The sequence below is a fragment of the Pseudonocardia nigra genome, assembly GCF_019396355.1.
Lineage (GTDB): Bacteria > Actinomycetota > Actinomycetes > Mycobacteriales > Pseudonocardiaceae > Pseudonocardia > Pseudonocardia nigra.
The window spans coordinates 57,273-113,018 of record NZ_JAHKRK010000002.1 but is presented as its reverse complement, the minus strand read 5'-3'; the positions used below and the strand labels follow the sequence as shown (position 1 = coordinate 113,018).

Annotated in this window: 55 protein-coding genes and 2 pseudogenes (1 of these 57 cut by a window edge); 26 read left to right on the top strand and 31 right to left on the bottom strand. The window is 72.9% G+C overall.

Going from position 1 to position 55,746, the window contains the following annotated elements:
* Both KME75_RS01205 and KME75_RS01200 read right to left on the bottom strand, forming a co-directional pair.
* On the bottom strand, positions 1–548 hold the 5' portion of the coding sequence (locus tag KME75_RS01205) for a spermine/spermidine synthase domain-containing protein (protein WP_219412610.1). Its footprint begins 112 nt before the window's first position; only the first 548 of its 660 coding nucleotides appear in the window; its start codon is at positions 546–548; its stop codon lies beyond the left edge, outside the window.
* Between the two features lie 75 nt (positions 549–623).
* Positions 624–1,199, bottom strand: a complete 576-nt coding sequence (locus KME75_RS01200) for a hemerythrin domain-containing protein (RefSeq protein WP_308282485.1) — start codon at positions 1,197–1,199, stop codon at positions 624–626.
* A gap of 197 nt (positions 1,200–1,396) precedes the next feature.
* Here KME75_RS01200 and KME75_RS01195 point away from each other — a divergent pair, with 197 nt between their 5' ends.
* Complete coding sequence (locus KME75_RS01195; RefSeq protein ID WP_219412609.1) at positions 1,397–2,272, top strand: manganese catalase; 876 nt, start codon at positions 1,397–1,399, stop codon at positions 2,270–2,272.
* 88 nt (positions 2,273–2,360) lie between these two features.
* Here KME75_RS01195 and KME75_RS01190 read toward each other — a convergent pair whose 3' ends face one another.
* The 5 genes from KME75_RS01190 to KME75_RS01170 all read right to left on the bottom strand — a co-directional run bounded on the left by KME75_RS01190 (position 2,361) and on the right by KME75_RS01170 (position 6,850).
* Positions 2,361–2,684, bottom strand: a complete 324-nt coding sequence (locus tag KME75_RS01190; RefSeq protein ID WP_219412608.1) for a DUF202 domain-containing protein — start codon at positions 2,682–2,684, stop codon at positions 2,361–2,363.
* Complete coding sequence (locus KME75_RS01185; RefSeq protein WP_219412607.1) at positions 2,681–3,046, bottom strand: YidH family protein; 366 nt, start codon at positions 3,044–3,046, stop codon at positions 2,681–2,683. Before KME75_RS01185 ends, KME75_RS01190 begins: the two co-directional genes overlap by 4 nt.
* Positions 3,043–4,401: an MFS transporter gene (locus tag KME75_RS01180; protein ID WP_219412606.1), complete on the bottom strand. Its 1,359-nt coding sequence runs from the start codon at positions 4,399–4,401 to the stop codon at positions 3,043–3,045. The genes KME75_RS01185 and KME75_RS01180 overlap by 4 nt, the downstream gene beginning before the upstream one ends.
* Before the next feature lie 89 nt (positions 4,402–4,490).
* On the bottom strand, positions 4,491–6,287 hold the full coding sequence (locus KME75_RS01175; protein WP_219412605.1) for a sulfatase: 1,797 nt from the start codon (positions 6,285–6,287) through the stop codon (positions 4,491–4,493).
* Positions 6,287–6,850: a PadR family transcriptional regulator gene (locus tag KME75_RS01170; protein ID WP_219412604.1), complete on the bottom strand. Its 564-nt coding sequence runs from the start codon at positions 6,848–6,850 to the stop codon at positions 6,287–6,289. The genes KME75_RS01175 and KME75_RS01170 overlap by 1 nt, the downstream gene beginning before the upstream one ends.
* Before the next feature lie 82 nt (positions 6,851–6,932).
* On the opposite strand from KME75_RS01170, the gene KME75_RS01165 reads away from it, so the two are divergent.
* A complete protein-coding gene (locus tag KME75_RS01165; RefSeq protein ID WP_219412640.1) occupies positions 6,933–7,856 on the top strand; it encodes a formylglycine-generating enzyme family protein in 924 nt (307 codons plus the stop codon).
* On the opposite strand, the gene KME75_RS01160 is transcribed toward KME75_RS01165, so the two are convergent.
* Positions 7,786–9,315, bottom strand: a complete 1,530-nt coding sequence (locus tag KME75_RS01160; RefSeq protein ID WP_219412603.1) for an Nramp family divalent metal transporter — start codon at positions 9,313–9,315, stop codon at positions 7,786–7,788. The genes KME75_RS01165 and KME75_RS01160 overlap by 71 nt on opposite strands.
* Positions 9,316–9,508: 193 nt before the next feature.
* Here KME75_RS01160 and KME75_RS01155 point away from each other — a divergent pair, with 193 nt between their 5' ends.
* Positions 9,509–10,738 carry a mandelate racemase/muconate lactonizing enzyme family protein gene (locus KME75_RS01155; protein ID WP_219412602.1) on the top strand — a complete coding sequence of 410 codons (1,230 nt, stop codon included), beginning with the start codon at positions 9,509–9,511 and terminating at the stop codon, positions 10,736–10,738.
* 51 nt (positions 10,739–10,789) lie between these two features.
* On the opposite strand, the gene KME75_RS01150 is transcribed toward KME75_RS01155, so the two are convergent.
* From KME75_RS01150 to KME75_RS01130, 5 genes are read right to left on the bottom strand one after another with little or no spacing between them, the layout of a single operon-like run.
* On the bottom strand, positions 10,790–12,430 hold the full coding sequence (locus tag KME75_RS01150) for an ABC transporter substrate-binding protein (protein ID WP_219412601.1): 1,641 nt from the start codon (positions 12,428–12,430) through the stop codon (positions 10,790–10,792).
* 33 nt (positions 12,431–12,463) lie between these two features.
* Positions 12,464–13,372: an ABC transporter permease gene (locus KME75_RS01145; RefSeq protein ID WP_219412600.1), complete on the bottom strand. Its 909-nt coding sequence runs from the start codon at positions 13,370–13,372 to the stop codon at positions 12,464–12,466.
* 15 nt (positions 13,373–13,387) lie between these two features.
* Complete coding sequence (locus KME75_RS01140) at positions 13,388–14,335, bottom strand: ABC transporter permease (protein WP_219412599.1); 948 nt, start codon at positions 14,333–14,335, stop codon at positions 13,388–13,390.
* Positions 14,328–15,359: an ABC transporter ATP-binding protein gene (locus KME75_RS01135; RefSeq protein WP_219412598.1), complete on the bottom strand. Its 1,032-nt coding sequence runs from the start codon at positions 15,357–15,359 to the stop codon at positions 14,328–14,330. Before KME75_RS01135 ends, KME75_RS01140 begins: the two co-directional genes overlap by 8 nt.
* Positions 15,359–16,393: an ABC transporter ATP-binding protein gene (locus tag KME75_RS01130; protein ID WP_219412597.1), complete on the bottom strand. Its 1,035-nt coding sequence runs from the start codon at positions 16,391–16,393 to the stop codon at positions 15,359–15,361. The genes KME75_RS01135 and KME75_RS01130 overlap by 1 nt, the downstream gene beginning before the upstream one ends.
* 207 nt (positions 16,394–16,600) lie before the next feature.
* Between KME75_RS01130 and KME75_RS01125 the strand changes: the two genes are divergently transcribed.
* Positions 16,601–17,770: an acyl-CoA dehydrogenase family protein gene (locus KME75_RS01125; protein ID WP_219412639.1), complete on the top strand. Its 1,170-nt coding sequence runs from the start codon at positions 16,601–16,603 to the stop codon at positions 17,768–17,770.
* Positions 17,771–18,010: 240 nt separating this feature from the next.
* Here the strand turns inward: KME75_RS01125 and KME75_RS01120 are convergent, their stop codons facing one another.
* From KME75_RS01120 to KME75_RS01105, 4 genes are all read right to left on the bottom strand, one after another.
* Complete coding sequence (locus KME75_RS01120; RefSeq protein ID WP_219412596.1) at positions 18,011–18,670, bottom strand: TetR/AcrR family transcriptional regulator; 660 nt, start codon at positions 18,668–18,670, stop codon at positions 18,011–18,013.
* A gap of 100 nt (positions 18,671–18,770) precedes the next feature.
* A complete protein-coding gene (locus KME75_RS01115) occupies positions 18,771–19,169 on the bottom strand; it encodes a Zn-ribbon domain-containing OB-fold protein (protein ID WP_219412595.1) in 399 nt (132 codons plus the stop codon).
* Positions 19,169–20,353: a thiolase C-terminal domain-containing protein gene (locus tag KME75_RS01110; RefSeq protein ID WP_219412594.1), complete on the bottom strand. Its 1,185-nt coding sequence runs from the start codon at positions 20,351–20,353 to the stop codon at positions 19,169–19,171. The genes KME75_RS01115 and KME75_RS01110 overlap by 1 nt, the downstream gene beginning before the upstream one ends.
* Positions 20,354–20,377: 24 nt before the next feature.
* Positions 20,378–21,226: a MaoC/PaaZ C-terminal domain-containing protein gene (locus tag KME75_RS01105; protein WP_219412593.1), complete on the bottom strand. Its 849-nt coding sequence runs from the start codon at positions 21,224–21,226 to the stop codon at positions 20,378–20,380.
* A gap of 166 nt (positions 21,227–21,392) precedes the next feature.
* Between KME75_RS01105 and KME75_RS01100 the strand changes: the two genes are divergently transcribed.
* The 17 genes from KME75_RS01100 to KME75_RS01020 all read left to right on the top strand — a co-directional run bounded on the left by KME75_RS01100 (position 21,393) and on the right by KME75_RS01020 (position 40,799).
* Positions 21,393–23,633 carry an acetate--CoA ligase family protein gene (locus tag KME75_RS01100; RefSeq protein ID WP_219412592.1) on the top strand — a complete coding sequence of 747 codons (2,241 nt, stop codon included), beginning with the start codon at positions 21,393–21,395 and terminating at the stop codon, positions 23,631–23,633.
* Between the two features lie 5 nt (positions 23,634–23,638).
* Positions 23,639–24,877, top strand: coding sequence for an acyl-CoA dehydrogenase family protein (locus KME75_RS01095; RefSeq protein ID WP_219412591.1), 1,239 nt, complete (start codon positions 23,639–23,641; stop codon positions 24,875–24,877).
* A gap of 8 nt (positions 24,878–24,885) precedes the next feature.
* Positions 24,886–25,794, top strand: a complete 909-nt coding sequence (locus KME75_RS01090; protein WP_219412590.1) for an SDR family NAD(P)-dependent oxidoreductase — start codon at positions 24,886–24,888, stop codon at positions 25,792–25,794.
* Between the two features lie 5 nt (positions 25,795–25,799).
* Positions 25,800–26,912, top strand: coding sequence for an acyl-CoA dehydrogenase family protein (locus KME75_RS01085; RefSeq protein ID WP_308282483.1), 1,113 nt, complete (start codon positions 25,800–25,802; stop codon positions 26,910–26,912).
* Positions 26,909–28,423 (top strand): MFS transporter, encoded by a 1,515-nt coding sequence (locus KME75_RS01080; RefSeq protein WP_219412588.1) that lies wholly within the window; start codon positions 26,909–26,911, stop codon positions 28,421–28,423. The genes KME75_RS01085 and KME75_RS01080 overlap by 4 nt, the downstream gene beginning before the upstream one ends.
* Positions 28,424–28,435: 12 nt before the next feature.
* On the top strand, positions 28,436–29,251 hold the full coding sequence (locus KME75_RS01075; RefSeq protein ID WP_219412587.1) for an SDR family NAD(P)-dependent oxidoreductase: 816 nt from the start codon (positions 28,436–28,438) through the stop codon (positions 29,249–29,251).
* A 33-nt stretch (positions 29,252–29,284) separates the two neighbouring features.
* Positions 29,285–30,061 carry an MBL fold metallo-hydrolase gene (locus tag KME75_RS01070; protein ID WP_219412586.1) on the top strand — a complete coding sequence of 259 codons (777 nt, stop codon included), beginning with the start codon at positions 29,285–29,287 and terminating at the stop codon, positions 30,059–30,061.
* Positions 30,058–30,729, top strand: coding sequence for a CehA/McbA family metallohydrolase (locus KME75_RS01065; protein WP_219412585.1), 672 nt, complete (start codon positions 30,058–30,060; stop codon positions 30,727–30,729). The genes KME75_RS01070 and KME75_RS01065 overlap by 4 nt, the downstream gene beginning before the upstream one ends.
* A gap of 170 nt (positions 30,730–30,899) precedes the next feature.
* Entirely contained in the window at positions 30,900–32,156 is a 1,257-nt protein-coding gene (locus tag KME75_RS01060) for an ABC transporter substrate-binding protein (protein ID WP_219412584.1), read from the top strand.
* 16 nt (positions 32,157–32,172) lie between these two features.
* On the top strand, positions 32,173–33,114 hold the full coding sequence (locus KME75_RS01055) for a carbohydrate ABC transporter permease (RefSeq protein WP_219412583.1): 942 nt from the start codon (positions 32,173–32,175) through the stop codon (positions 33,112–33,114).
* Positions 33,111–33,950, top strand: coding sequence for a carbohydrate ABC transporter permease (locus KME75_RS01050; RefSeq protein ID WP_219412582.1), 840 nt, complete (start codon positions 33,111–33,113; stop codon positions 33,948–33,950). The genes KME75_RS01055 and KME75_RS01050 overlap by 4 nt, the downstream gene beginning before the upstream one ends.
* Before the next feature lie 29 nt (positions 33,951–33,979).
* Positions 33,980–34,885 carry a dihydrodipicolinate synthase family protein gene (locus KME75_RS01045; RefSeq protein ID WP_219412581.1) on the top strand — a complete coding sequence of 302 codons (906 nt, stop codon included), beginning with the start codon at positions 33,980–33,982 and terminating at the stop codon, positions 34,883–34,885.
* A complete protein-coding gene (locus KME75_RS01040; protein WP_219412580.1) occupies positions 34,882–35,574 on the top strand; it encodes a FadR/GntR family transcriptional regulator in 693 nt (230 codons plus the stop codon). The genes KME75_RS01045 and KME75_RS01040 overlap by 4 nt, the downstream gene beginning before the upstream one ends.
* 3 nt (positions 35,575–35,577) lie before the next feature.
* Positions 35,578–36,510, top strand: coding sequence for a dihydrodipicolinate synthase family protein (locus tag KME75_RS01035; RefSeq protein ID WP_219412579.1), 933 nt, complete (start codon positions 35,578–35,580; stop codon positions 36,508–36,510).
* A 162-nt stretch (positions 36,511–36,672) separates the two neighbouring features.
* Positions 36,673–37,152: a MarR family winged helix-turn-helix transcriptional regulator gene (locus KME75_RS01030; RefSeq protein WP_219412578.1), complete on the top strand. Its 480-nt coding sequence runs from the start codon at positions 36,673–36,675 to the stop codon at positions 37,150–37,152.
* Positions 37,153–37,211: 59 nt separating this feature from the next.
* Positions 37,212–39,842 (top strand): MFS transporter, encoded by a 2,631-nt coding sequence (locus KME75_RS01025; protein ID WP_219412577.1) that lies wholly within the window; start codon positions 37,212–37,214, stop codon positions 39,840–39,842.
* Between the two features lie 150 nt (positions 39,843–39,992).
* Positions 39,993–40,799 carry a YceI family protein gene (locus KME75_RS01020; RefSeq protein ID WP_219412576.1) on the top strand — a complete coding sequence of 269 codons (807 nt, stop codon included), beginning with the start codon at positions 39,993–39,995 and terminating at the stop codon, positions 40,797–40,799.
* A 7-nt stretch (positions 40,800–40,806) separates the two neighbouring features.
* Here the strand turns inward: KME75_RS01020 and KME75_RS42475 are convergent, their stop codons facing one another.
* From KME75_RS42475 to KME75_RS01010, 3 genes and pseudogenes are all read right to left on the bottom strand, one after another.
* Positions 40,807–41,319 (bottom strand): acyl-CoA dehydrogenase C-terminal domain-containing protein, encoded by a 513-nt coding sequence (locus KME75_RS42475; protein ID WP_308282488.1) that lies wholly within the window; start codon positions 41,317–41,319, stop codon positions 40,807–40,809.
* A gap of 562 nt (positions 41,320–41,881) precedes the next feature.
* Positions 41,882–42,502 (bottom strand): annotated as a pseudogene (locus KME75_RS42465) (acyl-CoA dehydrogenase family protein); the annotation flags it as partial.
* Between the two features lie 200 nt (positions 42,503–42,702).
* Positions 42,703–43,281, bottom strand: coding sequence for a CGNR zinc finger domain-containing protein (locus tag KME75_RS01010; protein ID WP_246631228.1), 579 nt, complete (start codon positions 43,279–43,281; stop codon positions 42,703–42,705).
* 89 nt (positions 43,282–43,370) lie between these two features.
* Here KME75_RS01010 and KME75_RS42460 point away from each other — a divergent pair, with 89 nt between their 5' ends.
* The 3 genes from KME75_RS42460 to KME75_RS01000 all read left to right on the top strand — a co-directional run bounded on the left by KME75_RS42460 (position 43,371) and on the right by KME75_RS01000 (position 45,780).
* Entirely contained in the window at positions 43,371–44,051 is a 681-nt protein-coding gene (locus KME75_RS42460) for an MFS transporter (protein WP_246631227.1), read from the top strand.
* 63 nt (positions 44,052–44,114) lie between these two features.
* On the top strand, positions 44,115–44,552 hold the full coding sequence (locus tag KME75_RS42455) for an MFS transporter (protein WP_246631226.1): 438 nt from the start codon (positions 44,115–44,117) through the stop codon (positions 44,550–44,552).
* Between the two features lie 70 nt (positions 44,553–44,622).
* Positions 44,623–45,780, top strand: coding sequence for a trans-sulfuration enzyme family protein (locus KME75_RS01000; protein WP_308282482.1), 1,158 nt, complete (start codon positions 44,623–44,625; stop codon positions 45,778–45,780).
* Here KME75_RS01000 and KME75_RS00995 read toward each other — a convergent pair.
* The 4 genes from KME75_RS00995 to KME75_RS00980 all read right to left on the bottom strand — a co-directional run bounded on the left by KME75_RS00995 (position 45,755) and on the right by KME75_RS00980 (position 48,715).
* A complete protein-coding gene (locus KME75_RS00995) occupies positions 45,755–46,234 on the bottom strand; it encodes a type II toxin-antitoxin system Phd/YefM family antitoxin (RefSeq protein WP_219412574.1) in 480 nt (159 codons plus the stop codon). The genes KME75_RS01000 and KME75_RS00995 overlap by 26 nt on opposite strands.
* Before the next feature lie 33 nt (positions 46,235–46,267).
* The gene (rfbC, locus tag KME75_RS00990; protein ID WP_219412573.1) at positions 46,268–46,852 is read right to left on the bottom strand and encodes a dTDP-4-dehydrorhamnose 3,5-epimerase; all 585 of its coding nucleotides are present in this window, start codon (positions 46,850–46,852) and stop codon (positions 46,268–46,270) included.
* An 84-nt stretch (positions 46,853–46,936) separates the two neighbouring features.
* The gene (locus KME75_RS00985) at positions 46,937–48,037 is read right to left on the bottom strand and encodes an acyltransferase family protein (RefSeq protein WP_219412572.1); all 1,101 of its coding nucleotides are present in this window, start codon (positions 48,035–48,037) and stop codon (positions 46,937–46,939) included.
* 123 nt (positions 48,038–48,160) lie between these two features.
* Positions 48,161–48,715, bottom strand: coding sequence for a CGNR zinc finger domain-containing protein (locus tag KME75_RS00980; protein WP_219412571.1), 555 nt, complete (start codon positions 48,713–48,715; stop codon positions 48,161–48,163).
* Between the two features lie 58 nt (positions 48,716–48,773).
* Between KME75_RS00980 and KME75_RS00975 the strand changes: the two genes are divergently transcribed.
* Positions 48,774–50,018, top strand: a complete 1,245-nt coding sequence (locus tag KME75_RS00975) for an MFS transporter (RefSeq protein ID WP_308282481.1) — start codon at positions 48,774–48,776, stop codon at positions 50,016–50,018.
* Here KME75_RS00975 and KME75_RS00970 read toward each other — a convergent pair.
* From KME75_RS00970 to KME75_RS00960, 3 genes are all read right to left on the bottom strand, one after another.
* Entirely contained in the window at positions 49,960–50,856 is an 897-nt protein-coding gene (locus KME75_RS00970; RefSeq protein WP_219412570.1) for a bifunctional helix-turn-helix transcriptional regulator/GNAT family N-acetyltransferase, read from the bottom strand. The two genes, KME75_RS00975 and KME75_RS00970, sit on opposite strands and share 59 nt — an antisense overlap.
* 122 nt (positions 50,857–50,978) lie before the next feature.
* The gene (locus KME75_RS00965) at positions 50,979–52,424 is read right to left on the bottom strand and encodes an Nramp family divalent metal transporter (protein WP_308282480.1); all 1,446 of its coding nucleotides are present in this window, start codon (positions 52,422–52,424) and stop codon (positions 50,979–50,981) included.
* Between the two features lie 77 nt (positions 52,425–52,501).
* Entirely contained in the window at positions 52,502–53,383 is an 882-nt protein-coding gene (locus KME75_RS00960; RefSeq protein ID WP_219412569.1) for a nitroreductase/quinone reductase family protein, read from the bottom strand.
* A gap of 74 nt (positions 53,384–53,457) precedes the next feature.
* Here KME75_RS00960 and KME75_RS00955 point away from each other — a divergent pair, with 74 nt between their 5' ends.
* Positions 53,458–53,919: a MarR family winged helix-turn-helix transcriptional regulator gene (locus KME75_RS00955; RefSeq protein WP_219412568.1), complete on the top strand. Its 462-nt coding sequence runs from the start codon at positions 53,458–53,460 to the stop codon at positions 53,917–53,919.
* Between the two features lie 21 nt (positions 53,920–53,940).
* Here KME75_RS00955 and KME75_RS00950 read toward each other — a convergent pair whose 3' ends face one another.
* From KME75_RS00950 to KME75_RS00940, 4 genes and pseudogenes are all read right to left on the bottom strand, one after another.
* Positions 53,941–54,390, bottom strand: a complete 450-nt coding sequence (locus KME75_RS00950) for a carboxymuconolactone decarboxylase family protein (RefSeq protein ID WP_308282479.1) — start codon at positions 54,388–54,390, stop codon at positions 53,941–53,943.
* Entirely contained in the window at positions 54,387–54,734 is a 348-nt protein-coding gene (locus KME75_RS42450; RefSeq protein ID WP_246631224.1) for a hypothetical protein, read from the bottom strand. Before KME75_RS42450 ends, KME75_RS00950 begins: the two co-directional genes overlap by 4 nt.
* A gap of 35 nt (positions 54,735–54,769) precedes the next feature.
* Positions 54,770–54,961, bottom strand: a pseudogene (locus KME75_RS46540) (sigma factor); the annotation flags it as partial.
* A 4-nt stretch (positions 54,962–54,965) separates the two neighbouring features.
* Complete coding sequence (locus KME75_RS00940) at positions 54,966–55,637, bottom strand: TetR/AcrR family transcriptional regulator (protein ID WP_219412566.1); 672 nt, start codon at positions 55,635–55,637, stop codon at positions 54,966–54,968.
* Between the last annotated feature and the right edge of the window lie 109 nt (positions 55,638–55,746).

Below are 55,746 nucleotides of genomic sequence, written 5' to 3'. Positions count from 1 at the left end.
GGGGATCGGGCGGCGCTCCAGATCGCCAGCACCCCGCCCGGGGACAGCGCCCGGGCCGCGGCGGCCAGCCCGCCGTCGTCGTAGAGCCTGCGGTTGCCGGGGGTGACGACCCAGTCCGGCCCGTTGTCGACGTCGAGGCAGATCGCGTCGAAGGACGCGGCGCCGGCGTCGGCGATCAGCTCCACGGCGTCGGCCTCGTGCACCCGGACGCGCGGGTCGCGCAGCGCGTCGCCGTGCAGGGGGGCGAGCGGGCCGAGGTTCCAGCGCAGCACGGCCGGTTCGCGCTCGACGACCGTGACCGCACCGACCGCCCGGTGGGCGAGCGCCGCCGCGAGGGAGAACCCGACCCCGAGACCCGCGATCAGCATGCGGCCCGGCGGTGGTGTGCGCTCCGCGGCCGCCGTGACGAGCAGCCGCTCCGAGGCGCCGCCGCGGGTGTCCATGAGGAACACCCCGTTGGCGACGATCTCGTGGTGCCCCCCGCGGCGCAGCAGCACGAGCTCGCCGCAGTGTCCCGCCGTCCGTTCGACGATCTCCGCGTCGTCCACGCCGGAAGTCTGCCGCCCCGTGCTCCGGGGGCCGGCACGTCCGGCATCGGCGCGCCGTCGCGGCTCCCGTCGCGGTCAGCGGCCGCGACCGGAGAAGGCGTCCCGCATCCGGTCCACCAGCCCGGTGAAGGAGTTCATGACGTTGCCGGGGGGCGTGTCCGGCGCGTCGGGGTGCGGACGGGTGGGCGCCACCTTCTTCGCGGCCTCGATCATGCTGCCCATCCGGTTGGTCCCCTCGAGCCCCGCGGCTGTGGTGAGCCGCGGCAGCAGCATCGACTCCTCGTCGTGGACGTGCTCGCGGATCTCGGTCATCAGCTGACGCAGCAGCGGCTCGAACTCGGGGTTTTCTGCGTCCAGGCCGTGCAGCCGGTCCATGGTGCGCTCGGCCTCGGCGTGCTCGGCGAGCTCCCGGTCGGCGGTCTCGTCCCCGTCGGGGAGGAGCTTGCGCGCCGCGGGGTAGAGGAGCTGTTCCTCGGCGACGGAGTGCCGCACCAGCTCGATGATCACCTTGTCGACGAGTGCCCGGCGGTCGGCCGGCTCCGGCACGCCCTGCTCGAGCTCGCGGAACATCTGCTCGACCTCGCGGTGATCGGTGACGATCGCGTCCATCAGCTTGTTGCTCTGGTCCTTGCCGGGCATTGCGTGGTCCACGGGAGCTTCTCCTCTACGTCGCTGATCCGGGGCCGGTTACCCGGATCGGTCGTGCACAACCGCTGCCGATCGAAGTCGGCCCGGTGGGGCCGGATGGCGGCCCGCCGAGGACGTGACGAGGCCCAGGGAGGACGTGCGGGGCGGTGAGCCTGGGCACCAGTGCGTCGGCGACGGCCGGCGCTCAACGAGGAGGCGCGATGTTCTACCACGTCCAGACGCTGCAGTTCGAGGCCAAACCCGACGGCCCGGACCCCGCGTTCGCCCGCCGCCTGCAGGAGGTGCTCGGCGGCAAGTGGGGCGAGCTGACGGTGGCGCTGCAGTACCTCCAGCAGGGCTGGAACTGTCGGCTCCCCGGCAAGTACAAGGACATGCTGCTGGGCATCGGCACGGAGGAGCTGGCCCACGTCGAGATGCTGTGTGTGATGATCGCGCGGCTGAACGAGGGCGCGCCGCTGACGGTGCAGGAGGCGGCGGCGAACAGCAACCCGGCGCTGGCCGCGATCTACGGCGGCTCCAACACCCAGCACATGATCGCCAACGGTGGTGGCGCCTACTTCCAGGACAGCATGGGCGTGCCGTGGGTGGGCGCCTACACCACGTCGTCGGGCAACCTGATGGCCGACTTCCACCTCAATGCCACCGCCGAGATGCAGGGCCGGCTGCAGGTCGCCCGGCTCTACAACATGACCGACGACCCGGGCGTCAAGGAGATGCTGCGGTTCAACCTCGCCCGCGACCACATGCACCAGCAGCAGTGGCTGGCCGCGATCGAGCAGCTCAAGGAGGACGGACTGGGAGGCCTGCCGGTGCCCGAGGCGTACCCGAACGAGTCGGAGCAGGACCTGAACAACGTCAACAACTACATGAACTGCAGCGACGGCCCGGAGGCCGGCAACGGCCGCTGGGCGCGTGGGCCGATGCCCGACGGCAGCGGCCGCGAGTTCACCTACGAGGAGAACCCGCGCCCCCAGAGCGACGACCGCCAGCAGCTGCAGCCCGGCGACCCGCGCCTGTTCGGCACGCTGCCGCCGGACATGCAGCCGCTCGCCCAGGAGTCGACGAAGAGCAGCTGACGAGTCCCGAAGAACCGCAGCACGGTGGCTCTACTGCGGTACCACCGTAGGAAAGCCACCTTGCTGGGGCCGATCGTGGGTGATCTCGTCACGGGCCGAGGAGCAGGCGGGCCACCTCCAGCCCGGCGAGCAGCATCACCACACCGGCCGCGACGAGGACGGCGTCGCCGCTCGGGCCGGGATGGCCACCGGTGAGAGCGGCTCCCCAACGGGCACCGCGGCGCCTGCCGCGGACCAGCAGGAGGACGCAGCCGAGAGCGCCCGCACCGGCGAGGACGAGGGCTACGGCGCCCAGCCGCTCTGCGGTGATGCGCCCGATGACGATCGCGGCCGTGCCCAGCGCCGCCGCCGTCCGTTCCCAGGCCAGCCCGGTGCGCTCGGCCTGCGCGCCCCGGTCCCGGGACGCGCTCATGGCGCGGACAGGGCCGCGGCGATGACGCCGCCCGCCACCGCGACGAGCAGCACCGCGAGCAGCGGCACCACCGTCCCACCGGGCAGCGGCCGTTCCTCCCGCAGCGCTCGTTCGGCGACGGCCCACCGCAGCGCAGCCACCACCGGCAGCACGAGCCCGGCGAGCCCCAGCGCCACGGCCAGTGCGGTGCGCAGGCGGGGGTCGGCGGGGACGCGCAGCGCGTCGACCGCGACCGCTGCCGCCAGCAGGGCGAGCGCCGTGCGGATCCACGCGAGGAACGTGCGTTCGTTGGCGAGGCTGAACCGGGGGTCCGGCTCGGAGCCCGCCGTGTAGACCCAGCGGGGCCGCCGCCGCTCCGTCACGTGTCGTTCCCGAGCGCGTGGGCGCGGCGCCGGTCGAGCTCGGCCTCCATGTTGGTCACGTCGCGAGCGTAGGGCCGGTACAGGAGGCCCAGGAAAGCGCCATTGAGTGTCATCAGCCCCACGACGAGCCACAGGAACACCGCCTGCAGACCGATCGCCTCGGCGAGGAACCCGGCCAGCAGCGTGTAGACGGCGAACCCGAGCGACTCCACGACGGAGACGTACACCGCGAACGCGGCGCCGCGCAGCTCGGGCGGCACAACCGACATGACCAGCGGCCGGTTGACGCCCGGGTTGAGTCCCATCGCGAAGCCCATTAGCCCGAACATCACCAGGAAAGGCCAGATCGCGTTCCACCCGACCTGGGTGCCGAAGTAGGCGAAGACGGCGAAGAGCACCTGGGCGACCTGCAGGAACGCGATGCGCCCCCGCAGCGGGCTGCGGGCGTGCATCCGGTCCGCGATCTGCCCGCCCGCGAAGGTCCCGGCCAGGTAGCCGATCCCGAACGGGGCGAGGACGGCGGCGGCGACGGCGTTGTCGAACCCGAACGCGTCCACGAGCAGTACCACGCCGAACGCCCCGACGAGCAGGTGACTGCTCAGCAGGCGGGAGATCAGGAGCAACACATAGCTGCGGATGCCGAAGAGCGATCGGACCTTCGCCCAGGTCACCCTCGACTCGCGGTCGCGCGCCTCCTGGGTCAGGTCGCTCAGCTGGGCCTCCGCCGCGCCGGTGCCGGGGTCGCGGTAGAACGCCCAGATGAGCAGGCCGAACACGACGTTGAGGCCACCGGCGATGAAGAAGCCGTAGCGCCAGCCGTCCTCGACCCTGGCGAGCTGCCCGATCAGCGGGGCGAGCACGGCGGCGCCCGCGGCGATGCCGCCGTAGAGCCACCCGACGGCGCGGCCGCGCTTGGCGTCGTCGAACGAGTCGCCGATGATCTCCGGGACGATCGCGTGGCCTGCGGCGGCGCCCGCGGCGGAGATCGTGTACAGGATGACCAGCTGCGTGAAGTTCTGCGCCAGGCCGGCCAGGATCGCCCAGATCCCCCAGAACCCGGTGGCGATCACGAGCACCGCCTTGTGGCTCGTGCGGCGGGCGAGCCACACCCACCCCGGGCCGGCCACCACGCCGATCAGGCGGGCGGCGGCGGTGAGGATGCCCAGCGCGCCGAGGGAGAGCCCGAGGCTCGCCCGGATCACCGGGAACAGACCGGAGATCATGCTGGACTCGCCGCCGTCGACGAGCATCGAGCCGCCGAGGACGGTGAGGTTGCGGCCGCGGCCGCGGGCGCTCGGGGTGGAGGGCTTCGCGGGCGGGATGGGGTCGGCCGGGACGGCCTGCTCCGTGGACATCGTTGTCTCCTCGTGGCGGGAGGCGTTTCCGGGCAGGGGCCACCGGCCCGGCGGCCTCCCTGGTCCGTCGGGTCGGTGGTGGGGTGCGGTCAGACCGCGGTGGTGGTCTCCTGCAGCTCGGGGTCGAGCGCGGCGAGGTCGTCGGCGATCGCGCGCAGCAGCGCAGCGGGCAACAGCCCGACGGTCATCGCGGCGAGCTGCAGCAGGGGCAGCGCCCCGGCGAACCCGGCGATCGGCCCGCCGACCAGCGCGGCGGCGTGCCGGTCGAGCACCTCCCTGGCCCGGTCGTCGGCGAGGAGGTCCCGCAGCGGGGTGGTGACGCCGAGTCGGGACGCGGGGAACGACGAGGCGGGCGGCACGGGCTCGGTCGCCGCCTCCGCCTGGGCCCGCTGCGCCCGAACCAGCAGGTGCTCGGTGCCGATCGGGCCGTCGGCGGGCAGCCCGAGGCGGGCGAACTGGTCGGCGGGGGCGTCGGTGGCCACCAGCAGGTCGCGCAGCGCGGTGGCGAGCCGCTGCTCGAGCGCGTCGTCGACGAGCGGATGCTGCTGGTCGGGGTCGGTGGCGAGGTCGAACAGCAGCGACCCGAACGTCCACGGGTTGACCCAGCTGGTGGCGGGCACCCGCAGCAGCGGCACCCCCTTGGTGAACGCGAACGGCTCGGCGAGCTCGGCCTGCGCGAGCGCCGCGGTGCTGAAGTGCCCGACCATGTGCGTGGGCATCAGGGTGTGCTCGTGCAGCGGCTGGTTCGCGGGATCGCGGGGCGCGCGCATGTAGACGTAGCGCCCGTCGGTGACGCAGACGTGGCCGCCGAAGATGCCGAACAGGGCGGCGTCGCGCCCGCCCGTGGTCTCGGCGACCGGCAGGGGAGCGCCCTGCATGTCCGGCGTGGGCGCGACGCCGAAGAAGTCGAGGAGCGTGGGCGCGAAGTCGATCGTCTGCACCAGCTCGGCCCGGCGTTCCCCGCCGCGCGGGCTGCGCGGGTCCCACACGAACAGCGGCGTGTGGATCGTCTCGTCGTACCAGGGCTGCACGTTCTTGCCGAACCAGCCGTGCTCGCCGAGCAGGAAGCCGTGGTCGGTGCAGACGATGAGCAGGGTGTCGTCCCACATGTCGTGGGCGTCCATCGCGTCGAGGACGCGCCCCAGCGACTGGTCGCACATGGTCAGCAGGGCGGCGTACTCCAGCCGGGCGTGCTCGACGGTCCCCGCGTCCTGGGTGACCTTGCCGTAGTCGGGCCAGTCGAAGTGCGGGCCGGCGTGGTCGTGCGGGTAGTGCGCCTTGTGGTCGGCGTAGCTGAAGAACGGCTCGTGCGGGTCGAACGTCTCGATCTGCAGGAACCACCGATCGGCGTCGGCGTTGGTGGCGAGGAACTCCAGGCCGGCGTCGAACGTGCGGGTCTGCGGGTGGTCGGCCTCGTCGGCGAGGTAGCCACGGTTGATCCAGTCCTGGCGCCACAGGTCGTGCTTGAGGGCCTTGAGGTCCTCCGGCGGGTGCGGGTCGGCGACGTGGCCCTTCCACTTGTCGCCCTCCTGCCCGCGGAAGAACTCGAAGCTGGAGTAGCGGGTGTGGTAGGTGGCCCCGCCGTCCTCCCAGTAGTGCTGGTGGTCGCTGACGAGATGGGTGTACACGCCGCTGCGACGCAGGATCTCCGGCATCGAGTCGTCGAACGGCTCCAGCGGCCCCCAGGAGCGGTGCAGGAAGTTGTAGCGGCCCGAGTGCAGCTCGCGGCGCGCCGGCATGCACGGCATGCTGCCGCCGTAGCAGTTGTCGAACGTGACGCTGCGCTGCGCGAGCCGCGCGAAGTTCGGGGCGTGCACCCGGTCGCAGCCGTACGGCGGCAGCATCCGCCGGTTGAGGCTGTCGAACATGACCATGATCGCCCGCATCAGGCGCCGTCCCCTTCCAGACGCCGCAGCGTCGACTCGAGCCAGTCCATCCAGTGGTCGACGGCGTCGCGGCCGTAGCCGTGGGTCAGGTCGACGGCGAGCTGCGTGCGCTCCGGGTCGAGCTCGGGGATCGGGTCCTCGAGGTGCACCGTAAGGTCGCGGCCGCGGCTCCCGGCCACCTGGTTGCGCCGGTAGACCAGCTCGGTCTTCACCAGCTCGATCGCGGCGTCCCGGTCCAGCGCCGCCGTGAACAGGAAGCGCGCGCTGAAGTCCGGGTCGGAAAACCGGCTCGTCGGCTCGTACGGGCCCCGCACCCACTCCAGGAGCACGCGACGGCCCTCCGTGGTGAGCCGGTACACCTTCGCGTCCGGCCTGCCCTCCCGCGGGTCGACCTCGAACTCGACCCACCCGTCGTCGACCATCCGGCCGAGCAGCCGGTAGATCTGGCTCAGGTGCACCCGCGAGCGCAGGAACCGGCCCTCGGTCTCCAGCCACTGCCGGATCGCGTAACCGCTGTACGGGCGCATGGAGAGCAGGCCCAACAGCACGTGCTCGAACTTCAACCGTCCACTCCTATGTGAATCTGCACCTAGGTGAAAAGTGTTGTACGGTCTGCTCGAGCCGCTTGTCAAGGAGGTGACGGGCATGGGGGAGTGCTGTGGCGGTACCCGCGCCGGCATGCCCGATCCCGCGCCGGTGCGGCCGGCGGCCCGGCCCCCGGTGCACGACGACGTGGCCGTTCCGGCCGGGGTCTTCGCGATGGGCGACCATTTCTGCGAGGGCTACCCGGCCGACGGCGAGACGCCGGTGCACGAGGTCGAACTGCCCGCGTTCCGGATCGACCGCACGCCGGTCACGGTGGCGGCGTTCGCGTCGTTCGTCGCCGACACCGGCTACCGGACCGAGGCCGAACGGGCCGGCTCGTCCGCGGTGTTCCACCTCGCGGTCGCGGCCCGGCGCGAGCACGTGCTCGGCGCGTCACCGGCGGCCCCGTGGTGGCTGGAGGTGGCGGGCGCGGGCTGGCGGCGTCCCTACGGCCCGCTCACCGACCCCACCGGGCTGGACGACCACCCCGTCGTCCACGTCTCCTGGCACGACGCCATGGCCTACTGCACGTGGGCGGGCCGGAGGCTGCCGACGGAGGCCGAATGGGAGTACGCAGCCCGCGGCGGGGCCGCCGGGCGCCGCTTCCCCTGGGGCGACGAGCTCACCCCCGACGGGCAGTGGCACTGCAACATCTGGCAGGGCCGGTTCCCCACCCGCAACACCGGCGAGGACGGGTGGTTCGCCACCGCGCCCGCCGACAGCTACCCGCCCAACGGCTACGACCTGCACGGCGCGAGCGGCAACGTCTGGGAGTGGTGTGCAGACCGGTTCTCCCCGACCTACTACGCGGAGTCACCCCGGTCGGCGCCACCGGGGCCGTCGACGGGGGAGCGCCGCGTCATGCGCGGCGGCTCGTACCTGTGCCACGACTCCTACTGCCACCGCTACCGGGTCAGCGCCCGCAGCGCGAACACGCCCGGGTCGAGCAGCGGGAACTGCGGCTTCCGCACCGCGGCCACCTGAGCCGTGGCCAGCTACCCGCCAGCTTCTGCCCCTGCTCGATCACCGTGATGACCGACAGCACGCCGAACAGCAGGATGGACCACACCAGTGCGGCGATCCGGTAGGAGCGGATCTTCAGTGGCGCGGGCAACGCCCGCCGGTTGAGGACCAGCAGCAGGATCGAGTAGATGAACATCATCCCGCCACCGACGCAGGCCGAGATCACCAGCAGGACGAGCGGCTGGTCGAGGCCGGCCAGGAGCACGACGATCCCGATCAGCACCAGGCCCCACACCAGCGCGAAGTAGATCTTGCTCTCGCTGATCGTGGAGTTGCGCAGGTACGAGGTCTTGAGCTGGTCGGCCGCGAGCCTGCTGGTGTAGTCGACGATGCCCATGGCGGCCGCGAGGAGGGAGAAGGCGCCGATGACGAGGAAGAGCGCCCCGAACCAGGGACCCACGGTGTCACCGAGCACCTGCGCCTCGATGTCGAGGAAGCCGATGCCGTTGGGGACGTCGTCGCGGCCGAACACGGTGGACGCGGCGAGCATCGACATGAACGCGATCGTGAACACCGTGATGACCGGGACCGTGAGCATCTGCTCCCAGTTGGCGAACCGCCACCAGCGGCGCCACCGCGAGAGGTTCTCCTCGTCGGTCTCGAACACGAAGCCGGTCGAGGGAGCCGCCTCCTCCTGACCCGTCACGGGGCTCACCAGCCGCGGGATGTGGGCGCCCATGCCGAAGCCCTTGTCGCGGATCCAGTTGCTCTGACACAGGTTCTGCCCGCCGCCGGCTCCGGCGAAGACGACGGCCCCGAGCACGAGTGCGAACCCGAGCTCCTCGGCCGGTACCTGACCGAAGCTCGTCACGGCGCTCGGCAGGCTCTGCCAGGTGGCGGCGGTGATGGCGAAGACGGCGGCGATGACGACGAACACGACGATCGCCGCGACCTTCAGGAAGATCACGCGCTCGACCACGATGTAGACCACCGGCGCGAGCGTCAGCGCCGCCCCGATCACGAGCAGCATGACGATCGCGATGAGGTTGACGTCGCCGCCGCCGAAGAGGTAGGTGAACAACGCCGCGGAGCTCGTCGCCCAGCCGGGCCACAGGTTCGCGAAGTAGGTCATCACCACGAAGACGAGGCCCCAGTGCCGCCACATCCGGCTGAACCCGGTCAGCGCGGTCTCGCCGGTGGCGAGGGTGTAGCGCTCGATCTCCATGTTGATGAACCACTGGGTCAGCACGCCCACCGCTGCGCCCCAGAGGAAGACCAGGCCGATCTGTGAGGCGATGTAGGGCCAGAGGATGAACTCGCCGGACGCCAGCCCGATCCCGGCGCCGACGACACCGGGTCCGATGATCTTCCAGGTCTGCACGGGTGGCTCGGGCAGGTCCCGGACCGCGACCGCGGGAAGATGTTTGCTGGGCAGCGCGAAGCCGCTCCGGCCGGCATTCGGGTTCGTCGGTGTCGCCATCGGTCCCTGTCCCTCCCGCAAAAGCCGGGTCGGCGCGTCACGGCGGCCGGCAGCGGCTTTGCGTGTGACCTTGTGCCACCCCGGACGATGCACGTCAGTCAAGGGCTCGCGCGCCGGGCCGTCAACACCGGGCCGGCATGACACGGTCACGATCGGGCAAACCCCGATCGGGCCGACAGAGGGAGCGAACGCCGTGAGGATCGTCGAGCTGGAGACCGTCCGCACACCGATGCACCCCAACCTGCTCTTCGTCGAGCTGCGGACCGACGACGGCCTGGTCGGGCTCGGTGAGGCGTTCAACGGCGTCCCCGCCGTGGACGCCTACCTGCACGAGACGGCCGAGGTCCTGTTTGCGATGCCGGACGTGTCGCCGGAGCTCTGCGCGCGGACCCTCACCCCCTACATGGGCTTCCAGGGAGCGGGAGCCGAGACCCGCGGGAACGGCGCGATCGACTTCGCGCTGTGGGACCTGCTCGGCAAGGCCGCCGGGCTGCCGCTCACCCGGCTGCTGGGTGGGCCCGTCCGCACGCCGATGCCCGTCTACAACACCTGTGCCGGCTTGGGCTACATCCGCGACGCCGCACGCCAGTCGTCCGACAACTGGGGGCTGCTCCCGGACCAGGGGTCGTCGGCGCAGCTGCCGCCCACCGAGAACCTGGAGGATCTCGACGGCTTCCTCCGGAGGCCGCGTGAGCTCGCCCGGTCGCTGTGGGACGAAGGCATCCGCGGCATGAAGATCTGGCCGTTCGACCTGGAGGCCGAGCGCACCAACGGCACGGACATCTCCGCCGACGCGCTCGCCGAGGCCATCGGCATCGTGGAGGCGGTCCGCGAGGAGGTCGGGCTCGGGATGTCACTCATGATCGAGCTGCACGGCCTGTGGCACCGCCCGGCCGCCGAGAAGATCATGCAGGCACTCGTCCCGTACCAGCCCTACTGGGTGGAGGACCCGCTCCGGTCCGACGCCACCGACGCCTTCGCCCGGCTCGCCGCGAACGTCGACCTGCCGATCGCCACCGGCGAGACCTGCGTCGGCAGGCGCGGGTTCCAGCCGCTGCTCGAGTCCGGAGCCGTCGACGTCGCCACGATGGACCTCCAGTGGACCGGCGGCCTGACCGAGGCCCGCAAGATCGCCACGATGGCCGACGCCTACGCGGTCCCCGTCGCCCCGCACGACTGCACCGGCCCGGTCACGCTGGCCTGCTCGACCCACCTCGTGACCAGCCAGCCGAACGGGCTCGTCCAGGAGACGGTGCGCGCGTTCCTCCGCACCTGGTACCGCGAGCTCGTCGTCGGGGTGCCGGTCGTCGAGGACGGCCACATCTCGCCCGGTGGCGAGCCGGGCCACGGCGTCAGACTCCGGGAGGACCTCCCTCCCGACACGTGGGTGCGCCGGGTGTCGCGTGCCCATTCGCCGCCCTGACGGCGAAGGGGCCCGCAGCACCGCGGTCGGTGCTGCGGGCCCCCGCTGCCCTCACTCCCGGCCGGGTGCCTCCGGTCCGAGCCACACATTGCGCATGTCCCGCTGGCCGTACTCCGGGTGCGGGTAGGCCCCGTGCACGTGCGGTGCCGTGAGCGTCTGGCTGTCGTAGACGTAGAGCGGCACCGGGTTGGAGACGTTCTCGACGATGTAGCGCTGGATGTCGAGCAGCGCCTGCTCCCGCGCGGCCTCGTCGAGCATGCCCCGCTGCTCGGTGATCATGCGGTCGAGTTCGGGGTCGTTGATGCCGTACCAGTTGCGGGCCCCGTCGGAGGCCCACTCGGTGCTGAGGAACTCGTCGGCCGACAGCATCGGGGTCTGCAGGCCGAAGCCCAGCTGGTAGTTCTGCTTCGCCCAGCTCTCGGTGAAGTACGTGGCATAGTCCTGCACGTCCAGCTCGACCTGGATGCCGACCTTGGCGAGGTCCTGCTGCGCCCACTGGGCCTCGCGCACGACCGTCTCGCCGTAGCCGTCGGTGAGGATCATCCGGACGCTGAACCCGTCGGGGAAGCCGGCCTCGGCCAGCAGTTGCTTGGCCCGCTCCGGGTCGTAGGGCTGCAGCTCCGCGCTGCGCTCCGCGGGGAGCCCGCCGAACAGCGTGGGCGTCACCGGGCCGGTGAGGGAGCCACCGGAGCGGATCGCCGACATCATCCCCTCCCGGTCGATGGCCAGCGCGACGGCGCGACGCACCCGCGGGTCGTCGAACGGCTCGGCCTCCTGGTTCATGTAGATCCGCACCTGGGTCAGGCCCTGCTCCTCCCGGAGGAAGAGCCCCGGGTTCTCCGCGAGGAGCCGCTCGACCTGCGCCTTGTCCGTCGACAGCGCGCTGAGGAAGTCGATCTGGCCGGTGCGCAGCGCCGCAATGGCCGCGGCCTGGTCCGGCACGATCGAGACGTGCATGCCGTCCAGGTAGGGCTTGCCCTCCTCGTAGTAGTTCGGGTGGGCGGTGAGCACGCGCTCGCGGTCGCGCTCCCACGTCTCGAGGACGAACGGGCCGGTCCCGATGGCCTGCGTGGAGACGTCGAACTCCCCGCGGGTCGCCTCACACGGCAGGATCCACATGAAGTGGTTGGCCAGGTTGGTGTCGAACTCCGCGTACGGCTCGCTCAGCCGGAACTCCACGGTGTAGGGGTCGGGAGCGGTGATCTCCTCCACCATGCTGATCAGGTTGAGCTGGTGCCCGGGCAGCTCCCGGATGCGCTGCATGGTGCACAGCACGTCGTCGGCGGTGAACTCGCGCCCGTTGACCGGCGCCACGTCGTGGAACCGGACGCCTTCACGCAGCTGGAACGTCCAGGTGCGCCCGTCCTCCGAGGTCTCCCAGCTCTCGGCGAGATCGCCCTCCAGCTCGGAGGAGCCGTAGGGGATGTCGGGGCCGGTCTTGTAGTCGACCAGCTTGCTGTAGGTGGCGCCGACCGCGACGTGGGTGTTGAACGACGACTGGGCGTGCGGGTCGAGGGAGCGGGCGTCCGACGGCAGCGCATAGCGGAAGATCCCGCCCGGCTGCGGCGGGCCGGCGTCCTGCTGCGGAGCGGCCCCGGACAGTGCGGGCTCCCCTCCCGGTGGTGAGAAGCAGGCGCTGCCGAGCAGCGCCACGGCGATGAGCGTGACGACGAGCTGGAGACGGGTCCTCATCTGGGCTCCTGGTGCTCAGCGGAGTCGGGGGACTTACTTCCTGGGGCCTTGCTTCGGGTCGAAGAAGTCGCGCAGCGCGTCGCCGAGCAGGTTGAAGGCGAGGACGGCCACGGTGAGGACGCCGCCGGGGAACACGACCATCCACGGGGCGATCTCCATGTACCGCGAGCCCTCGCTGAGCATGGCGCCCCAGGAGGGGGTGGGCGGCGGGGTGCCGATCCCGAGGAAGCTCAGTGCGGACTCGGCGATGATGACGATGGCGAACAGCAGGCTCGTCACGACGAGCAGCGGGGCCATGAGGTTGGGCAGGCCGTGCCGGCGCAGGATGCGCCACGTGCTGCAGCCGCTGGCCTTCGCCGACTCGATGTAGAGCTCCTCGCGGATCCGCAGCATCTCGCCACGGGCCACGCGGTTGAACGAGGGGATGACGAGCAGGCTCAGCGCGATGATCGTGTTCCGCACGCTCGGGCCGAGCAGCGCGGCGATGAACAGCAGCAGCACGATCCCGGGAATGGCCATCAGGGTGTCCATCACCCGCTGCAGTGCGGTGTCGATCCAGCTGCCGCCGAAGTAGCCCGACAGCACCCCGATCGCGATCCCGGCGGCGCCGCCCGCGGCGAGCGTCGCCACCGAGACCAGCAGCGAGGTGCGGGCCCCGTAGAGCACGCGGCTGAAGATGTCGCGGCCGAGGTCGTCGGTGCCCATGAGGAACTGCGCGTTCGGCAGCTGCAGGAAGTGCTCGCGCTGCTGGGCCACCGGGTCGTAGGGCGCGATCACCGGGGCGAGGATCGCCGCCAGCACGAACAGGGTGATCAGGGCGAGTGCCACCGCGCCCAGCGGCTGCGTGCGCACCAGCCTGCCCAGGCTGCGGTTGCCCGTCCTGCGACGTCCGACGGGGGCGGCGGCCGCGGGTGCGCGGCCGGCGAGTCCGAGCTCACTCATGATCGGTCTCCCTCCTCACGCGTACCGGATCCGCGGGTCGATCACGCCGTAGAGCAGGTCGACCACGAGGTTGACCAGCACGAACACGGCGCCGTAGACGACCACGCAGCCCAGCACGACCGGGTAGTCCCGCAGCTGCACCGACTCGAAGATCAGCATGCCCATCCCGGGGATGGCGAAGATCGACTCGAGGATGACGGTGCCGCCGAGGATGCCGCCGACCTGCAGGCCGATCAGGGTGAACACCGGCACGAGCGAGTTGCGCACGGCGTGGGTGAACACGATGCGCTCCGATGCGCCCTTGGCCCGCACGGTGCGCACGAACGGCGACCGCAGCACCTCCAGCAGCGATGAGCGCAGCATCCGGGCGATCGCCGCCATGCCGGCCACGCCCAGGGCGATCGCCGGCAGCGCCATGTGCACGAGGTTGCTGCCGAGATCCTCGGTCGGGGTGCGGTACACCAGCGGCGGCGACCAGCCGAACCACAGCGCGAGGTAGGTGACCAGGAGCAGGCCCAGCCAGAAGTTCGGGATCGACAGCCCGGCGACGGACACGACCCGCAGGCTCTGGTCGAGCCAGCTGTTCTGCCGGATCGCCGCGAGCAGCCCGAGCGGCACCCCGGCGAGGATGCTCACGAGGATGGCCATCACCCCGAGCTGCAGCGTGATCGGCAGCCGCTCGGCGATGAGCGCGGTGACCGGTTCCTGGCTCTGGAACGACGTGCCGAAGTCGCCGCGGAACGCGTCGGCGACGAACGTGCCGAGCTGGGTGAGCAGGGGCTGGTCCAGGCCCAGCTGCGCGGCGAGCTCGGCCACCTGCTCCTCGCTGACGCCGGGTGCGTCGGCCAGCTGCAGCCGCACGGCGTCACCGGGGATGAGCCGCAGCGTGAGGAACACGAACACGGTGACGAGCGCGACGACGAGCAGGCCGTAGAGCGCGCGCCGGAGGACGTACTCAGCCACGGTCGGCTCCCGTCAGCAGGTGGCACGACGCGAGGCGGTCCGGTCCCGCCGCGACCGACTCCGGCGCCGTGGTGCGGCACAGGTCGAACGCCGACGGGCAGCGCGTGTGGAACCGGCAGCCCGGCGGGGGAGCGCTCGGGCTGGGGATCTCGCCGCGCACGACGTGGCGGCCGCCCGCGCGGGCCACGGCGGGGTCGGCGGAGGCGATCGCCGCGGCGAGCGTCTGGGTGTAGGGGTGGCGCGGGTCCGCCAGCAGCGCGTCGGCCGGGCCCTGCTCGACGACCTGGCCCAGGTACATCACGCAGATCCGGTCGGAGATGTAGCGCACCACGTTGAGGTCGTGCGCGATGAACAGGTACGACAGGCCGAGCTCGCGCTGCAGCGACCGCAGCAGGTTGAGCACCTGCGCCTGCACCGAGACGTCGAGCGCGCTCACGGCCTCGTCGCAGACCAGCAGCCGCGGGTCGGTGGCCAGCGCCCGCGCGATCCCGATGCGCTGCGCCTGCCCGCCCGAGAACTGGTGGGGGTACTTGTCGAGGTCGCCGGCCGAGAGGCCGACGAGCTCGAGCAACTCCGCGGCGCGGCGGCGGTTGACCCGCCGGTCGGTCATGCCGTGCGCCTCGAGCGGCTCGCTGATCACCGCGAGGATCGTCATGCGCGGGTCGAACGAGCTCACCGGGTCCTGGAAGATGATCTGCATCCGCCGCCGCAGCGGCATCATCTCCCGCGACCGCAGCCCGGTGAGCTCCCGGCCCTCGAAGCGGATGCTCCCGCTGGTCCGGTCGAGCAGCCGCAGCACCAGGCGCGCCACCGTCGACTTCCCCGAGCCCGACTCCCCGACGAGCCCGACCGTCTCGCCTGCCCCGATCCGGAACGAGACGCCGTCGACGGCGCGGACGTGGCCCACCGTGCGCCGCAGCAGGCCGCGGGTGATGGGGAAGTGCTTCACCAGGTCGCGGACCTCGAGCACGTCGCTGTTCGCCGTCGGGAGGGATCCGCCTGCCTGCTCGGCAACCGTCGACATCAGGCGCTCTCCCGTCCGGCCGTGCCCGCGAGCTCGCCGGCGGTCTCATCAGCGGGACTGCGGTCGGGGTGCTGCAGCAGGCACCGGCTCTGCCGGCCGCCGGGCAGCGCGTACAGGGCGGGTTCGGTGTGCGTGCAGTCGTCCCAGGCGCGGGAGCAGCGCGGGTGGAACCGGCAGCCCGAGGGCATGTCGCGCAGCCCTGGTACCGCACCGCCGATCGCGGCGAGCGGCAGTGCCTTGTCGGTGGTGGGCGACGGCACGGCGGCGAGCAGCGCGGCGGTGTAGGGGTGGCGGGGGTCGCCGAGCACCTGCGCGGTCGGACCCTGCTCGACGACCTGCCCGGCGTAGAAGACCACGACCCAGTCGGCCATCTCGGCCACGACGCCGACGTCGTGGGTGACCAGCAGCAGTGCGGTCTCGTACTCGCGTTGCAGGTTCCGCAGCAGCTCGAGGACCTGGGCCTCGATGGTGACATCCAGCGCGGTCGTCGGCTCGTCGGCGATCAGCAGCCGCGGCGAACAGGCGATCGCGATCGCAATCATCACGCGCTGCCGCTGGCCGCCGGAGAGCTGGTGCGGGTAGGCGTCGACGCGCGAGCGCGGGTCGGGGATGCCGACCTGCTCGAGCAGCTCGACGGCGCGCTCCCGCGCCGCCCGCTTGGAGACCTTCCGGTGCAGCCGGATGGCCTCGACGATCTGGTGCCCCACCGTGTAGAGCGGGTCCAGCGACGTCATCGGGTCCTGGAAGATCATCGCGATGTCGTTGCCGCGGATTCGCCGCATCCCGGCGCGGTCCATGCCGGCGAGGTCGCGGTCCTCCCACAGCACTCGGCCGCCGCTGATCCGGCCGCCGTCGAGCAGCTGCAGCACCGCCAGCGCGGTGACGCTCTTGCCGGAGCCGGACTCTCCGACCACGGCCACCGTCTGGTTGGCGGCGACCGCGAAGTTGACGCCGCTGACGGCCTCGACGGCGCCGTCGGCCGTCGCGAATTCGACCCGGAGATCCTCGACCTGGAGCAGGGGTGCGGAGTCCACGCAGCCTCCTCGTTGGGGCTCGGTGCGCTCACGTAGTTTCAGCGGCAACGGCTAGAACCATGCTCTAGAACTGGGTCAGAGCGTGATGTCTGCCACCGGAGATGTCAAGGCTCGGTCGCATGTCCTGTGCGCTTGACACAACGGGCCGGAGCGCGCGACTCTGCCGTCGTAGAACCTCGTTCCAGAATGAAACTCGGAGGAAAAATGATCGACTTCTCGCTGGGTGACGAGGAGCGGCAGATCCGTGACACGATCCGGACCTTCGTCGAGCGCGAGGTCATGCCGCTGGAGGACGAGGTCCTGCGCAACGAGCGCGCCGGCCTACCGGGACTCGACCACGACGTGGTCCGCGAGCTGCAGGAGAAGGCTCGCCGGGCGGGGTTCTGGGGCATCAACACCCCGGAGGAGTACGGGGGCATCGCCCTCGGGCCGGTGATGAGCGCGATCCTGGCGATGGAGGTCGGCCGCACCTTCGTGCCGTTCAGCTTCGGCGGCAGCGCCGACAACATCCTCTACGGCGCCAACGAGGAGCAGAAGCAGGCCTACCTGCTGCCTACGATCGCCGGGGAACGCCGCTCCTGCTTCGCGATCACCGAGCCCGGAGCGGGGTCGGACGCCCGCAACATCCGCAGCCGCGCCGTCCGCAGCGGCGACGACTGGGTGATCAACGGCGAGAAGACGTTCATCACCGGCGGCAACGAGGCCGACTTCTGCATGGTGTTCGCGGTGACCGACCCGGACAAGGGCGCCGACGGCGGGATCACCTGCTTCCTCGTCGACCGCGACATGGGCTGGAAGTCCTCCCCGATCCCGACGATGGGGCAGTGGGGCCCGGCCGCGCTCAGCTTCGAGGACGTCCGCGTGCCCGCGGCGAACGTGCTCGGCGAGGTCGGCAGGGGCTTCGACCTGGCGATGCGCTGGATCGGACAGGGCCGGTTCATGATCCCGGCCCGTGCCGTCGGAGCGGCGGAGCGGCTGCTCGGGATGGCGATCGAGTACGCGAAGATCCGCGAGTCGATGGGCCACAAGATCGCCGACTACCAGGCGATCCAGTGGCAGATCGCCGACTCCCAGGTGGAGATCGAGTCGGCCAAGTGGCTCACGCTCTATGCCGCGTGGCGGGTGGGGCGGGGGCTGGACGCCCGGCACGCGTCGTCCATCGCGAAGCTCAACGGGGCCGTCATGGCCAACCAGGTGGTGGACCGCGTGCTGCAGATCCACGGCGGCATGGGCTACACCAAGGAGCTGCCGGTGGAGCGCTGGTACCGCGAGCTGCGGCTCCTGCGCATCTTCGAGGGCACCGACGAGATCCAGCGCCGCACCATCGCCCGCAACCTCATCAAGGGCCACGCCAAGCTGGGCGTGATCGGCGACTGAGCGCGCGCCCGGGCGTCGATGCGCCCCGCGTCGGCCCATGCGCCCCGTCGACGGGGGGCATCGGCGGAAGCGGGGCGCATCGGCGGAATTGGGGGGCATGGCCGGGTCGGCGTGTCCGGCGGCTTCCGGCCCGCGTCCCCGGCGGCCGTGCGCCTCGAGTCGGCCCGTGCGCCCCGTCGACGGGGGGCATCGGCGGAAGCCGGGGGGCATGGCGGCGAGGGCGGGTCCGGGCTGTTCGCGTCAGGGGGTCGGGGCCGGCGTCTCGGCGAACAGGTCGGCCTCGATGACCGCGCGCATGCGGTGCAGCACGTCCATCATCGCCTCGGACAGCTGCTTGGCCTCCTTCGCCGAGCGGGCCGAGGCGATCTCGCGCCGGGCCTCGCCCATGAAGCTGGTGAGCAGGGCGACGAGCACCCGGTTCACCGGCTTGTTCTCGGCGGCGCCCAGCAGGCGGAAGTTCGACTTCACCCACTCCTTGCCGCTCTGGCGCAGCAGCCGCTGGAAGCCGGGTGGGGTGTCGCCGTCGTGGATGAGCTTCACCAGGTCGCGGTTGGGCCAGGTGGCGCTCAGGTAGGCGCGGGCGCCGGCCTCGAACAGCTCGAAGGGGTCGGTCACCCCGCTGTCCTTCGCGTCGGCGACGGCGCTCGCGGCGATGTCGTGCTGCTCGTCGCGGTAGCGCTCCCACAGGGCGGTGAACAGCTCGCTCTTGCCGCCGAAGTGGTGGTACAGGCTGCCGACGCTGGAGCCCGCCCGGTCGACGACGTCGGAGACGCTCGCCTCCGCGAAGCCGCGCTGCGCGAAGACCACGCGGGCGGCGTCGAGCAGCTGCGAGCGGGTCTGCTCGGTGCTGCCCCACTGCCGGCCCGCGCTCCGCCCGCGGCCGATGTTCCGTGTAGCCACGGCGCCTCCTAGAGCCCTCCCGACCGTCCGGCCGCTCGCGAACGGGAGACCGATGGTGCCAGCGTGCTCGCGACCCGGCCGGGCCGACCCTGCCCGGTTGCTACGACACCGCGCGGAAGATCGGCACGGCGACGCCGTCGTGGTCCTCCCACGCGACCTGTACCCGCTGCCCGATCCGCACAGCGTCGGGATCGCTGTCGACCTCGGCGAGGATCCGGAAGCCCTCGTCCAGGTCGACATAGGCCACCACGTACGGCGCGTGCGCCCGGAAGAACGGGTGCCCGTGCTGGCGCACCACCGTGTACGTGTAGATCGTGCCCAGGCCCGCCGACTCGTGCGTCTCCACCCCGGCGCCCTGGCGCGGGTAGAAGACGACCTCGCCGGTGGCGGTGCGCTGGTAGGTGAGCCGGTGCTCGCCGCACGCCCGCCAGAACGGGCCGGTGTCGGCCTCGTCGAGCGCGGGAAGCGGCCGGGTGGCGGCGGGGGAGCCCATGGTCATCAGTCCCTTCCGAGCACGACGGTGGCGGCGGCGTGGCGGGTGCCGAGCAGGCCCCCGTTGCCGTGGGCGACGGCGAGGCGGGCCCCGTCGACCTGGGAGGTCGACTCGCCGCGCAGCTGCCGGGCCGCCTCGAGGAGCAGGAAGATCCCGCGCATCCCGGGGTGGTTGGACGACAGCCCGCCGCCGTCGGTGTTGAGCGCGGGTGCCCCGGGCCGGTCGAAGCGCATCCGGCCGCCCTCGACGTACGGGCCGCCCTCGCCCTTCTTCGCGAAGCCGAGGTCCTCCAGCAGCGTCAGCACAGTGATCGTGAACGAGTCGTAGATCATCGCGATGTCGACGTCCTCGGGCCGCACGCCCGCCTCGCCGAACGCGATCGGGCCGGACACGGCCGCCGCGCTCGTGGTGATGTCGCGGGCGTTGCCCGGGTAGGCCAGCGCCTCGCCGCTGCCCAGGATCCAGACCGGGGGCTTGCGGGTGTCGGCGACGACGTCCTCGCCGACGATCACCACCGCCCCGCCGCCGTCGGTGACGAGGCAGCAGTCGAGCAGGTGCAGCGGGTCGGCGACCATCCGGGAGCCCAGCACGTCGTCGACGCCGATCTCGCCGGTGTTGCGGATGCCGATGTCGGCGAGCCCGGTCACCGCCTCCGGGTTGCGCACCGCGTGCGCCCGGGTGGTGACGGCGATCTCGGCGAGCTGCTCGGGGGTGGTGCCGTACTCGTGCATGTGCCGCTGGGCGACCAGCGCGTAGTTGCCGATCAGCGGGAGCCCGTAGGGGACCTCCATGTTCGCGCCCGGCAGCGGTTCGGTCATCGGACGGGCCCCGGTGCCGATGGCGCGCGACTCGCTCTTGGCCGTGGAGCCGTAGGTCAGCAGCGCCACGCGGGCACGGCCGGCGGCGATGTCGCGCGCGGCGTGCGCGGCGTGGAACTCGTAGGAGCTGCCGCCCACCGACGTCGTGTCGACGACCGTGGGCTCGATCCCCAGGTGCTCGGCGACGGCGAGCCCGGACATCGGGCCGGTCTCGCCGGCGTCGTAAAGCGCGTCGACGTCGGCGAACGTCAGCCCGGCGTCCTCGAGCGCGCGGGCCGCCGACTCGGCCTTGATCTGCAGCTTGCTGACGCCGGGGGCCCGGCGCAGGGGGTACTCGTGGATGCCGGCGATCGCCGCCCGTCGCGGTGCCATGCTGTCTCCCGTCGTGAGGAACGGCTAGCGGAGTCGGAACCGGCCGCGGTCGATCACGACCGTGCCGTCGGCGGTGCTGGTCTGGAACAGCGCGTCGTCGGGCCCGTCGGGATCGCGCCAGAGGGAGACGACGAGCTCCTGGCCGGGGAGCACCGGGGCGCTGAAACGCCCCGACATCGCCCCGAACCGTTTCGGGTCCGAGCCGCACAGCGCGTGCAGGAGCGCGCGGCCGGTGAAGCCGTAGGTGCACAGCCCGTGCAGGATCGGCCGGGCGAAGCCGCCGCGCGCGGCGAACGCCGGGTCGGCGTGCAGCGGGTTGCGGTCGCCCGACAGCCGGTAGATCAGCGCCTGGTCCGGGCGGGTGCGGTAGCGCACCTGCTCGTCCGGCGCCCCGTCCGGGCGCCGCCACTCGTCGGACGGTCCACGCTCGCCGCCGAAGCCGCCCTCGCCGCGGATGAACACGGCGCTGCGCGTGGTGACCAGCGGCGTGCCGTCGACGGCGGCGACGTTCTCGCTCGTCACGAGCGCGCCTTTGCCCTTGTCGTGGATCCCGGTGACCTGCGAGGTCACCTGCGCCGTCGCCGCGACCGGCAGCGGGGCGTGCAGCTCGAGCGACTGCTCGGCGTGCACCAGGCGCGCCGGGTCGAAGTCGCCCAGCCTGCGCCCGGTGCGCGCGGCGGCCGCCAGCACCCCGAACGTGGGCAGCACCTGCTGCTCGACGCCCGCGGTGTTCTCGGTGGTGAACTCCAGCTCGGCGGTCGGGTCGTCGGCGCCGGCCCCGACGCCCAGGGCGTACAGGATCGCGGCGGTGGAGTCCCACGAGCGCTCGACCGGTTCCGACATGACGCCCACGAGTGCGTGGTCCAGTGCCATGGCGCCTCCCGAGGCGACTCAATACAGGGCAACTTGGAACAGGATTCTAGGACGAAGCTTCAAGCAGGTCCGCCGCCGCTGTCAAGGCCGTTGACAGCAGTCGGGCGGCGCGCTCTCATAGAAGAATCTGGTTCTAGGATCGCGGTTCAGACCGGGGAGGACCGGCATGGAGGAGTCCGACAACGTCGCGGTGCTCGATGTGGCGAGGGAAGGGGAGGAGCGCGACCGGGCCCGCCGCCTGCTCGCCGCCCCACACCGGCTGCGGTCGTTCTTCGCCCCACGCAGCGTCGCCTTGGTCGGGGCGTCCGACGGGTCCGGCTGGGCCCGTTTCATCATGGAGAGCCTCGCGACGTCCGGGTTCGACGGGCCGCTGCGGCTCGTGCACCCCACCCGTCCCGAGGCGTTCGGCCGGGCCACCGTGCCGAGCCTGCGCGCGCTCGACGAACCCGTCGACCTGGCGTTCGTGCTGGCGCCCACGCACGCCGTGGAGGCCGTGCTCACCGACGCCGCAGCGGCCGGGATCCACAATGTCGTCGTCCTGGCGTCGGGCTACGGCGACGGCGGCGGCGAGCAGGGCCGCGAGCTCGAGCGACGGCTGGTCGACCGCGCCGTGGAGCTCGACATCACCCTGCTCGGCCCGAACTGTCTCGGCTTCGTCAACGCACAGGCCGGGGTGGCTCCGTTCGGCCTGCACATCACCCCGCCGCTGCGCCGCGGCCCCGTCGGGATCGTCCTGCAGAGCGGTGCGCTCACCAGCAACGTCCTCGCGTTCGCCCGGGCGCACGGCATCGGGATCAGGCTGCTCACCTCGATGGGCAACGAGGCCGTCATCACCGCAGCCGACGTGATCGAGCACCTCGTCGAGGACGCCGACACCCGCGTGATCGGCCTGTTCCTCGAGTCGGTGCGCGACCCGCAGCGGTTCGCGGCGCTGGCGCAGCGGGCGCGGGAGGTCGGCAAGCCGATCGTCGCGCTCAAGGTCGGGCGCAGCCCGGCCGGCCAGGCCGCGGCGCTCGCCCACACCGGCGCCGTGGCGGGCGACGACGCGGTCGTGGCGGCGGCGTTCCGGCAGTTCGGCGTCATCCGGGTCTCGAGCCTCGAAGAGCTGTTGATCACCGCGGGCCTGTTCGGGTCGGGGCAGGCGCCCACGGGTAGGCGGATGGGCGTGGTCACGGCGTCCGGCGGGGCCTGCGACATCATCGCCGACCGCAGCGCCGACGAGGGCATCGAGATCGTCGAGTTCGCCGAGGCGACCACCGCCCGGCTCCGGGAGGTGCTGCCGCCGTTCGCGTCGGCGCGCAACCCGCTCGACGTCACCGGCGTCATCCTCGCCGACCGGACCACCGCGGAGGCCAACCTCGGCGACGCTGCGCTCAACGCGGTCGCGGCCGACCCGGGCGTGGACTTCGTGTTCAACATGCTCGCGCTGCCCGCGGCGCAGCCGCCGGACCCGTCGGTGCCCGAGCGCCGGATCGCCGACGTCGCGGCCGCGATGGGCCGCTCGCCGGTGCCGGTCGTGAACTTCTCGGCCACCTGCAGCGACGTGTCCGAGTACGGCGGCTCGCTGCTCGACCGGCACGACCTGCACCTCGTCGCCGGCATCGAGTTCGGGATGACGGCGATCGGTCACGCGATCCGCTGGCACGAGTCGCGGCGGGTGCTCGGCGGCCGGGCGGCGCCGCCGCCCCCGGCGCGCGGGGCACTGCTCGACGGACAGGCGGTGGACGGGCCGCTGCCCGACGGACCCTGGTCGGAGGCCCGCGCCCGCGATCTCGCGGCGGCGAACGGGGTGCCCGTCGTCCCGGCCGAGCTCGTCACGGACGCCGACGCCGCCGTCGCGGCCGCGGAGCGGTTCGGTGGGCCGGTCGCGCTCAAGGTCTGCTCGGCCGACATCGCCCACAAGTCCGACATCGGCGGCGTCGCGCTGGACGTGTCCGGACCCGAGGCCGTGCGGGCCGCGTTCGCCCGCGTGCTCGACGCCGGCCGGGACGCGACGCCGGACGTCGAGGGCGTGCTGGTCAGCCCGATGCGCACCGGCGGCACCGAGCTCTTCGTCGGCGTCACGGTCGACCCGTCGTTCGGGCCGGTGCTCGCCGTCGGGCTCGGCGGGGTGTTCATCGAGGTGCTGCACGACGTGAGCCTGCGGGTGCTGCCGGTGGACGCGCCGATCCACCCGGCGGAGGTGGTGGCGATGCTCGGTGAGCTACGCGGAGCCGCGGTGCTGGCCGGGGCCCGCGGGACGCGACCCGTCGACGTGGACGCGGTGGCCGAGGCGATCGTCCGGTTGGCCGAGTGTGCGCGGTCGCTGGGCCCGGCACTGCGGACGGTGGAGATCAACCCGTTGTGGGTGGACGGCGCGCAGGTGGCGGCACTCGACGTGCTCGTGGTGACGGGCGGGAGGGAGTGAGCGAGATGGAACTCGACCTCGGGCCGGAGGCGGCCCGGTTCCGGCAGGAGACCCGGGACTGGATCGCGGCCAACGCCCCCGACGGGCTGGCCGAGCTGGTCGACTGGAACACCCCGCCCATGACGGCGGGCGACCACTCCGCGCACGCGCGGGCGCAGGCGAGCCCCGTGCACACCGAGTGGGAGGTCCGGTTGCTGGCCGACCGCATGATCTGTCCGCAGTGGCCCGAGCGGTTCGGCGGCCGCGGCTGGACCCTGGTGCAGAACGCGATCTTCAGCGAGGAGTGCGCGCTGGCCGGCGTGCCGCGGGTGCGGCGCGGGTTCGGCGAGGGCATGGTCGGCCCGTCGGTCATGGCGCACGGCACCCCGGAGCAGCAGCAGCACTTCCTGCCGCGGATCATCAGCGCCGAGGACGTGTACTGCCAGGGCTTCTCCGAGCCCGATCACGGCTCCGACGTGGGCGCGATCTCCACCCGCGGCGTCGTCGAGGGCGACGAGATCGTCATCAGCGGGCAGAAGGTGTGGACCTCCGGCTTCGCCCGCGCGAACATGATCTTCGTCCTGTGTCGCACCGACCCCGCGGCGCCCAAGCACCGGGGCATCTCCTATGTGCTGCTCCCGATGAAGGACAACAACATCGTCGCCCGTCCGCTGCGCCAGCTCACCGGCGGTGCGGAGTTCGGGGAGGAGTTCTTCGACGGGGCGCGGGCACCGCTGTTCCACGTCATCGGTGGGCTGAACAACGGCTGGCGGGTGGCGATGACGACGCTCGGGCACGAGCGCGGCGGCAACGCCACGGTCGCGCACTTGAAGTACCAGCGGCAGTTCGCGGCGCTCGTGGAGCTGGCCCGGGCGGCGGGCCGCGACCGCGACCCCGTGGTGCGCCAGCAGCTCGCGTGGGCCCACACCCACGTCGAGATCATGCGGTTCCAGGGCCTGCGGCTGCTCGCGCAGCTGGCGGAGGGCCGCGAGCCGGGGCCCGAGGCGTCGATCGCGAAGCTGTTCTGGAGCGAGTACGAGCGCCGGGTCGGCGAGATCGCGGTGGAGCTGCTCGGCCCGGACGCGCTCGTGCGGCCCGACGGGGAGGGCTACCCGCTCTCCCGCTGGCAGGAGGTCTTCCTCGCCAGCCGCGCCGGAACCATCTACTCCGGCACCAGCGAGATCCAGCGCAACATCATCGCCGAGCGCGCACTCGGGCTCCCGCGGGAGCCGCGCCCGGCCGAGGCGAAGGGGGTGCCGGCATGAGCTCGGCCATGAGCGAGCGTGCGAGCGAATCATCGGCGCTGGACGGGCGGGTCGCCGTGGTGACCGGGGCGGGCCGCGGGATCGGGGCCGGGATCGCCCGGCTGCTGGCCGCACGCGGCGCCGCCGTGGTCGTCAACGACCTCGGCGTGGAGCTGGACGGCTCCGGGGCGGACACGGGCCCGGCCGCGCAGGTGGTCGACGAGATCACCGCCGCGGGCGGCACCGCGATCGCCGACGGCGCGGACGTCTCCGACGCCGAGCAGGCCGAGGCGCTGGTGCGCACGGCGGTCGAGAAGTTCGGCAAGCTCGACGTGCTGGTGAACGTGGCCGGCATCCTGCGCGACCGGATGATCTTCAATCTGAGCGAGCAGGAGTGGGACGACGTCATCCGGGTGCACCTCAAGGGGCACTTCAACACGACGAAGCCCGCGGCGGCCTACTGGCGCGAGCAGCGCAACCCCGAGGGGCACTACCGCCTGATCAACTTCACCTCGGTCTCCGGACTGCACGGCGCGCCCGGGCAGCCCAACTACGCCGCGGCGAAGATGGGGATCGTCGGGCTGACCTACTCGTGCGCCAACGCGCTGGGGCGCTACGGGGTCACGGCCAACGCGATCTCGCCGGGCGCCGCCACCCGCATGACGGCCTCCATCCCGGGTGAACGGCGGGCGGGCACCAGTGCCGGGAACGACGAACGGTCGCCGGACAACATCGCCCCGATCGTCGGCTACATCGCGAGCGAGGCGTCGGACTGGCTGACCGGCCAGGTGGTGGGCGCCCGCGGCTACGAGGTGCACCTCTACAACACGCCCGCGCCGATCCGGCACGTCGTGTCGGCGAACCCGTGGGAGCCCGAGCGGCTCGCCGACCTCGTCGAGCGCACGTTCAAGCCCGCCGTCGCGCCGAACGGGAGGTGAGGGCCGTGGACCTCGTGTTCAGTCCCGAGCAGGAGCAGCTGCGCGCGTCGGTGCGGCGGTTCCTCGCGGAGAAGTCCCCGCTGTCGTCGGTCCGGGCCCTCATGGACGATCCCACCGGCCACGACCCGGCGGTGTGGCGGCAGATGGCCGAGCAGCTGGGACTGCAGGGCCTCGCGATCCCGGAGAAGTTCGGCGGCAGCGGGTTCGGCTTCGTCGAGCTGGCCGTCGTGCAGGAGGAGCTGGGCCGCGCGCTGCTGCCCTCGCCGTTCACCGCCACGGTGGTGCTGGCGGCGCACGCCCTGCTGGACGCGTCCGACCCGGCGGCCGCCGAGGACCTCCTCCCCGGCATTGCCGATGGCTCGACGATCGCCACCCTCGCCGTGAGCCTGCGGTGGGACCCCGAGTCGCCCGCGTTGACGGCGGAGCGGTCGGTCGAGGGCTGGGTGCTGCACGGCAGCGTCGGGCAGGTCCCGGACGGGCACGTGGCCGGCCTGGTCCTGGCGGCGGCCCGGACGCCGGCCGGCCCGTCGCTCTTCGCGATCGACGCCGCCTCCGGGGCACCGGGGCTGACCCGCACCCCGTTGCCCACGCTCGACCAGACCGCCCGGCTGGCGCGGCTGGACCTCGAGGGCGTGCCCGCCCGGCTGGTCGGCACCGAGGGGGCGGCGGGCACCACCCTGCGCCGCACCCTGGACCGGGCCGCCGTGGCGCTCGCCGTCGAGCAGGTCGGCGGGGCGCAGCGCGCGCTCGAGATGGCGGTGGAGTACGCGAAGGTGCGCCACCAGTTCGACCGCCCGATCGGTAGCTTCCAGGCGATCAAGCACAAGGCGGCCGACGTCATGCTGCAGGTGGAGTCGGCCCGGGCCGTGGCCCGGTACGCCACGTGGGCCGTCGCGCGCGACTCGGCCGAGGTGCCCGCGGTGGCGAGCCTGGCCAAGGCCTACTGCTCCGACGCCTACTTCGCGGCGGCCGCGGAGAACATCCAGATCCACGGCGGCATCGGGTTCACCTGGGAGCACGACGCGCACCTGTACTTCAAGCGCGCCGCGGCCACCCGGCTGTTCCTCGGCGACCCCACGTTCCACCGCGAGCGGCTGGCCGTCGCGATCGGGCTGTGACCAGCCTCGACACCGAGAAGGCGACCACCCGGCGGGCGGACGCGCGCTACGCGTGGCGCCTGCTGTCGGTGGTCTGCCTCGCGTCGTTGATGAGCGGGCTGAACAACAGCTCGCTCACCATCGCGCTGCCCGCGATCGTGGCGGGTTTCGACGCGAGCGCGTTCGAGGCGAGCTGGGTGCTGCTGGCCTACCAGCTCACCAACGTCGTGCTGATGGTGTTCTTCGGGCGGCTGGCCGACGTGCTGGGCAGGCGCTCGATGTACCTCACCGGTGTCGCGGTGTTCACCGTCGCGAGCCTCCTCTCCGGGTTCGCCCCGACCGTCGGGGTGCTGATCGCCTGCCGGGTCCTCCAGTCGGTGGGCAGCGCCATGCTCATCACCAACAGCGCTGCCCTGCTGACGGTGGCGTTCCCCCGCAGGCTGCTCGGCCAGGGCATGGGCATCTACATGGCCTCGTTCTCACTGGCCCAGCTGCTCGGCCCCACGGTCGGCGGCTACGTCGCCACCGAGTTCGGGTGGCAATGGACGTTCTGGGGCAACGTGCCCGTCGGGCTGGTGTGCCTGCTGTGGGGGCTGCGGGTGATGGCGCGGGTGCCCCGCAGCGGGGAGCCGCTGCGGCTGGACGTCGCGGGCAACCTGCTGGTGCTGTTCGGGCTCGGCGGGCTGCTCCTGGCGCTGTCGCAGGTGGGCGCCGTCGGCTGGGGGAGCCCGGTGGTGCTCGGCGGCTTCGGGCTCTTCGCGTTGGCCGTCCCGGCGTTCCTGCTGGTCGAGCGGCGGGTGCCGGCTCCGGTCGTCGACCTGCGGATCTTCCGGGACCCGGCCGTGGGGCTGGGCACGCTCGCGGGGTTCCTCGCGACGATGTCGCGATTCGCCGTGGTGCTGATGATGGGGCTGTACTTCCAGGCGGTCCAGGGCGACACCCCCGCGGAGGCCGGCGTCAAGGTGCTGCCGCTGGCGGTCGCGGCGATCGTGGTGTCGCCGCTGTCAGGGGCGCTGCAGCGGCGGGTCGCGCCCAGGACGGTGGCCGTCGCGGCCTGCGCCGTCTCACTGGCCGGCATCCTCATGCTGCTGGTGGTCATCGCGCCGGACACGCCCTATCCGCTGTTGATCGGCGCGGTCGTCGTGCTCGGGATCGGCTCGGGCGCGTTCATCCCGGCCAACAGCACGGCGATGCTCCAGGACCTGCCGCCCGACCGGCTGGGCGTCACCAACGGGGTGCGGCTGATGGCGCAGAGCTCCGGCGTGGTGATCAGTACGGCGATCGCGCTGACGCTGCTGAGCGCGCCGCTGCCGCCCGCCCTCCGCGCGCACGTGTTCGACGGGTCGATCTCCGAGGTGTCCCCGGCAGCCCTGGACGCACTGGTGACCGGCTACCGCTGGGTGTTCGGGCTGATGGCGGTGATGTCGGTCCTGTGCCTGATCGCGTCCGTGGCCGCGCGCCATGTCGCACCCCACCCCGGCGCCCCCGGCAGGACGACCGCTGCGACGACGGTTCCGACCACGGAGGAGTGAGCAGGAATGGGCATGGCAGAAGGTGTTCTCGCGGGCAGGATCGCGCTCGTCACGGGGGCGAGCCGCGGGATCGGCGCGGAGATCGCGCGGCGGTTCGCCGCCGAAGGCGCCACGGTGGTCGCTACGGCGCGCACGGCCGAGCCGGGCGGCGCGCCACTGGAGGGCTCGCTCGCCGACACGGTGGCCGCCGTCGCGGCGGCGGGCGGGCGGGCGCACGCCGTCGCCGCCGACCTGTCCCGCGCGGCCGACCGCGTGGCGCTGGTCGAGCGCGTCACCGCGGAGCACGGACCGGTGGACGTCCTGGTCAACAACGCCGCCGTCACGTGGTTCACCCCGATCGCCGACTTCCCGGCCAAACGGGCCGCCCTGATGCTGGAGGTGCAGGTCACCGCGCCGATGCACCTCGCGCAGCTCGTGCTGCCGGCGATGCGGGAGCGGGGGAGCGGCGCGATCCTCAACATCTCCTCCCGCGCGGCCATCCACCCGCAGCTGCCGCCCACCGCCCGCGCGGCCCGCGGCGGCACGGTCTACGGGATGTGCAAGGCCGCGCTCGAGCGGTTCACCACCGGGCTCGCCGCCGAGGTGTACTCCGACGGCATCGCCGTGAACGCGCTGTCGCCCAACCGCGTGGTGCCCACCCCGGGCACCGTCTTCCACCACCTCACGACCGACGACGACCCGGACGCCGAGCCGCCCGCGGTGATGGCGGAGGCGGCGCTCGCGCTCTGCCGCCCGGCCGCGGACGGGAGCCCGCCGCTCACCGGGCGGGTGACCTATTCCCAGGACCTCCTGGCCGAGCTGGGCATCGCCGCCCCGGCGGCGGGCTGAGTGTCCGCCGGGTCCGCGGTGACCTCCGGCCCGGTGACGGAACGGGTTGAGCTGGTGCTCGCGCCCAACCCGGGCCCGATGACGTTCGACGGCACGAACTCGTGGGTGCTGGTCGAGCCGGGCGGCGGCGAGGCCGTGGTCGTCGACCCCGGCCCGGACGACCCCGGCCACCTCGGGCGGCTCGTTGCCGTGGCGGCGCGGCGGGGCGCGGTGATCAGCCGGATCCTGCTCACCCACCGGCACGGCGACCACGCCGAGGGGGCGCGGGCGCTCGCGGATCGCACGGGCGCACCCGTGCTCGCCAGCGACGGACGCTGTGCCGACGGGGTGCTGCGCGGCGGCGACGTGCTCGACGCGGGTGGGCTGCGCGTCGAGGTGCTCGCGACTCCGGGACACAGCCGCGACTCGCTGTCATTCGCCCTGCCCGCCGACTCCGCGGTGCTCACCGGCGACACCGTGCTGGGCCGCGGCGCCCCCGCGATCCTGCACCCCGACGGGCGGGTCGCGGACATGATCGCGTCGCTGCGGGCGCTGCGGTCCCGGCACGCGGGCCTGGTCCTCCCCGGGCACGGGCCGGTCGTGTCCGAGCCCGGGCGGGTGCTGGACGCCGCGCTGCGGGCGCGGGCCCGCCGGCTCGAGAGCGTCGTGCACGCCCGCCGGGGCGGCAGCGCGGACGTGGCGGAGATCGTCGATGCGCTTTACCCGGCGCTGCACCCGCACGTCCGACGGGCCGCCGAGGCGACGGTCCGCGCCCACCTGGCCTACCTCGACACCGACCCCGACCTCACGGCGCTGGAGGCGATCCGGTGACCCCTGCGCCCGGGTGGGTCCGCGTGGACTGCCATGTGCACACCGTCGCCTCCGGGGACGCGGTGCTGCGGGTGGAGCAGCTGGCAGAACGCGCCGTCGCGCTGGGCATCGACGTCGTGTTCGTGACCGACCACAACGAGACCTCCGCGGCGCTCGCCGCGTACGGGCGTGACCTCGGCGTCCGGATCGAGGTGGGCGAGGAGGTCAGGACGGCCGACGGCGAGGTGCTCGGGCTGTTCCTCACCGAGCGGATCCCCTACGTCCTCCCGATCGACGAGGTGGTCCGCCGCATCCGGGGCCAGGGCGGGCTCGTCGGGCTGCCGCACCCGTACGATCCGCTGCGGGCCGGAGCGGGCGCGGTGGCCGACGAGCTCTGCGCCGAGGGCGCCGTCGACCTCGTCGAGGTGTTCAACCCCAAGGTCCACGACGCCGCGCACAACGCGGCCGCCGAGGCGCTCGCGGCCCGGCACGGGCTGCCCGCGATCGCCGGTTCGGACGCCCATCACGTCGCCGACCTCGGCGCCGCCTACCTGGAGATGCCCGACTTCGGCTCGCCCGCGGAGTTCCGGGCCGCGCTCGCGGACGCCCGCGTGGTGGGGGAGCTGCGCCCGCACGCCCCGCGGTTCCGTGGGCCGCCGCAGGCGGGCCGGGAGGTTCGGCGCCGGTGATGGCAGCAAAGCCACTTTCATGCCACGTGGTTGCGTGAAAGTGGCTTTGCTGCAACGTGGTCCGCCCCCTCCACATCCGGTGGCCCGCAGGGCGGCGAACCTCGGTTGACAGTTGTTAGATATCTGACCTATTTTCCCTCCCGCAGGTCCACCGGACAAGGGAGTCGGAGATGGGTGCAGTCGTGGGATCGAGCCTCCGGTCGTCGCCGTACCGGCTCGGGGTGCTCGTGGCCGCGGCCGCCCTCGCCGTCGCGGGATGCGCGGGCGGGTCGGGCGGCGGGGACGCGGCGGACGAGCCGCTGTCGGTCTGGCAGTTCTACGGCGACGAGTCGATGCCGACCGGCAAGCCGTTCTACGACCTCGTGGCGCGCTACGAGCAGGAGCGGGGCGCCGACGTCGACATCCGGTTCATCCCCTACGACGACTTCAACCGCACGCTCACGCAGGCGGCCGCGGCGGGTGAGGGCCCGGACATCGCGCTGATCAGCGCGTTCGACACCGCCGCGATGGCCGAGGGCGGCGTGATCGAGGACCTCAGCGCGCGGGTGCAGGAGTGGGGCCAGCAGGACGCCTACTTCGAGACGAGCTGGGCCTCCACCCAGGTCGACGGGCAGTCGTTCGGGATCCCGCACCTCGCCGACGCGTACGCCGTCTACTACAACCGGGCGCTGCTCGACGAGGCCGGGCTCGCCGTGCCGACCACCTGGGCCGAGATGGAGTCCACCGCGGCCGCGCTGGCGGGCGACGGCCGGGCCGGCCTCGCCGTCAGCGGGATCGAGGGCGCCGAGGGGGCCACCGGCCTGCAGATCCGGATGCTGGCCGCGGGGGCCGAGCCCACGGAGATCGACAGCCCGGCCGGGCACGCGGCACTCGAGTCGTTCCGGCGGCTGGTCGAGAGCGGCGGGCTGTCCGAGGGCTTCCTCACCTGGAACGAGGAGGACGCGAAGAACCAGTTCGCCACCGGCCAGGCCGCCATGATGATCAACTCTGCGACGTACGTGAGCATCCTGCGCGAGGAGAACCCGGAGCTCGACTGGAGCGTCGCGGTTCTCCCGCGGGAGGAGTCGGGGCAGACCGTCCTGTCGGCCGAGAACCTGACGATCGGCGCGACGAGCGACGACCCGGACCAGGCGTGGGACCTCATCGCGTTCATGCAGCAGCCCGAGGAGCTCGCCACCTACCTTCCCGAGCGCAACAAGCTCCCCGCGCGCGACGACGTCCCGGGCACCACCGAGGACCCGATCCGCGCGATCTTCGCCGAGCAGCTGCAGCAGGCGTGGGCACCGGACGCCGCGCTGGCCGCGCACAACAACGAGGTGCTGACCGCGCTGCAGGCCGCGCTGCAGGCGACGATCAGCGGCACGAGCGTGGCGGAGGCGGCGCGCAGTGCGCAGGCCACCATCGACGAGACGATGGCGACGTCGTGACCGCCCGGAGGACGCCATGACCGCTGTCCTCGAGCAGCGGACGGAGTTGCCCACCCACGGCAGGGGTGGGCGGCGCCGCCGCGCCGGGAACGGGATGAACCACCTGTTCCTGCTGCCCGCGGTGGTCTTCGTCGCCGTCACGGTGATCTACCCGCTGGTCTACAACGTCGTCCAGGCCTTCCAGGACGTCGGCCTGCGGGAGATCGTGGACGGCGGCGCGGAGTGGGTCGGGTTCGCCAACTTCGCCGACCAGTTCGGCCGCCCGGAGTTCTGGCGGGCGCTGTACCTCTCGCTCGCCTACACCGTCGGCACCGTCACGCTCACCTACGTGGGCGGGCTCGCGCTGGCGCTGCTGTTCGTGCGCGAGTTCCGCGGGCGCAACGTCATGCGGGCGCTGCTGCTGCTGGCCTGGATCCTGCCGACGGTGGTCGGGGCCAACGTCTGGCGCTGGCTGCTGGATGGCAGTTATGGGCTGCTCAACGCCGCGCTGCGCGGGCTCGGCCTGATCGACCAGGACGTGTTCTGGCTCGGCCGGCCCGGCCCGGCGCTCGTGTCGGTGATCGTCGGCACCGCGTGGAGCTTCGCGCCGTTCGCGATGATCCTGTTGGTCGCCGGGCTGCAGAGCGTGCCGTCGATGCTCTACGAGGCGGCGCGGATCGACGGCGCGAACGCCTGGCAGCAGTTCCGATGGGTCACGCTGCCCGCGCTGCGCCCGGTGAGCATCACCGTGATGCTGCTGATCTTCATCTTCGCGTTCAAGACGTTCGACACGGTCTACCTGATGACCGGCGGCGGGCCGGGCGGCGCCACGCTCACGCTGCCGCTCTACGCCTACCAGGAGGCCTTCGAGTTCCGCCGCTACGACACCGCTGCGGTGGCGACGACGGTCATGCTGCTGGTGCCGCTGATCCTGTCGATCTTCTACTTCCGTTCCCTGCGTCGGGAGGAGGCGGCATGACCGGCCTGCGCGTGCCGCGGGGCGAGCGGGCCCGGACGGTGGTCGCGGTGGCCGTCACCGCGGTCTACCTGCTGCCCGTCTACTGGATGCTCAACACGTCGTTCAAGGCGCAGGCCGACGTCTTCGCGCGGCCGCCCGCCCTGGTGCCCGCGCCGCCGACGCTCGCGGCCTACCGCGATGCGGTGTTCTCCGATCCCGACATCGCCAGGGGCCTGACCAACACCGCGATCATCGCCACCGGGACGACGCTGCTCACCCTGCTCGTCGCGGTGCCGGCCGCGTACGCGCTCGCCCGGCTGCGGATCCGGTTCGTCACGCCTGCGCTGCTGCTGTTCCTCGTGGTGCAGATGATCCCGTCGGTCAACCTGGCACTGCCGATGTTCGTGCTGTTCGGGCGGGCCGGCCTGGTGAACACCTACCTCGGGCTGATCGTGGCGAACTGCTCGCTCGCCGTCCCGCTGGCCATCACGATCCTGCGGCCGTACTTCCTGTCGGTCCCCGGCGAGGTGCTGGAGGCCGCGCGCGTGGACGGCTGCTCCACGTTCGGCGCGTTCGCCCGGGTCGCACTGCCGGTCAGCGGCCCGGGGGTGATCACGGTGGCCGTCGTCAGCTTCCTCGGTGCGTGGGGCGAGTTCGTCTTCGGGCTCGCCCTCGCGACCAGCGACGAGATCCAGCCGGTCACCGTGGTGATCGCCAAGCTCACCAACGCCTTCGGCACCCGCTGGAACGAGCTGATGGCCGTCTCGGCGGTCGTCGCAGTGCCCGTGATCGTGCTGTTCGTCCTGCTCCAGCGCTACATCGTCGCCGGCCTGACCGACGGCGCCACCAAAGGCTGACCGCCTCCCCAGGGAAGGACCACCCCCGCATGCCGCAGCTCGAGATCTGGGCCGCCACCCCCACCCCGTTCGCCGCCGACGGGAAGCTCGCCCTGGACGTCGTCCCGGCCCAGGCCGCCCACCTGCACGCGACGGGAGTCACCGGCGCCTTCGTCGCCGGCACAACGGGCGAGTTCAGCGCGATGGACGGCGCCGAGCGCACGTCCCTGGTGGAGGCGTGGCGCGACGCGCGCCCGGACGGGCTGCGGCTCGGGGTGCACGTCGGCCACTCCGACGTGGCGCAGGCGCAGCAGCTCGCGGCGCACGCCGAGGCCTGCGGGGCCGACCTCGTGGCTGCCGTCGGGCCCTACTACGGCGACGCCTCGACGCTCGACGCGCTGGTGGGGCACCTCGCCGACATCGCCGCGGCCGCGCCCGCCACGCCGTTCGGCTACTACCACATCCCGAGCATGACCCGGTCCGCGTACCGGGCGGGCGATGTGGTCGCCGCGCTCGCGGAGGCGGTGCCCACCCTCGCCGCGGTGAAGTTCACCGACGGCGACCTGCTCGAGCTCGAGCGCACCCGCTCGCGCGCGCCCGAACTCGGGGTCTACTTCGGCAAGGACGAGCTGCTGCCCGCGGCGCTCGCCTGCGGCGTCGACCGGGTGATCGGGAGCCTCTACAACGGCATGGCCCCGCTCGCCCACGCCGTCGCCGAGGCATTCCACCGCGGGGACGCCGCCGGGGCCTACCGGCTGCACGCGCCGTTCCGGGAGCTCGCGCTGGCTGCCGGGGCGCACGGCGGCATCGGCTTCATCAAGGCGATCCTGAACGAGCTCGGTCCGGACGCCGGGCCCGCCCGCTCGCCGTGGGGCCGCCTCACCGCTGCCGACCGTGCCAAGGTGGGCGAACTCGCCGCGTCGATCCGGGCGGCGACCGGCGAGGGAGCGCGATGACCAAGAGCCTGATCTACCTCGAGGCCCAGGCGAGGCTGCGGGACTTCATCACCGAGGCCGGGCTGGGGCCGGGCGACCGGCTGCCCCCCGAGGCCACCCTCGCCGCGCAGCTCGGGGTGAGCAGGCTGTCGCTGCGCGAGGCCACCCGGAGCCTGCAGACCCTCGGGGTGATCGAGGCCCGCCGGGGCAACGGCCTGTTCGTCTCGGCGTTCTCCTTCCGCCCGCTCATCGAGCAGCTGCCCTACGGGTTGGCCGCGTCGGGCACCGCGCTGGAGGAGATCCTCACCGCCCGCGAGGCGATGGAGGTGGGCCTGATGCCCGCCGTCGCCCGCCGCAACCCCCAGCCCGAGCTCGCCGAGTGCGCCCGCCTCGCCGACGCCATGACCGCCCTGGAGTCGCGGGGGGAGTCGATCGCCGAGGTGGACAAGCAGTTCCACCTGCTGCTCTACCGCGCACTGGGCAACCCGCTGGTCGACAACCTCATCGAGGTCTTCTGGGAGCTGTTCACCCGGCTCGGCGACGCGATCCCGGTGCCGCCGGAGGGCGGTCGGGGCACGGTGCACCTGCAGATCATCCGGGCGCTGCAGAAGCGCGACGCCGAGGCGAGCATCGCCGCCATGCAGCAGCACTTCGACGACATCCGGGCCAGGGCGGCGCTGCTGCGGCCCCGCGAGTCGGACGCGGGGTAGCGGGTGCGGCCGCTCAGCGCCGGTGAGCTCCGCGGGGTCTGGGCGACCGTGCTGCTGCCGATCCGCCCCGACGAGAGCATCGACTCCGACCGGCTGGGCCGGGCGCTCGACCACGTGCTCGGCGCCGGCGTCGCCGGGGTCTACACCAACGGCACGGCGGGGGAGTTCCACACGCTCGACGAGGCGGAGTACGACGCACTGCACGTGCTCGTCGCCGAGCGCTGCTCCGCGGCGGGGGTGGCGTTCCAGCTCGGGGCGAGCCACCCGAGCGGCCAGCTGTCCCTGCAGCGGATCCGGCGGGCCGCCACGTTGCGGCCCGGCGCGATCCAGGTGGTGCTGCCGGACTGGTTGCCACTGCGCCCCGACGAGGTGCTGGCCGCCGTCGATCGGATGGCCGCCGTCGCCGACGGCGTGCCGCTCGTGCTCTACAACCCGCCGTACGCGAAGACCCGGCTGGAGCCCGAGCTGTTCGGGCGGCTCGCCGCGGCGGTGCCCACCCTCGTCGGCGTGAAGGTCCCCGGTGGGGACGACGACTGGTACGCGCGGATGGCCGACGCCGTGGGCGGGCGCCTCGCGGTGTTCGTCGCCGGGCACACGCTGGCGTCGGGGCACCGGCGGGGCGCGGCGGGCGCGTACTCCAACGTGGCCTGCCTGAACCCGGCGCGCGCGGTGCGCTGGTACGAGCAGATGTGCACCGACCCGGAGGCGGCGCTCGACCTCGAGCGCAGGCTGCGGGATTTCCTGGACGCGCACATCGCGCCGCTGGCCCGCGCGGGCTACAGCGACCCGGCGCTGGACAAGACCCTCGCGGCGATCGGGGGATGGGCGCCGATCGGCACGCGGGTGCGGTGGCCGCACGCGTCCGTCGACGAGGCGGCGGTCCCGGCCCTGCGTGCGGCGGCCGTCGCGGCCGTCCCGGAGCTGCTGGCCGCCTGACCCGCGCGACCGGCTGTCCGGAAAGCCATGTTCCTGTCGCTCGACGTCGGGAACGTGGCTTTCCTGTCGTTCGGGGCGCCGTGAGGCACTGCACAGACCCCACAAGTTGTAGAGGCCAACTAACTGAGTATAGTTGCTGGTAGCAACCAACTGGGAGGTGCTGTGATCACCGCGGCCACCGCAGACGAGCTGCTGGACGTCCTCCGCACGATCGTGCGCGCGAGCCGGACCGCCCGCCAGATCCCCCTGGAGGAGGACCTGCCCGCGTGGACCGTTGCGGTGCTCAGCCTGCTCGCCCGCGAGGGGGAGCAGCGGCTCGGGCAGGTCGCCGCGCACCTCGAGGTCGACCCCTCGGTGGTGAGCCGGCAGGTGGCGGCGCTCGAGCAGCTCGGCCTCGTGACGCGCCGCCCCGACCCCGCCGACGGCCGGGCGCAGCTGCTCGCCGTCTCCGAGGCCGGCCACGTCGCCCTCGCCGAGTACCGCGCCCTGCGCGCCCGCTGGGTGGCCGAGGCACTCGGCGACTGGGACGACACCGAGGTGGCCCACCTCGTCGCCCGGCTCGACCAGCTGGTTCACGACCTGCACCACGCGGTGACCGAACGGAGCCAACCCGTCCTGCGGGCGCCCCAGCCGGCCTCGTGACCCGGGCAACGGAGCCCCGACCCGCACCACCCACCCCATCTGTGCCCGAGGAGACGGACTTGACCACGTCCAGCGAGGGAACGCTCGCCGCCCAGGCGAGCGCCACCCGACAACCGGCCGCCGAGGAGAGCGGCCGGATGACGCACCGCCAGACCCTGGAGGCACTCTCCGGGATGTTGCTGGCGATGTTCACCGCGTTCCTGTCCTCGACGATCGTGTCGAGCGCGCTGCCGACGATCATCACCGACCTGCACGGCACGCAGAGCCAGTACACGTGGGTCGTCACCGCGACGCTGTTGGCCGCGACCGCCAGCACCCCCATCTGGGGCAAGCTCTCCGACCTGTTCAGCAAGAAGCTGCTCGTCCAGCTCGCGATCACGATCTTCACGCTCGGCTCGGTGCTCGCCGGGTTCTCCCAGTCGGTCGGCACGCTGATCGCCTGGCGGGCGCTGCAGGGCCTCGGGCTGGGCGGCCTGCAGTCGCTCATCATGATCGTGATCGCCGCGATGATCAGCCCCCGGGAGCGGGGTCGCTACACCGGGGTGATCGCTACGGTCATGTCGGTCGCGCCCGTCGCGGGCCCGCTGCTCGGCGGCCTCATCGTCGACACCGACTGGCTGGGTTGGCGGTGGTGCTTCTGGGTCGGTGCGCCGCTGGCGGCGGTTGCGCTGCTCGTCGTGCAGCGCACGCTGAACCTGCCCGTGGTGAAGCGTGACGTCAGCATCGACTACCTGGGCGCCGCGCTGATCGCGGGCGGGGTGTCGACGATCATGATCTGGGTGACGCTGGCGGGCAACCAGTTCGCCTGGGGCTCGAGCATCTCGCTGAGCCTGGTCGGGCTCGGCGTCGTGCTGCTGGTGCTCGCGGTGATCGTGGAGTCGCGGGCCAAGGAGCCGATCATCCCGCTGCGTCTGTTCCGCGACCGCACGACCACGCTGACCATCCTCGCCAGCGTCGCCGTCGGCGTGGCGATGTTCGGCAGCGCCGTGTTCCTCGTCCAGTACTTCCAGGTCGCCCGCGGCTACTCGCCGACCGCGGCCGGTCTGCTCACGTTGCCGATGATCGTCGGTTCGACGATCGCGGCCACCGGCTCGGGTGCGCTCATCACCCGCTTCGGCCGGTGGAAGATCTTCCTGGTGGTCGGCTCGTTCCTCATGGTTGGCGGTTTCGGACTGCTGTCGACGATCGACCACGAGACGAACATGGTGGTGATGGGCGCGTACCTGCTCGTCATGGGCCTGGGCACGGGCATGATGATGCAGAACCTCGTCCTGGCCGTGCAGAACTCCGTGGCCGTCACCGATCTCGGCGCGGCCACCTCCACGGTCACCTTCTTCCGGTCGATGGGCGGCACCGTCGGTGTGTCCGTACTCGGCGCCGTGCTCGCCGCCCGGGTCACCGAGTCGACCGCGGAAGGGCTCGCGGCGGCCGGCGTGCCGACCTCCGGAGCCGGGACGGGCAACGTCGGGATCGGCAGCCTCAACGAGTTGCCGCCCGCCATCGCCGGAATCGTGCGCGCGGCCTACGGCGACGCCACCGCCCTGATCTTCCTCGTGGCGGCGGCGATCGCGGTCATCAGTGTCGTCGCGATCCTGTTCATCAAGGAGGTGCCGCTGCGCACCGAGACCGGGCTGGAGCGGCAGCACGCCGAGGCGCGGCAGGCCCAGGGGAACGCGGCGCCGGCCGGGGCCGACACCGAGCGCATGCCCGCGGTCGTCGCCCGCACCGGCAGCACGAACGGCGGCAACGGCAACGGCAACGGCAACGGCAACGGCCGCTCGGGTGCGCCGATCCCCGCGATCGCGCACGGGCCGGAGTTCCGCCCGGCGAACGGGCACGCCCCCGCCGCGGGCAACGGCAGGCACACGCCGCCCACCCCGGGCCCCGGCGTGCACGGCACCGTCTCGAGGGGTGACGGTGCCGGGCTGGGCGGGGCCGTCGTCACCGTCACCGATCAGGGCGGGCGGCAGCACGCCAGCACCGCCACCGGGCGCGACGGGACCTACCGGATGGCACTGCCCACCGGCGGCACCTACCTCGTCGTCGCGGCGTCCGGCGCGTTCGAGCCGCACGCTGCGCTCGTGCCGGTGGCCGACCGGCCGGTCCGGCACGACATCGCGCTCAGCGGCAGCAGCGGTGTGCAGGGCGTCGTCACCAGCCCCGACGGGCACGGAGGCGACACCGCGGTGGCGGATGCCGCCGTCACGCTGATCGACGTGCAGGGCACGGTCGCGGGCACGACCGGCACCGACACCGGCGGCCGCTACCGGCTGCCGGGCGTGCCGGACGGGCAGTACACGCTCACCGCCGCAGCGCCCGGCCACCCGCCGGTCGCGGTGAGCGTCCGGCTGAGCGCCGGGGCACGCATCGAGCGCGACCTCGTGCTGCCCGCCAGGGCCGTGCTGCGCGGCACGGTCACCGCGGCGGGCACCGGCGCGGTCGTGGGGGAGGCGCTCGCCACGCTCGTGGACGCCGACGGCGCCGTCGTCGGGTCCGCGGTCACCGGCCCGGACGGCGCGTTCGAGTTCGGCGACCTGCCCGCGGGCACCTACACGCTCACCGCGCGCGGCTACGGCCCGGTGGCACAGGTGGTGCAGGTGGCGGCAGGCGCGGTGGCCACCGCGGTCGTCAGGCTCGCCCCGCCGACGGGCGCCGCGCGGGTGACCGAGGCGGCCGGGAGCCTGCGATGAGCGAGCGTCAGCGAGCGAGTCATCAACACAGTGCCTGCGCGAAGCGCCGGCCGAGCGCCAGCGAGGCCGTGCGATGAGCGAGCGTCAGCGTGCGAGTCATCAACACAGTGCCTGCGCGAAGCGCCGGCCGAGCGCCAGCGAGGCCGTGCGATGACCGGGGGCGCGGTCACGGGCAGGCTCACCACCCCGGACGGCTGGCCGGTCGGCGGCGGCACGCTCACCGCGGTCGACGGTGCGGGCGGGCAGGGTGCCCGCACCGTCAGCGGCGACGACGGGCACTTCCTGCTCGACGGGCTGGCTCCCGGAGCGTACACGCTGGTGGTCGCCGCGCCCGGACACGACCCGGCGGCCAGGACGATCACCGTGGCCGACGGTCGGATCACCCCGCTCGGCGTGGTGCCGCTGGCCCGGGCGGGCGGCACGGTCCTGCCCGCGCCGGGCACCTGGGACATCGACCCGCAGCACTCGAGCATCCGGGTCAGCGCCCTGCACCTGGGGATGAGCCGGATCCACGGCAGGTTGCGCCGCTTCGCCGGGCAGATCGTGGTGGCCGACCCGCTCGAGGGCAGCTCGGTGGAGGTGACGATGGACCCGGCCGGCGTCGACTCCGACGACCCGGACCGCGACGCGCACCTGCGCAGCGCCGACTTCCTCGACGTCGCCCGCCATCCGGAGATCCGCTACAAGAGCGAGGGGTTGCGGCGGCTCGACGGGGAGCACTGGACGCTCGAGGGCGTGCTCACGCTCAAGGACGTGAGCGCGCCGGTCCCGCTGCATGTGGTCTACCGGGGCACCGGTCCGGACCTGTTCGGCGGGGTGCGGGCGGCCTTCTCGGCGTCCGCGGAGATCTCCCGGGACGACTTCGCGATCAGCTGGAACCAGTCGGTGCTCGCCGGGGTGCTGGCGGTCGGGCGGACCCTGCGGATCGAGATCGACATCCAGGCCTGCCGCTCCTGAGCAGGGCTCAGAGCCAGGCCGGGTCGGTCTCCACCGTGGTGCGGTCCAGCGCGTCGAGCAGGTCCAGCTGCGGTCCCGTGCGGGGCAGCTCGTAGCGGAAGAAGAACCGCGTGGCCTGCCGCTTGCCCTGGTGGAACGGCTCGTCGCGCCCCGCGCACGCGAGGTACTGCTCCAGCCAGATCCAGGCCAGCACGACGTGTCCGGCGGCCTCCAGGTAGATCGAGGCGTTGGCCAGCCGGGCCCGGTCGTCGGCCGCGCTGTGAGCGTCGACTGCGCCGTGGATCCGCACGGTGACCGCGACGAGGCGGTCGAGTGCGGTCTGCAGCTGCGCGGCCAGCTCGGCGGCCTCCCCGCCCGCGGCGTGCGCCTTGGCCGTCGCCCGCTCGATGGTGGCGGTCAGCAGCCGCAGCCCCGCGCCGCCGGACATCACGACCTTGCGCCCGAGCAGGTCCAGGCCCTGGATGCCGTGGGTGCCTTCGTGGATCGGGTTGAGCCGGTTGTCGCGGTAGTGCTGCTCCACGTCGTACTCGCGGGTGTAGCCGTAGCCCGAGCACCTGGATCGCCAGGTCGTTGGCGGCCACGCACCACTGCGACGGCCAGCTCTTCGCGATCGGCGTGAGCACGTCCAGCAGCAGGTGCGCGGCCTCGCGGTCGCCGGCCGCCTCCGCCGTCGCCTCCTCGTCGAGCAACCTGCCGCAGTACAGCACCAGCGCGAGCGCGCCCTCCGCGTAGCACTTCTGCGCCAGCAGCATCCGGCGGACGTCCGGGTGCTCGACGATGGCGACCGGAGGTGCACCCGGGTCCTTCGCCACGTCGGCGGGCCGGCCCTGCGCCCGCGTGCGCGCGTAGTCGAGCGACTTGAGGTAGCCGGTGTAGCCGAGCGCCGCCGCGCCCGCCCCGACGCCGACGCGCGCCTCGTTCATCATATGGAACATCGCGGCGAGGCCGCGGTGCTGCTCGCCGACGAGGTACCCGACCGCGCCCGGCCTGCCGCCGGGGGTGTGCCTGCCCTCGCCGAAGTTGAGCACGGTGTTCGTGGTGCCGCGGTAGCCCATCTTGTGGTTGAGCCCGGCGAGCACCACGTCGTTGCGCGCGCCGATCGCCCCGTCCGCCTGCACGAGGAACTTCGGCACGACGAACAGTGAGATCCCCTTCACCCCCGGCGGCCCGCCGGGGATCTTGGCCAGCACCAGGTGGACGATGTTCTCGCCCAGCTCGTGCTCGCCCGCGGAGATCCACATCTTGGTGCCGTACACGCGGTGGGTGCCGTCGTCCTGGGGCTCCGCGCGCGTGGTGATGTCGGCCAGCGACGACCCGGCCTGCGGCTCGGACAGGCACATCGTGCCGTGGAAGCGCCCCTCGACCATCGGGCGGACGAACGTCGCGACCTGCTCCGGCGAGCCGTGCGCGACGAGCAGGTTCGCCGCGGCGATCGTGAGGAACGGGTAGGCCCACGTGCCGGGGTTGGCGGCCTGGAACCACGCGAAGCACGCCGTGGACAGCAGGCGCGGCAGCTGCATCCCACCGACCGACTCGTCCATGCTGCTGCCGATCAGCCCTGTGCCCGCGAGCACGTCGAGCGCCTTCCGGACCTCCGGGATGAGGTGCACGCGCTCCCCGTCGAACACCGGCTCCTCCGCGTCGCCCCGCTTGTTGTGCGGGGCGAACTGCTCGGCGGCGACCTCGGCGGCCAGGTCGAGCACCGCGTCGAACGTCCCGCGGGAGTGCTCGGCGAACCGCGGCCGCACCAGGAGCGACTCCGCGTCGAGCCACTCGTGGAGCAGGAAGTCCAAGTCTCGGCGGGACAGCAGCAGGGACGTCACGCCACGACGTTATCCCGGCGTGCGCGTGCGGCCCGCATGCTACGCCGCGGGCGCCGCGACCGTCGCTCCGACCGACCCGCTCAGGCGCGCTGGTCCGGGGGCGCCGCCCGGCGCCGCGCCCGGTGGTTGGCCACGTTGATGCGGTTGCCGCACACCTCGGGAACGCAGTAGCGCCTGCGTCCCGCGCGGCTGGTGTCGACGAACACCCCGGTGCAGTCGGGTGCGGCGCACTGCCGGAAGCGGTCGTGCCCGAGGGTGCGCAGCACGCCCTGCAGCGCGGTCGCCGTGAGCAGCGCGAGCTCCTCGGCCGCACCCCCACCGCGGGAGCACACGTGCCAGTGCCAGCGCCCGCCCGGAGCCATCTGGAGGAACGGCCCCCCGCCCGCCGCCGCGCTGAGCCGACCCGCCCGCGCAGCGGCGTCCGCGGGATCCGGTGACTCGATCAGTGTGCGCAGGTCGGCGCGCAGCCGGTGCACCGCGGCGACGTCCGCGGCCGTGGCCGGCCGGTCGGCGAGCGCGTCGGGGTGCACGTCGTGCTCGGCGAGGAACGCCGCGAGGGCAGCCCCGTCCGGGAGCTGCTCCCCGCGGGTGACCTGCACCTCCGGGGCGGTGTTCACGAGGTCCGTCGCGACGGCCGCGCCCCAGCTGTAATCGTCCAAGCTAACTTGCACGCCTTACCAACCTCGCTTACCGTAAGCGGTGTAGGAGCATTTTATCCGTGTCGTCGACCGATCGCGAGGTGCCGATCGTGTCCGGGACCCCGACCCTCGCCCGGCCGCGCGTGAGCGCAGCCGCGCTGCTGCTCGGCCTGCTCGCGCTGGCGCTCAACCTTCGGGCCGCGCTGGCCGGCTACCCACCGCTGCTGGAGGGCGTCCGGTCGGCGCTGGGGTTCTCGGCGGGCGCGGCGGGGCTCGTGCAGACGGGCGCGGTGCTGATGATGGCCGCGGGGCCGTTCGCCGGGTCCGCGGTCGGATCCCGCTTCGGCCGGGAGCGCGCACTCGTGGCGGCGGTCGGGCTGGTCGCGCTGGGCAGCGCGCTGCGCGGGATCGCCGCGCTCGGGCCGCTGGTCGCCGGCAGCCTCGTGGTCGGGTTCGGGATCGGCGTCGCGGGCGTACTGCTCACCGGCGTGGTCAAGGAGCACCTCGCGAGCCGGGCGGGGGCGGTCACCGGCGGCTACGTCGTCGCGATGGCCGTCGGGTCGACCCTGTCGAGCGCCCTCGCCGTCCCGCTGGCCGTCGTGCTCGGGGGCTGGTCGCTGTCGCTGGCCGCGTGGGCCGTGCCCGCCGCGATCGCCGCGGCCGCATGGGCGGGGATCGTCCGGCGGCTACCGCGTGCGGCCGAGGCCGAGCCCCGAGCGGCCCTGCCCTGGCGCGACGGGTTCGCCCGCCTCGCCGCGGTCCACCAGGCCGCCGCCTCGCTGCTCGTGTAGGGCTGGCTGACGTGGCTGGCGCCGTACTTCGCGCACCTCGGGGCCGACCCGGGGGCAGCCGGGTTGCTGCTCGCCACCTGGAGCCTCACGCAGATCCCCTCGGCCCTGCTGTTCCCGGCACTGGCCGAACGCCGCAGGCGGTGGCGGTTCTGGTCGGCCCTGGCGCTCGCCTGCGTGGCGGTCGGGACCGCGGGCGCCCTGCTCGCGCCGATGGCAGCTCCGGGCGGGCCGTGGCTGTGGGCGGCGGTGATCGGGCTCGGGTCCGGCGCGGGCTTCCCCCTCGGGCTCACCCTCGTCGCCTGGCGCAGCCCGGACGGCCCGGCGGGGGCCGCGACGAGCGGGCTGGCCCTCGGCGTCGGCTACACGGTCGCCGGCCTCGGCCCGCTGCTGATGGGCGTGCTGATCGACCTGACCGGCGGCTTCCCGGCCGCGATCGGTGTCCTGCTCACGGCCGCGGCCGTGCAGGCCGTCGTGATCGGGAGGCTGGGACGGGACCGGTAGCGGTCGGGACGAGGCCACTCCCGGCGGATTGGATCTGTGGTGCGCGGACCGCTGCACCCAGACTGGACGCGTGACCCAGCAACCCGAGGCCGTGGCCGGCCGGCCCGTCGCCGTCCCGATCTACCAGACCGCGATCTTTGCCTTCGACGACCCCGCCGCGCTCGCCGCGGCGATGACCGGCCCCGACGGGGCCTTCGCCTACAGCGGCTACAGCAACCCCACCGTGCGCGCGTTCGAGGAGGCGATCGCCGAGCTGGAGGGCGGCGCCGCCGCACTGGCCACGAACGCCGGGATGGCCGCGATCAACGCCGTGCTGCTCGCCACGCTGCGCCAGGGCGACCACGTGCTCGCCCAGCGGGCGCTCTACGGCGGCACCGTCGGCGTGCTCACGGATCTCGCGGAGCGCTGGGGGGTCGAGGTCGACCACGTGCGCGGGGATGATCCGGAGGAGCTGCGGGCGGCACTGCGGCCGACGACGCGGCTGCTGTACCTGGAGACGATAGCCAACCCCACGGGCTTCGTGCCCGACCTGCCCGCGCTGACGGCGGTGGCGAAGGCGGCGGGCGTGACCACCGTCGTCGACAACACCTTCGCGACCCCGCTGCTGTGCCGGCCGCTCGACCACGGCGCCGACGTCGTCGTCCACTCCGCCACGAAGTACCTGGGCGGGCACCACGACGTCGTCGGGGGTGTGGCCGTCTTCGCCGATGCGGAGCGCCACCGCGCGGCGTGGTCCCAGGCGATCCGGCTCGGGGCGATCGCCGACCCGTTCGCATCGTGGCTCGTCCTGCGGGGCATGAAGACGTTGTCGCTGCGGGTCCGGCGCCAGTGCGCCACCGCCGCCGTGCTCGCGGACTGGCTCGCCGCGCACCCGGCCGTCGAGGCCGTGCACCACCCCGGGCTCCCGTCCCACGAGAGCCATCCCGTGGCCGCCCGTCTGCTCGACGGGTACGGCGGAACGCTGGCCTTCGACGTCACCGGCGGGATGGAGGAGGCCCACGCGGTGCTGCGCAGGCTGCGGGTGATGCTGAACGCCGGCTCACTCGGCGGGACGGAGACCGTGGTGATGCACCCGGCCACCACCTCGCACCGGCACATGGACGACGCCGCGCTGCGGGCGGCGGGGATCGGCCCGAACACGATCCGCATCGCCGTCGGGATCGAGGAGCCCGACGAGCTGTGGGCCGACCTCGAGCAGGCCCTCAAGACCATCCGGGCCGACGGGTAGGCGCTGCGGCTACCGCACCTCGATCACATGGAGTACGCGGTCCAGCATTCGGAAGTCCTCGATGTTCCGGGTGGCGAGGCTGAGCCCATGACGTTCTGCGGTCGCCGCGATCAGCAGGTCGTGGCGCCGGGCGCGGGGGTTGCGCCAACCTGCCCTGGTTGCCGGCGGCCGTTTCCCACACATCGGACGGATGGTCGTCGCCGAACAGCGCGTCGGCATCGGCCATGTCCTGGGCCCACTGCTCGGGGTCGGGCCCAGGTCCGTCGGCGGCGACGAGCTGGTCGAACTCGCGTGCGGATCCGAGACGCCCTGAGGAGGTCGCACGCTGGTGCGGTACCAGGTCGGCTACCGCTCGCCCGTGCACCGTAACCGTGAACGACTCGCCCTCGGCCACCCTGCGCATGATCTCTGCGTTGTTGTTGCGGAGTTCGGACTGCCGGATGGTCTCGCCCACTGGGGCGAGGACAGGGCTGGGATAGCGAGATCGCTATCGGCGGGCCGCCCGGCTTCCCGCTGTCGCGCTCGCCCGGCGCAGCAGCCGTTCCAGGTCGCGCCACCGTCCCGCGCCGCGGTCCTTGGCGCTCAGCACCGACACCGGCAGCGGCCACGCAATTCCCAGGTCGGGGTCGTCCCACCGCACGGCGAGGTCCTCGGCCGGGTCGTGCTCGGCGTCGATCCGGTAGCACGCGTCGGCGACCTCGGTGAGCGCCTGGAACCCGTGCAGGCAGCCGCGCGGGATGTACACGCTCAGCATGTCCCGGTCGTCGAGCCGGAACGTCTCGTGCCTGCCGAAGGTCGGGGAGTCGGGGCGGGCGTCGACGACCACGTCGAACAGCGCGCCGCTCGAGCACCGCACGAGCTTGGCCTCACCGTGCCCGACCCGGCCGTGCAGGCCGCGCAGCGCGCCGCGGACCGTCCGCGACTGCGAGTCCTGCACGAACGCCGCCGGGTCCACCCCCGCGTCCCGTGCCGCGCGGGCGTCGAAGGTGCGGCTGAACCAACCGCGCTCGTCACGGTGCGGCACCGGCTCGAACAGCAGCACACCGGGGATCTCGGTCTCGTGGACACGCATGCGTTCCTCCAGTGGGACGACGACGGCTGCCGGACCCCTACCGTCACGTCATGTGAGGTTCCGACAGCGGAGGGTGGTGAACGGTCACGATCGGCCCGAGTGCACCGGCCGGTCCGGACCAGGGTCCCGCCGCGTGAGGGCGGCGGCGATGCGGTCGGGCACCGGACTGTGCTTGTGGCCGAGTGCGGGCTTCTCGACGAGGTACCAGGAGGCCACCGCGGGCAGGAGGGTGAGGGCGAGGCCCGTCACGACGAACACCGGGGTGGGCACGCCCGCGAGGCCGGTGAGGACCAGCAGCTGCAGCACCGGCCAGTGGTAGATGTACAGGCCGTAGGACAGGTCGGCCCGCATGTGCCAGTGCCACGGGAGGCACGTGCCGAGCCAGAGGAACACGTAGGCCAGCGGCGCGGCACCGATGACCCGGTAGTCGTCGAAGGCGGCGACGCCGACGAGGAACAGGGCCGCGGCCACGGCGGCGAGGCTCGCCCGCATCGGGATGCGGTGCGCGTAGAGGTACGCCGTGGCGCCGAGGAGGAAGACGAACACGAGCCGCAGCACCCGGTCGTTGAGGAAGACCGGCAGGCCCGCTTCCTGCGCGACCGTGAGGACGGCCAGCACGGAGGTGATGATCGGGACGACGACCCGGCGGCGCCGCAGGACACCGAGCAGACCCAGCGCGGCGACGATCGCGTAGCAGAACGCCTCGAAGGTGAGCGTCCAGAGCGAGCCGTTGAAGCTGTAGGTGGTCGCGTTCTCCGCGAGGATCCCGGCGATGTCGTACTGGGTGATCAGGAGGGCGGCGTTGCCGGCGAGGTAGCGCAGCGCCGACGGGTCGCCGGTGAACGGCGCGGTGACGGGCAACCCCTGCAGCAGCGCGGCGAGCGGGGCGACGACGAGCGCGACGACCAGCAGGCAGACCCAGAAGCCGGGCATGATCCGCAGGAACCGGTGCCAGGCGTAGCGCGGGAACGCCGCGAGGGTCAGATAGCTGCGGGTGACCAGGAAACCGCTGAGGATGAAGAACCCGTCGAGGCCGAAGTCGCCGAGCGTCGAACGGCCCCACTCCGGCTGCGTGCCGGTGTGGATGGCGATGCCGTGGGCCACCGCGACGAGCAGCGCGAACGACAGCCGCAGCAGGTCCAGGCTGTTGCGCCGGGGGTCGAAGCGGTCCTGCAGGGTCGCCATGTCGTCCTTCCGTCCGCCGGGCACGCACCTCACCCGGTGGGGCACAGAATGCGACGGGGTCGCTGAACGGACGCTGAGATCACGCTGACCTGCAGGGAAACAGCGGGTTGCCGGCACGGCGGCTCAGCGGGCCCGTCGCCGGTGGGCGGCGACCCGGTCGCGCGTCGCGCAGCGGCGGGAGCAGAAGCGGCGGGTGCTCCCGCTGCGCTCGCTGGCGAAGACGCTCTCGCAGCCGGGCGCCGCGCACGCCCCGCCGGGACGGATCTGGCGATCGGCGACGAGGACGGCGAGCGCCAGCGTCGACGACGCGAGGAACCACTCGCCCCATTCCGCGTCGTCGTGGCCGTCGAGGTGGAGGTGCCAGGGCGAGTCGCCCTCGTGGCTGGTGAGCCGGATCGGGCCGGGGCAGGCCGCGAGAAGGTGGTTCAGGGCCCGAACGACGTCCTCGAGGTCGTGGGCGGCGAAGACCGCGCGCAACCGTCCGGCGACGGCGCGCATCGCGGCCACGTCGGCGTCCGTGAGGTGCAGTGGGTCGGTCTCGCCGTGTGCCCGCAGCACGTCGCCGACTTCGTCGACGTCCGGCCGGGGGGCCGACAGCACGTTCAGGAGCGCCGCCGTGCGCTGGGCGGTGGCCCAGACCGAGTGGGGCGTCGCCCGTGCGGGCGCAGGGGGAGGCATCGGCGCGAGTGTAACGCCTATGGTGTATTTCTGAGTTACGTCGCTAGCGTCCGCACCCGTGGACCTGCAGGACCGCGGCGCGCTGTGGCGCTACCTCATCGGCGCGACGGCGGCGCGCACCGGGGACGAGCTCGCCCGGCCGGCGCTGGTCCTGGCCGGGCTCGCGGCGACCGGGTCGGCCTCCGCCGGGCCGTCGCTGCTGGCCGGCCTCACGATCGCCGCGGCCATCGGCGGGCCGGCGCTCGGCGTGCTCCTGGACCGGTCACGGCGGCCCGGCGTGGTGCTCGCGCTGGCGCTCGGCGGTTACGCCACCGCGCTCGCCGCCGTCGTGGTGAGCCTGGGAACGCTCCCGCTCGCGGTGGCGCTCGTGCCGGCCGTGATGGGCGGGCTGCTCGCGTCGGCGCTGTCGGGTGGGTGGGCCGCCCAGCTCCCGTGCGTCGTTCCCGCCTCCGGGCTGCGGCGTGCGACGTCGCTCGACGCGCTGACGTTCGACCTCGCGGGCCTCGCGGGTCCGGTGATCGCCGGGGCCGTGGCCCTCGTCGCCGGTGCGTCCGCGAGCGTGGCCGTCGCGGTCGGGCTTGTCGTGCTGTCCCTCCCGGCCGCGCTGTCCCTGCCCGCGCGGGGCCCGGCCACCGGGCCCCCGACACGAGCAGCGCGCTCGGTCCGTGCCGATCTGGTGGCCGGCGTCCGCGCGATCGTCCGCCGCGGCCCCCTGGCGAGGGCCACGGCCACCTCGACGGTCTCGTATCTCGGGGTGGGCCTGTTCACGGCGTGCCTCCCGCTGCTGGGCGCCGAGGTCTTCGGCGCCGCTGCGTACGGCGCGATCCTGCTGTCCGGTGTCGCCGCCGCGGCACTCGTGACGAACGCGGTGCTGGCCCGCTTCCCGCACCTGGCGGCACCGGACACCGTGCTGTGGGCGAGCACCCTCGTGCTGGCCGCTGCCCTGTTCCTGGCGGCGACGGGCGTGCCCGCGCTGCTCGTCGCTGCGGTGCTGGTCGCCGGGGTGGGCGACGGGCCACAGCTCGCGGCGCTGTTCGCCGTGCGGCACCGGGAGGCGCCCGCGCACCTGCGTGCCCAGGTCTTCACGACCGGGGCCGGCGTGAAGCTGGGCGGGTTCGCGGTGGGCGCCGCCGTTGCGGTCCCGGCCGCGGAGTGGTCGCTGCCGGGTGCCCTGGTGCTGGGTGCAGGCTTCGAGGTCCTCGCCGTGCTGACGTTCGTGCTGACGGGCGGGCCGGTCCCTGCGCTCAGTCGCGGGGACCGAGGATCTTCTCGAACCAGTGATGGGCGTACGGCTCGGCGTTGAACGCCTCCACCTCGCGGTATCCGGCGGCGCGGTAGAGCGCGATCGCCTCGGTCAGTGCGCGGTTGGTCTCCAGTCGCAGGGTGCGCACGCCGTGGGTCCTCGCCTGCGACTCGATCTCGGTGAGCAGCCGCCTGCCCAGGCCGGTGCCGCGGACCGCGGGGGAGGCCCACATGCGCTTCACCTCCGCCGGGCCCGTGGCGTGCAGCTTGAGCGCGGCGCAGCCGACGGGCTCGGCGTGCAGCGTGGCGACCAGCAGCAGGCCCGCGGGCGCAGTGAGCTCGTCGTCGTCGGCCGGGATGCTCCGCGCCGGGTCGAACCCCTCGCTGAACCGGTGCGCCAGCTCCGCGAAGTACGCCTGCAGGCAGTGGCGGGCGTCCGGGTGGCGGGGGTCGACGACGCCGACGCGGACCGCCGACGCGCCGAGGAGCCGCTCGACCTCGGCCATCGCGGCGACGAGCCGTTCACGCTGACGGCCGTCGAGCGGTTCGAGGATCGCGGCGGCGGAGTCGTCGGAACGGCGGTCGAGCTCGGCCCGCTCGGCGTGCCCGGCGGGCGTGAGCCGGACGGTCCGCACCCGCGCGTCGGCGGCGTCCGCCTCCACCGCGACGAGCCCGTCGGCCTGGAGGGCGCGCAGGAGCCGGCTCACGCAGCCGGAGTCGAGGTCGAGACGCGAGCGCAGCGCCCGCACCTCGCTGCCGTCGGGTCCGATCTCCCACAGCAGCCGGGCCTGGCCCAGCGGCCGGTCGCGGGAGAGGAACCGGTCCTCGAGGACGCCGAGCCGCTGGGTGACCGTGCGGTTGAACCGCCGCACGCGCGGTACCTGCTCGGCGGTGTCCATCGTCTGACTTTAGTCAGAGGTCAGGGGGTGAGCAATCCGGTCGCCCACATCGCGGCGACGAAGACGATCCAGAGCGTCACCGCCACCAGCAGGCGCAGCCACAGCCGTCGGAGCACGGACGGCTACACCAGCCCGAGCTGGTCGCCGACCAGCAGCACCGAGAAGTAGCCGTAGAACAGCACCGCCCAGATCATGACCGCGAGCCGGACGCCGGAGATCCGGATCGACTTCGGCAGGTACTTGCGGTTGATGAGGATCAGCAGCACCGAGTACACGAACATCACCACGCCGCCCAGCGACGCCGCGATGATGAGCAGCGCCACCGGCTGCTGCAGCCCGGACAGCAGGATCACGATGCCGAACACGATCATCGACCAGATGACCACGAAGTAGATGCGGCTCTCGGTCACCTTCGTGCTGCCCGGGAACACCGAGACCTTGAGCGTGTCGGCGGTGAGCCTGCTGACGTAGTCGAGAATGCCCAGCTCGGTGGAGAACAGCGCGATGGTGCCGGCCGCCCAGAAGGCGATCGAGAACCAGTCGCCGAACCGGTCGCCGAGGACCTGGCCCTCGAGCAGGATGAACTCGAAGTCGTCCTCCGGGAGCGCCTGACCGAACACTGTCGAGTAGGCGAGCACGGACAGGATGATCAGGGTCGTGCAGCCCAGCACGAAGAACGTGAAGAACTGTTCGAGGTTCGCGACGCGCCACCAACCGCGCCACCGGCGCATGTTGTCCTCGGTCTCGCGGAAGGTGTAGCCGGTGCCCGGTTCGGCGTGGGACTCGCCGGTGAACGGGGAGGTGACCTTGGGCAGGTACACCCCCATTCCCATGCCCTTGTCCCGCACCCAGTTGCTCTGGACGAGGTTATTCGCCCCGCCGGCGCCGGCGAAGGCGATCGCGCCGAGCAGCGCGGCGATGCCGCCCACCGCCTCGAACGGCGGGAACTGCCCGAAGTTCGAGAAGTCGGTGACGAACGTGCCCCATGCCTCGCCCGTGGTGGCGACGGACACCACGAGCACGAGGAACACGGCGATGAGCGCGACGAGAACCGTCTCGACCTTCTCCACGGTCTGGTAGACGACCGGCGAGAGCGTGAGGGCGATGCCGATCGCCACCAGCGCGGCGATCGCGATCGCGACGACGTTGCCCCCGCCGATGATGTAGGTGAGCGTGGTCGCCGCCCCCGTGCCCCAGCCCGGCCAGATGTTCGGCAGGATCGTCATGAGGATGAACAGGACGCCCCACGGCTTCCACAGCCGCGTGAACCCGGTGACCGCGGTCTCGCCGGTGGCGAGGGTGTACCGCGTGACCTCCATGTTGATGAAGTACTGGGTGAGGAACCCGACGACGGCGGCCCACATGAGCACGAGCCCGACCTGGCTCGTGATGTAGGGCCACAGGACGAACTCGCCGGACCCGATCGCGGTGGCGGTGATGATGATGCTCGCGCCCGCGATCTGTCGCAGTCTCTTGGGCTCGGGGAGGTCGCGATACGAGACCGGTGGGAGGTGTCGGCTCGAGATGTGCTCGGCGAATTCCTGGCGGTCCCGATCGCTCAGTGCCACGAGCCCTCCTCGGGTACGGCGACATCACTCGGTCGAGTGCGGAATTCGATCTATGGCATCAGTCACATCGCTCGGTGTCAATGGTCGGCTCCGATCGCGTCGAGGGCGGGGCCGAGTTGCGCTTCCTCGTAGTCGAAATGTGTTTCCAGCTCGTTCGCGAGCTCCTCGAGCCGGACGCGCAGGGTCGTCCGGTCGGCTGTGGTCGTCGTGGTCAGCGTCCGCAGCTCGCCGACGACGGCTGCCACCACGACGTGCTCGCGCCGCAGCCGGTCCAGCGCGGGACCGAGCTCTGGGAAGCGGCGCTCGAGATCGGGGAACACACCGTTCTCCCTGCCGTGGTGGGTCTCCATCGCGCCGCAGAAGGTGAGGCAGTGGCGCAGCAGGTCCTGCCCGAGCGTCAGGTCGGGGGCGCCGTCGGCGACCTGGGCCCGCAACGCCGCGAGGTCGGCGCGCAGGCCGGCGTGCACCTGCGCCAGGTGCTGCGCGGCCGCGCCGGCGCGCCCCTCGCCTCCCCCCGGCGGGGCAGGTCGGAGGGCGATCACCGGGATGAGGCGGGACGTGCCGGCCTGGTAGTCGGCGAACGCCGGCACGAGCTCGGCCTGGCGGGCGTAGAACCGGTCGCGCTCCGCGCCCTGCAGGACGGTGGCGATCGTCCGGCGGGTCTCGACCGCCCCGTCGCGGCCGATCTCGACCACGACCTCGGGGTTCGCGACCATGTTGTGGTACCAGGCCGGATGCTGCGGGGCGCCGGCGTTCGAGGCGAACACGAGGATCCGGTCGTCGTCGGCGAGGTACATCGCGGGGCTGGTGCGGGGGAGGCCGGTGCGGGCCCCGATCGTGGTCACCAGGACGAGGGGTGCCCCCGCGAAGGGCCCTCCGACCTGCCCGCCGCCCGCCCGGAACTCCTCGATGATCCGTCGGTTGGTGTCCAGGGCCCACTGCTCGCGCTCGGGCGCCATCCGCCCGCCCTCCCCTAGGCTGCACCGGTGAGGTGCATTTGCTTTGCAAGCAAAGCTAGTAGGAGGACAAAGTAATGTCAACGCGCGCCTTCGGCGTCGACCACGCCGCCCGGGCCCTGCTGCTGCTCATGCCGCGCGTGGTGGGGCGGGCGAAGCGCATGTCGGTGCCCGAGCAGCTCGCGTCGTTCAACCTGGCCCCGCGGCACCTGTCGCTGCTGGCCTACCTGGTGTTCGACGGGCCGCTCACGGTGAGCGAGCTCGCCGCCCGCCTCGAGGTCGCGCCGGCGACCGTCAGCCTGATGGTGGGGGAGCTGAGCCGGCAGGGAGTTCTCCGGCGCGCCGAGGACGACGCCGATCGCCGGCGCGTCATCGTGAGCATCGCCGACGAGCACCGCGCCGCAGTCGACGGCTGGCTCGCGAAGAGCGGACGCGCGTGGCGGCGCGTCCTGGAGCCGCTGACGCCTGCGGAGCGGCGGATGTTCGTCGAGACGTTCCGGGCCTACGAACGGGAGCTCGCGGCCCCCGACGAGGGATGAGTGCGACTCTCGTGGCGTGGACTACCGGCGGTGCGACCCGGGGACCAGGCGCAGCGTCACGCCGAAGCGGTTCCAGGCGTTGATGGTGGCGATCGCGGTGACGAGTGCGGCCAGCGTCGGCTCGTCGTAGTGCGACGTCGCGTCCTTCCACACCTCGTCGCTCACGCCCTCCGGGCCGAGGCGGGTCGCCTCCTCGGTGAGGGCCAGCGCGGCCCGCTCGGCGGGGGTGAAGAACGGGGCCTCGCGCCACGCCACCACCGCGAAGAGGCGCTCGTCGGTCTCGCCGTCGGCCTTGAGGTCGTGGCTGTGCATCTCGACGCAGAAGCCGCAGCCGTTGATCTGGCTCGCGCGCAGCTTCACCAGCTCCAGGGTGTTCTTCGGCAGGCCGCTGGAGTGCAGGTACTTCTCCAGGCCGAGCATCGCCGCGTACGCCTCGGGGGCGGTGTGGGCGATGTCCATGCGTGCGGTCACGGGATCTCCTTCTTCTCCTCGAACAGCGCGCGGGCGCGCGCCGGCTCGGCGGGGTTGACCACCATGTCGATGCCGCTGATCACGCGGTCGGTGACGGTGAGGGCCGCGGTGCCGACCAGGGCGCCGCCGTGGGTGAGGACGATGCCGGGTGCGCCGTCGATGTCGACCGGGTGGTGGACGGAGGCGCCCTTGCGCCGCACCCCGAGCAGGAACGCGGTGCGCTCGGCGGGCGACAGCGCCTCGAGCACCACCAGGAGGGCGTGCTCACCGAGTCGGCCAGGGTCGCCCGCTCCGCGGGGTCCGGGGCCGCGGCGGCGGGCGCGACGACCGGCTCGGGCAGCCACGGCCCCACGTAGCGTTCCCGGCGCCTGCGGGCCGAGCCCACCGCGTCCAGCGCGAGCCGCGACGTCGTGACCATCAGCCGGCCCGTCACCGACTCGATCGGGTCGGACGTCCGGTGCAGGCGTAGCCACGCCTCCTGCACGACGTCCTCCGCCTCGCCCAGGTCGCCGAGGATGCCGTAGGCGACGGCGGTCAGGCGGCCGCGCGCCTCGAGGAACTCCTCATCCACGCCCTCAGGACCATGCAGCGCCGCCGGATGTGACACCGGGCGATGTGACACCGGGCGATGTGACACCGTGCGGGTCGCCGGTCAGCTCCCGGCTGTGGGCCACCAGTCGCGGATAGTCCACCGCGATCCCACCGAGGAGCGCCTCCACGGCCTGTCCCACCTCGGCCGCGGTCGTGCCGGCATGCCCGAAGAGGGCGCGGTAGTGCACGAGCGACCCGAGCATGTCCAGGACGAGGTCGCGGTCGATGTCCTCGCGCAGGTCCCCGCGCGCCACCGCGTGGTCGAGCATCTGTGCCACCGCGGCCCGCGGCGGGTCGAACAGCGTGGTGAGGAACGCGTCGCGCAGTTCCGGCGTGGCCGCGCAGTCGGCGAACAGCGGCCCCAGCACGTCGGGGCGCATCCGCCGGAACGCGGCGACGAAGACCGCGATCCCCTCGCCCAGGTCACACAGCGTGCAGCCGGTGTCCGGGACGGGAGCGGTGCCGAGCCGGGTGGCGAGCGCGGCCAGTACCAGGTGCTGCCGGGCCGGCCAGCGTCGGTAGATCGCAGGCTTCGTGGTGTCGGCCCGCCGCGCGACCTCCTCGATCGTGAGGCGCGCGTAGCCGGACTCGTCGAGCACCGCGAGGGTGGCCTCGAGGACGGCGGTGGCGATCTGCGGATCGCGCGGGCGGGGCATGACGTCAGCCTACCGATCTGTTACGTTACGAATCGTAATGTAATTAGCGCCGAGGAGGTCTCGATGTCCATTCCTGCCCCGACGCGCGCCGGCCGCCGCGAGTGGCTCG

Bases quoted from the DNA above. Each gene is read 5' to 3' on its own strand.
- KME75_RS01195 (WP_219412609.1), top strand. From the start codon at position 1,397: ATGTTCTACCACGTCCAGACGCTGCAGTTCGAGGCCAAACCCGACGGC.
- KME75_RS01190 (WP_219412608.1), bottom strand. From the start codon at position 2,684: ATGAGCGCGTCCCGGGACCGGGGCGCGCAGGCCGAGCGCACCGGGCTG.
- KME75_RS01180 (WP_219412606.1), bottom strand. From the start codon at position 4,401: ATGTCCACGGAGCAGGCCGTCCCGGCCGACCCCATCCCGCCCGCGAAG.
- KME75_RS01175 (WP_219412605.1), bottom strand. From the start codon at position 6,287: ATGCGGGCGATCATGGTCATGTTCGACAGCCTCAACCGGCGGATGCTG.
- KME75_RS01165 (WP_219412640.1), top strand. From the start codon at position 6,933: ATGGGGGAGTGCTGTGGCGGTACCCGCGCCGGCATGCCCGATCCCGCG.
- KME75_RS01160 (WP_219412603.1), bottom strand. From the start codon at position 9,315: ATGGCGACACCGACGAACCCGAATGCCGGCCGGAGCGGCTTCGCGCTG.
- KME75_RS01150 (WP_219412601.1), bottom strand. From the start codon at position 12,430: ATGAGGACCCGTCTCCAGCTCGTCGTCACGCTCATCGCCGTGGCGCTG.
- KME75_RS01145 (WP_219412600.1), bottom strand. From the start codon at position 13,372: ATGAGTGAGCTCGGACTCGCCGGCCGCGCACCCGCGGCCGCCGCCCCC.
- KME75_RS01135 (WP_219412598.1), bottom strand. From the start codon at position 15,359: ATGTCGACGGTTGCCGAGCAGGCAGGCGGATCCCTCCCGACGGCGAAC.
- KME75_RS01115 (WP_219412595.1), bottom strand. From the start codon at position 19,169: ATGACCATGGGCTCCCCCGCCGCCACCCGGCCGCTTCCCGCGCTCGAC.
- KME75_RS01110 (WP_219412594.1), bottom strand. From the start codon at position 20,353: ATGGCACCGCGACGGGCGGCGATCGCCGGCATCCACGAGTACCCCCTG.
- KME75_RS01105 (WP_219412593.1), bottom strand. From the start codon at position 21,226: ATGGCACTGGACCACGCACTCGTGGGCGTCATGTCGGAACCGGTCGAG.
- KME75_RS01100 (WP_219412592.1), top strand. From the start codon at position 21,393: ATGGAGGAGTCCGACAACGTCGCGGTGCTCGATGTGGCGAGGGAAGGG.
- KME75_RS01095 (WP_219412591.1), top strand. From the start codon at position 23,639: ATGGAACTCGACCTCGGGCCGGAGGCGGCCCGGTTCCGGCAGGAGACC.
- KME75_RS01090 (WP_219412590.1), top strand. From the start codon at position 24,886: ATGAGCGAGCGTGCGAGCGAATCATCGGCGCTGGACGGGCGGGTCGCC.
- KME75_RS01075 (WP_219412587.1), top strand. From the start codon at position 28,436: ATGGCAGAAGGTGTTCTCGCGGGCAGGATCGCGCTCGTCACGGGGGCG.
- KME75_RS01060 (WP_219412584.1), top strand. From the start codon at position 30,900: ATGGGTGCAGTCGTGGGATCGAGCCTCCGGTCGTCGCCGTACCGGCTC.
- KME75_RS01055 (WP_219412583.1), top strand. From the start codon at position 32,173: ATGACCGCTGTCCTCGAGCAGCGGACGGAGTTGCCCACCCACGGCAGG.
- KME75_RS01050 (WP_219412582.1), top strand. From the start codon at position 33,111: ATGACCGGCCTGCGCGTGCCGCGGGGCGAGCGGGCCCGGACGGTGGTC.
- KME75_RS01045 (WP_219412581.1), top strand. From the start codon at position 33,980: ATGCCGCAGCTCGAGATCTGGGCCGCCACCCCCACCCCGTTCGCCGCC.
- KME75_RS01040 (WP_219412580.1), top strand. From the start codon at position 34,882: ATGACCAAGAGCCTGATCTACCTCGAGGCCCAGGCGAGGCTGCGGGAC.
- KME75_RS01020 (WP_219412576.1), top strand. From the start codon at position 39,993: ATGACCGGGGGCGCGGTCACGGGCAGGCTCACCACCCCGGACGGCTGG.
- rfbC (WP_219412573.1), bottom strand. From the start codon at position 46,852: ATGCGTGTCCACGAGACCGAGATCCCCGGTGTGCTGCTGTTCGAGCCG.
- KME75_RS00985 (WP_219412572.1), bottom strand. From the start codon at position 48,037: ATGGCGACCCTGCAGGACCGCTTCGACCCCCGGCGCAACAGCCTGGAC.
- KME75_RS00980 (WP_219412571.1), bottom strand. From the start codon at position 48,715: ATGCCTCCCCCTGCGCCCGCACGGGCGACGCCCCACTCGGTCTGGGCC.
- KME75_RS00970 (WP_219412570.1), bottom strand. From the start codon at position 50,856: ATGGACACCGCCGAGCAGGTACCGCGCGTGCGGCGGTTCAACCGCACG.
- KME75_RS00960 (WP_219412569.1), bottom strand. From the start codon at position 53,383: ATGGCGCCCGAGCGCGAGCAGTGGGCCCTGGACACCAACCGACGGATC.
- KME75_RS00955 (WP_219412568.1), top strand. From the start codon at position 53,458: ATGTCAACGCGCGCCTTCGGCGTCGACCACGCCGCCCGGGCCCTGCTG.
- KME75_RS00940 (WP_219412566.1), bottom strand. From the start codon at position 55,637: ATGCCCCGCCCGCGCGATCCGCAGATCGCCACCGCCGTCCTCGAGGCC.